A 57,131-nucleotide genomic window follows, 5' to 3' on the forward strand; every position below is an offset into this window, starting at 1 on the left:
GTCCTGCCCAGATATAAATAAATATCAAAGACCAAAAGTGAATAATCGATAAACGATAAGAGTAAATAGGACGATTAGCTACTTTTGGGATAAAGTAATACATTAATCCCAAAAATGGTGTTGTTAAGAAAAACGCAACTGCATTATGACCATACCACCATTGTACTAATGCATCCTGAACTCCTGCATAAACAGAATAACTTTTTAAAGCCGAAACCGGAAGTTCAATATTATTGAAAATATGCAAAACTGCAACTGTTACAAAAGTTGCCAGATAAAACCAAATTGCAACATATAAATGACGCTCTCTACGACGTAGCATTGTACCAATCATATTGATTCCCATTACAACCCAAATAAGTGCAATAGCGATATCAATTGGCCATTCTAACTCGGCATATTCTTTTGAAGATGTATAGCCTAAGGGTAATGTTATAGCTGCGGCAACAATAATAAGCTGCCAGCCCCAAAAATGTAAGTTACTTAAAAAGTCGCTAAACATTCTCGCTTTTAATAATCGTTGCAGCGAATAATACATACCTGCAAAAAAGGCATTTCCCACAAAGGCAAAAATAACCGCATTGGTGTGTAATGGTCTTAATCGACCATAACTAAGCCATGAAATCCCATCTGTCATGTTGGGAAAAAGGTACATAACCGCTAAGGTTAGCCCCACTAACATACCTACCACTCCAAAAAGGATAGTGGCATAAATGAATTTTTTAACAATTTTGTTGTCGTAGTAAAACTGTTCCATTTCCATAATTATACTTGTTTTTCTTCGGTTGGTGAATTATTCTTTTCCGGGGTAATTTTGGTTTCATCGTCAAAAAGCATTCTGACTGAAGGAGTATAATCGTCATCGTATTGTCCGGATTTGACAGCTACAATAAAGGCAATAAAGAACCCAATTGCGACGAAAATACTTACTGAAATTAATAGATAAATAACACTCATACCTTAAATTTATGTTAACAAAATTAATGCGTAAGAGGCGAGTAAAACATGATAATTATCATAGTACGGGCAGATATGTTAAATTTAGACAAAAATAACGTTGAATTATTTATAATCATTTTAAATTACTGTTACTGAAATAGTTAGACATAAAAGTCACAAAACTTACTATCGTAATAGTACTTAAAGGCATGATAATAGCAGCTACTAAAGGAAGTAAATTCCCACTAATTGCGAACGAAAGTCCTACCACATTATAGAGTAATGATAAAACAAAACTCATTTTTATAATTGTAATTGATTTTTGTGATAACTTTAGAAAATAATCCAGTCGCGAAAATTCACTTGCTGCTAAAATCGCATCACAAGCAGGAGAAAACACATTGACATTTTCAGAGATAGAAATACCAACATTGCTCTGCGCTAGTGCTCCAGCATCATTTAAACCGTCTCCAACCATCATTACATTTTGACCACTTTCCTGTAGTTTTTTGATAAACTCGAGTTTCTGTTCTGGTTTTTGATTAAAAATCAATTCTGTATTTTGAGGTAAAATAGCTTCCAGATTTTCACGCTCGCCGTCATTATCTCCTGAAAGTACTTTTATTTGGTACTCTTTACTTAATTTCAGGAATAACTTTTCTAAACCTTCCCTATATTGATTTTGGAATGTGAATTTCCCATAATAAATAGTATCAATTCTAATGTGCAAACCTGTTTTTTCAATTTCTGAAATCTCTGAAACTGGACTTTCAACAAACGCCGCAGATCCTATTTTAATTTTTCTATTTTCTACAGTCGCCTCAATTCCTTTTCCGGTTATTTCCTGAAAATTACTGATTACCATTTTTTTCGATTCCGGCAAAAAATCATACAGCATTCGGCTTAAAGGATGATTTGAGCCACGAAGTACATTTTTAATAAGTATCAAATCTTCCTCTGTCAATACATTTCCTTCGTATAAAATATTTGACTTTTTATTGGTTGTAATTGTTCCGGTTTTATCGAAAACAATTGTATCAACTTTTGCTAATTGTTCGATTACCAAAGCATTTTTAAGATACATTTTTTGTTTCCCCATTATCCTCAGAATATTACCAAAAGTAAAAGGTGCTGTAAGTGCCAATGCACAAGGACAAGCCACAATTAAAACTGCTGTAAAAACATTGAAAGCTGTATTGGCATCGATAAATATCCAATAACCAAATCCTCCAAAAGCAATTAATAATAATATCGGTGTAAAATAGCGGCTAATTGCATCCGTAATCGTTTTGTGCTTTTGAAATACCTTTTTCTGGAATATTTCGTTGCTCCATAATTGTGTCAGGTAACTTTGTGAAACGGAATGCAAAACTTCCATTTCTACAACTTTTCCAATTTGTTTTCCGCCTGCAAATACTTTGTCTCCGGATTTTTTCGTGATTGGAACTGCTTCTCCTGTAACAAAACTATAATCAATTTCGGCACTTTCGCTTATTAAAATACCATCAACCGGAATTAGTTCCTGATTTCTAATCAATAATCGATTGCCTTTTAATATATCATAAATAGGTACACTTTCTTCTGAAGCATCTGCATTGATTCGGGTAACCGCAATTGGAAAATAGGATTTAAAATCTCTTTCAAAACTTAAGAAACTATACGTTTTTATTTGAAACATTTTTCCGAGTAACATAAAAAATACCAATCCTGTTAAACTATCAAAAAAACCGGATCCATAATTCATAACAATGTCAAATGTACTTCGCACAAACATCACAATAATTCCTAAAGCAATTGGAATATCAATGTTCAACATTCCGGATTTTATACTTTTATAAGCCGAAACATAATAACCGCTTGCTGAGTATAAAAAACTCGGCAATGCCAAAACAAAAATTAAAATTCTAAAAAAAGGTTTGTAATTATCAAGCCAAAACTCTTTGATTTCGAAGTATTCCGGAAAAGAAAGCAACATGATATTTCCAAAACAAAAAAATGCGACTCCAAGTTTATAAGTTAAACTTCTGTCTACGCTGTTTTTTCCTGTTTCGTAATTTTCTAAACTAATATAAGGTTCATAACCAATTGAACTTAGCAAATTAGCAATCTCCTTAAGAGAAACTAGATCTGAATTGAAAGTAATTCGAACTCTTTTTTCAGGAAAATTAACCTGAGAAGTACTTATTCCGGATTGAATTCTGTTTAGATTCTCCAGAATCCAAATACAAGAACTACAGTGAATATGAGGTATATTTAAGGAAACTATTGAAGTGTTTCCTTCTTTAAATTCTAATACTTTTGATAAAATAGCTTCGTTGTCCAGAAAATCATATTTGCCTTCTATATCTTGAGGAGTTGCACCTGGTGATTTTTCAAAATCATAATAACAGGTTAAATCATGAAGACTAAAAATTTCGTAAACGGTTTTACAGCCGTTGCAACAAAACTTTTTTTCATCAAAATTGATTTCTTCATTTTTAGGAATGGTAAGTCCACAATGAAAGCAACCCTGCTCACTCATAATTTGTTTTTTTTAGTGCAACAAATATTCCAAATAACAAGCGATTTTAAATATGACATTTATCATATTGCAATAAAATCTAATTCTAAATTTACTCAAATAAAACTGAGAAATAACAACATAAGACATTTTATATGTTTTTTCCCTAATAATAAGACCTTCGAAAGCGAATAATGGTTAATTTTGCAGTAAATATTTTTGCTATGAATAAATGTGACCAATGTATCGTAAGACAGTTATCTTCTCTTAAAGCGCTGAATAAAGATGAGGTAATAAAGTTGGCTAATAGCAAATCTACTTACACTATAAAAAAAGGCGAAGCTATTTTTGAAGAAGGCGAAGTAACAAATGGTGTTTTTTGTGTAAAAGACGGCGTTGGAAAACTTTCTAAATTAAGCGCGAACGGAAAAGATCAGATTATCAAGCTGGTAAAATCAGGCGAACTCTTAGGACAACGTTCTATGATTAGTAATGAACCAGCAAATTTGACTGCAAAAGCGGTTGCGGATATGGAAGTTTGTTTTATTCCGAAAAGCGAAATCATACATTTCTTTAATAATAACAATCAATTCTCGATGAACCTGATGCAATCTGTTTGTGAAGATTTGAAAGAATCTGAAAACGATAAAATTGCCTTAGTTCAAAAAACTGTAAAACAACGATTAGCAGAAACTTTGCTGTATTTGTATGATGCCTTTGGAGAAAACACAGACAAAACGCTAAAAGTACAACTAAGCCGAGAAGAATTAGCCGGAATGATTGGAACTGCAACAGAAAGCTGCATTCGATTATTATCTGATTTTAATAAACTGGAATTAATTGAATTACTAGGAAAAAAAATTATCCTTAAAGATGTAAGAGCATTAAAAAAACTAGCTGAATAGTTATAGTTTTTTTGCTTCGTTCCAAAACACGTCCATTTCTGCCAAAGTCATATCCATTAAAGGTTTTCCTAATTCACTGGCTTTACTTTCGAGATATTGAAAACGCTTAATAAACTTTTTATTTGTGCGTTCTAAAGCATCTTCGGGATTCACATTTAGAAATCGTGCATAATTAATCATCGAGAATAAAACATCACCAAATTCGGCTTCAATTTTATCCTGATCACCAGATTTAACTTCGACTTGTAGTTCTTCAAGTTCTTCCTGTACTTTATCCCAAACCTGATGTGGTTCTTCCCAGTCAAAACCAACTCCTTTTACTTTGTCCTGAATTCGGCTTGCTTTTACTAATGCAGGTAAACTTTTTGGAACGCCTTCTAAAACAGATTTTTTACCTTCTTTTAGTTTTAATTTTTCCCAATTTTGTTTGACTTCTTCTTCGTCTTTTACAACTGTATCGCTATAAATATGAGGATGACGATGAATTAGTTTATCGCAAATTTCATTACAAACATCAGCAATATCAAAATCATTGGTTTCTGAACCAATTTTAGCATAAAAAACAATATGCAATAATAAATCACCTAATTCTTTTTTAACTTCATTCAGATCATTATCCAAAATGGCATCACCTAATTCATAAGTTTCTTCAATTGTAAGATGTCTAAGCGTCTGCAAAGTTTGCTTTTTATCCCATGGACATTGCTCACGAAGCTCATCCATAATAATTAATAATCTTTCGAAGGCTTTAAGTTGAAGTTCTTTGCTCATTTGTTTTCTATTGTTGAATCAAAATTAGATATTTTAATTAATTAAATGAGGCATAAATACAAAAAAAGAAGGCCGTAATAGACCTTCTTTTTTGTATAAACAATCAATTATATTGATTCCTTAATTATTCTTCCATTTAATGGCTGCACATTTCTAAAATTATTAATTGGCATTATCTTTCTCAGATCTTCAATTATTTTTGAAGAAACGCCTACAGGATTTTTTAAAATATACCATTGAACTCCTTCTGTACAAGGCGGAGTAGTAAGTGAGCCTGTGTAAGTATAATATGTCTGATTTTCCGGCAGTACTTTATTAATATTAAAATCTTCGTTTACTTTTATGCTTTCATTTACTTTTAGAGGTAAGAATTTGTCCAGAAACTCAAATGCTTCGTTGATTTCCTGATCCTCCTGAGCCATAATTGCAACTACGGCATACTTGCCATCTTTGTTCATGTGAACCATATGAATAACTAATGGATATCTTACACCACGAATGGTATGTTCTGCAGGTTCATGAAAATGAAATTGTTTTAATTCATACTTATCACCGTTTATCATAATGTAATCGTCCGGTTCAAAATCAACCTGAATCGAATGTCCATTATTTATGATATCATGAATTTTTGTTTTTTCATTGTAATGAAAGTCAATTGGAAGCAACGTTTTATCTGTTTCTGTATTTATTATATCTATTGGCGATTGTGCACTTCCTCCACAATCATTCTGATCAATTTCTGACCAATGTTCCGGTCCGGTTTCTCCTTCGTAATTCCAATGCTTTTTCTCTTCTTCTTTCGTGTTATTTTTATCTGAACATGCAACAAACATCATCAAAACTGAACCAAGCAAAATTTTTGCGGTTATTCTTTTCATTTTTTTTTATTTAAATTTTTTATTTGAAATAACCTTGATTAACAAATATTACCTAAAAATCAAAAATTACGTTTGAAACGCAATTTTATTTCCCTAATTTCAATACTTTTAAATAGATTATTTTTCTTACAAAATTAAATTTTAAATTTAGTTTTGACACAATGAAAAGTCATAAATAAAACACAAAAATACTTACAAAAAAAATCCTGCTAAGAAAACATCTTAACAGGATTTAATATATTTTGAAAGTAAAAATATACTATTCTTCTTTTTTAGCTTTTGCTTTTTTAGCAGCTGGAGCTTTTTTTGGTTTTTCTTCAGCAACCGGAACTTCCTCAGTAACTTCAGCAGCAGCTGGAGCAGCGTCAGTAACTAAACCTTTTGCCTCAAGTGTATTGTACCAGTTTAATACTTTTTTAATATCAGAAGGATAAACTCTTTCTTCATCATAATCAGGTAAAATTTCTTTGAAATAAGCCGCTAACGTAGCATTATCTTCTTTGTGTGAAATAGCCTGACCTTTATTTTCTTTAGTTGCAATACGTTGCATTACTTCAGTCAATGGTTTTTCACCATCGTGTGTATAAATTGAAATCTCTGATAATAAACTTACGTTACTTTTTAAGTTTACTGTAATTTTTTTTCCATCTAATAATGATTCTGCCACAAAACCTGTACGAGTTTGTACTTTCAATACATATAAACCTGGTTTCCCAGAAATGGCTAAAATTTTCTCTAAATTCATGTTTATTAAAATTAGTATTAAGAATTTGATTTATTATATTTTGTTGATTCTAAAACTTACTTTAGAATTCTTATCTTCCTTTTTTGGCAGCTGCAAATTTCATTCTGTACTCTTGAAAAGTTTTACCTTCAGTAATATTTTTCAATTTCTTTTGGATCAAACGCTTTTTCAATGAAGAAATTTTATCTGTAAATAAAACGCCTTCGATATGATCGTATTCGTGCTGAATAACTCTTGCAATTAAACCATCAAAAACCTCTGTTTTCATTACGAAGTCTTCTTCACAATATTCGATTGTAACAGTTGGTTTTCTATAAACATCTTCGCGAACATCCGGAATACTTAAACATCCTTCGTTAAAACTCCACTCCTCACCTTCTTCTTTAACTATCTTAGCATTGATAAAAGTTTTTTTGAAACCTTTTAAATCTTCTTGCTCTTCTGACGGTAAATCCTCATCATCGCTAAACGGAGTCGTATCAATCACAAACAAACGAATTGCCATACCTACTTGCGGTGCAGCAAGTCCAACACCATAAGCGTTGTACATGGTTTCATACATGTTTGCTATCGTTTCTTTTAAGTTTGGGTAATCTGGCGTAATTGCCTCACCCACTTTTCTTAAAACAGGATCACCATATCCTACAATTGGTAAAATCATTTGTATTATTTTAATGTATTATCTACTGAAAAACCTAAATTTAGTCCTCCTTAATTCAGGTGGCAAAAATAGTAAAAAATAGTCAATGAATAATTTTATACCATAGAATATCTCTTCTTTTTGCTTTCTGCGCAAAATCTCATCCAATATTATGCCAAAATAATTCGTACAATTCTTACCTTTGCTAGTAAACCGCAATATATGCTTGATCGTATCTCGAAATTTACCAACAGTACTTCTTTTTTAAATGCCTCAAAAGTAACGATTGCTTCTGTTGTTCCTGTTTTGATTTTAAATTTTTTAGGACACTTTGAAATTGGTTTTACAATTGCTTTAGGTGCCTTTTATACCTATCCTAGTGATATCCCGAGTTCATTAAGTCATAAGATTAAGGGACTTATTGTTGCTTCATTTATTGTATCAGGAGTTAATTTGTTAGTAAACCTTGCTTATCCATATCCTTTTATATTTTATCCGTTTCTTGGGTTTCTGCTTTTTTTATGCTCGATGATTTCTGTTTATGGACAACGTGCTACATTGGTTTCATTCTCGGCTTTATTATCTATTTCTCTATCTTTTGGTCATTTGCACGAAGGTTGGGAAGCTTTTGAATATTCGGGTTTTATCTTTGTTGGTGGAATTTTATATTTGATTGTATCTCTTGTTTTTCATTTTGTGCAACCTTATAAATATGTAGAATTACAAATTGCCGAAGGAATAAAGCTAACGGCAAAATATCTAAAATTAAGAGGTGATTTGTGGAGCCCTGAAGCCAACAGACAAGCCATAATTGAAAAACAACTGGCTGTTCAGGTTGATTTGAATCTGATTCATGAAGATTTAAGAAAAATGCTTATTGGCAATCAGAATGCATCAGCAACGACAAGTCAAAACCGTAAAATGCTGCTTGTTTTTATTACTCTTGTCGAAATTCAGGAACTGGCACTTTATACTTCGTTTGATCACAGCAAGCTTCATGAAAAATTTGCCAAACACCCGGATGTTCTAAGAACGTATCAAAATGTAGCGTATAAACTGGCTTCGACTTTAAAGAAGTTATCCAAAAACGTACACCATATTGCCGTTTATGTAGACAAAAACGATTTAAAAAACGAACTCGATGCTCTTGAATTTGCCATTTTTGATTATGAAAAAACATTAGGTAAAGAAGAAGCTGCCGAAGGTGTTTTGATGTTAACCAATATGCTGAAATATGCTAAAAACCAAGTTGGAAAAATCAAAATTATTCAACGTGCTTTTTCTCTTGCAATGCAATCTTTCAAACTGAAAGACAAGGATAAAGAACTTGAAAAATTCCTGACACCGCAATATTATCCCTTACGTACTTTAACCGAAAATTTAAGTCTTTCGTCTTCGATTTTCAGGCATTCTTTGCGTTTAACGATTACTATTTTGATTGGTTTTTTCATTGGACAGCTTTTACCATTTCAAAACGTATATTGGATTTTATTGACAATAGTAGTAATCATGCGTCCTGGTTATGGTTTAACCAAAGAGCGATCCTATAATAGAATTTTCGGAACTATTCTGGGAGGATTATTGGCTTTTGGAATTGTTTCTTTTATTCAAAACCACGTTGCTCTTAGTATATTATCTATTGTTTGTATGCTTCTTGGAATTTCGTTTACACAAATCAACTATAAGATAAGCGCAACTTTCGTAACAATGTATGTTGTTTTTATATACGGAATTTTAACTCCTAATGTTGTTGAAGTTATCCAATTTAGAGTTTTAGATACTCTTGCCGGAGCAACTTTAGCGTTTATTGCCAATCAGTTTTTATGGCCGGCATGGGAATTTATAAATACTCCGATTCATATTGAAAATACGATTCGTGCCAATAGAAATTATCTCAAAGAAATTGCTGATTTTTATAATAAAAAAGGAGAAATACCAACTTCTTACCGATTAGCCCGAAAAAATGCTTTTGTTGAAATTGGAAATTTAATGACCTCTTTTCAACGAATGATGCAGGAACCAAAATCAAAACAAAAAACAATGCCTTTGGTTAATAAATTGGTTGTTTTAAATCATTCGATTTTATCTGCTTTAGCGTCATTATCGACTTATATTCAGTCGCATCAAACGACATCAGCTTCTGAATCATTTAATTACATTATAAAAACAATATTGTCAAATTTAGATCATTCAATTTCTATTCTAAGAAATGAAGCAATTATAACAGATACATTTTTTGACAAGGAAGATGTAACGCTTCAATTTGAAGAACTAAAACGTGTTAATTTTAAACGTTTGGCAGCAGATGATGAACTTGACAAAGAAACACGTCAGGCAAAAATGCAGGAAGCTCAAATGGTTATCGAACAATTGATTTGGATGAGTAATCTTGCCGAAAAAATTCTAAAAATTACAAAAGAGATAAAAGCAACAAATCCAGATTAATTCATCTGGATTTGTTATTTATTATAGAACCTGAGTTTAGTTATTTCTTAATTTCAAAACTTCAGAAGTATGTTTTCTTAGTTCTGCTAAAAGCTCTGGTTTATCATTTAAAGTTTGTCCGTAAGAAGGAATCATGTTTTTCATTTTTGCTTCCCATTCCGGTGTTTTAATTTGGTCTGTAAAGCATCTGCTAACCAAATCAATCATAATTGCAACTGCAGTCGATGCTCCTGGAGAAGCTCCTAATAACACTGCTAAAGTTCCGTCATGCGTATTGATAACTTCTGTACCAAATTCTAAAACTCCACCTTCTTTTTCATCTTTTTTGATTACCTGAACACGTTGTCCGGCTTTTTCTAATTTCCAGTCTTTAGAACGTGCCGATGGTAAATATTCGCGTAAAGCTTTCATTCTGTCTTTTGGAGATTGACGTACTTGCTCGATTAAATATTTAGTCAATGGAATATTATGAAATCCCGCTGATAACATCGGAATTAGATTGTTTGCTTTTATAGATAATGGTAAATCTAGATAAGAACCATTTTTTAAGAAACGAGTTGAAAATCCTGCAAAAGGTCCAAAAAGCAATGCTTTTTCTCCATCAATTACACGAGTATCAATATGTGGAACAGACATTGGAGGCGCTCCAACACTTGCTTTTCCGTAAACTTTTGCCTGATGTTTAGCAATTACTTCCGGATTTGTACATTTCAGCCATTGTCCGCTTACCGGGAAACCTCCGTAACCATTTCCTTCAGGAACATTTGCTTTTTCTAATAAAGGCAATGAGCCTCCGCCAGCACCAATGAAAACAAATTTAGTATACGCTTTTCTTTTTTCGCCTGTAGAAAGATCTACTATTTTAATTCTCCACGTTTTATCTTCGCGTTGTTTTAATTTTTCAACTTCATGATTGTAATAAATAGAAACACCGTCTAGTTTTTCTAAATAGCTAAACATACTTCTTGTCAAAGCACCAAAGTTTACATCGGTACCAATTTCCATGTGAGTAGCTGCCAGTTTTTCTGTGGTCTCTCTACCTTCCATTACAAGCGGCATCCATTCTTTTAATTTTTCAAAATCAGAACTAAATTCCATTTGAGAAAAAATAGGATTGCTTTGCAACGCTTCGAATCTCTTTTTAAGATACTCAACATTTTTTTCTCCCCAAACAAAACTCATATGAGGAACACTTTTAATAAAATTATCCGGAGATGGTACTTTATTTTCCTGAACTAGATAAGACCAGAATTGGCGAGAAATCTCAAAAGATTCTGCTATACTTATTGCTTTTTTTGGATCAATACTTCCGTCAGCCTTTTCCGGAGTGTAATTTAGCTCGCAAAAAGCTGAATGTCCTGTTCCTGCATTATTCCAAGCATCAGAGCTTTCGGCAGCAGCGACATCTAAACGTTCATAAATTTCAATTTTAATATCCGGTTGCAACTCTTTCAAAATTAATCCAAGGGTTGCGCTCATAATTCCAGCTCCAATAAGCACTACTTCACTATTGGAACGTATTGTATTGTCAGGCATAACAGTAATTTGTTTTTAAAGTGCAAAGGTACTTTTTATAATTGCAAAAAAAAACTAAAATTACATGATAAAAGTTATGTTTTTTCTAAAAAATAAAAGACTACTGCTTTGAAAGTTAAAAAAATTAAAATCGTTTTGAAGAAAGATAATCCTGAAGCATTATTGTTGCCGAAATTTCGTCAATTAATCCTTTATTTTGTCGTTGCTTTTTACTCAATCCGCTATCGATCATAGTTTGAAAAGCCATCTTTGAAGTAAAGCGTTCATCTACACGAACAACTTTCATATCTGGAAAAATATTAGAAAAATGAGTCACAAAACCTTTAACGATTGAAGCACTTTGTGAAGGTTCTCCATTCATTTGTTTTGGCTCACCAATTAAAACTGCTTCGACTTTTTCTTTCGCAAAGTAATCTTTCAAAAAATCAATTACAGTCGCTGTTGGAATCGTCGTCAAACCCGAAGCTATAATTTGCATTTCGTCAGTAACGGCAATTCCTGTGCGCTTTTGTCCGTAGTCTATAGAGAGAATTCTTGGCATTTTTGAATTTTTATTCAAAGATAAAAGGAAAATTCACAAACCTAAAGAGAATTTCTATATTTTATAAATGATATAAATAAGATATACACTGTTTTTCATCTTATTAAATCTGAATACAATCTTGGTAAAAACTAATCTTCAAATTGAGAAATTGTTTTTTCTAACATTTCATCAACTTCCTCTAACGTATATAATTTTGTTGTTCCACTTTTTAATTTAGCATAAGTCGCATGTAATCTCCTTTTATTTTCATCAAAATCAGGATCTTTAAATATAATCTTTAATTCATCAGAAGAAAAACAACCCAAAATTTCTAACAATCTTTCTTTAACATCTGACCTAAATTCTATTCTTATTACTTTCATAATAAAATACTTATACTACAAATATAAACTTTTCAAAGAGTAGATTGTAATATAACTTTCAATAAAATCTATTATTTACACTTGGGGATAATTAATTAAAAAAATCCGTTTTGAAAACTCAAAACGGACTTTACCCAAATTATCTGAACCTAAAAAAATATAATAAATTTATCTATTGAATAACCTTCTAAAAAAACCTCTTTCCTCTTCTTCCTCTTCCTCTTCTGCTACATATTGAGAAAATTTTGCCTGTCCTTTTTCATGTTCATAAATCAACTCCTTAATATATTCTACGTAACTTCTCTTTTTTTCTTCCAGAAATCCAATCAAATATTTTTCGCTAAACTCTACTCCACTTGCGGCTTCAATTTGCAATAACTTCTTATATAAAGGAATAATGTGTTGTGTAATTACTTCTTGCGGAACTGATTGTCTTCTTCCAAAATAATTGACAATTACGCCATTTTCATCTTTGGCGATTTCAAAATCAGTTATAACCCAATAGTATCGGCCTGACTTAGCTAAATTTTTTACAATTGCGTGGAAATTTTTTCCAGCTTTAAGATTTTCCCAAAGCACTTTAAAAATAACCTTTGGCATATCAGGATGGCGAATAATATTGTGTGGTTGTCCCATTAATTCATAATCTTCATAACCTGACACATCAACAAATGTCTCATTTGCATATTCAATTATGCCAAAAGCATTTGTTTTACTCATGATTACCTGAGTTTTGTCCCACGAGACTTCTTTATCAATAACTGTAACTTGGTTTCGCAGCTTATTTTCTTGATTCATTTTATACTGATTAAGTGATTTGTTTTGGAATGGCATTTTAAACTTCCAGTTCAAAGTTGTTCCGGAATTATGGCGCGAAATTAAAGCGAAGAAAAAAATCAAAATCTGATTTTTGTCATATTTTGATATAAAAAAAACTTTTTAGGGAACTTTTTTCAGGACTTTATGATTATGAACAACGATTTTTATTTATCAAATTAAAAACAAAAAGTTATATCTGTAACATTTTACAAAGGTTTTACTTTTTTGATTTTGCTCAAATACGTTATCTTTGCCAAAAATTAAAACTTATGAATTCTTTACAAACTATAATTGAACAAGCTTGGGAAAACAGAGCTTTATTACAAGAAACTGCTACGACAGATGCTATTAGAGAAGTGATCGAATTGGTTGATGCAGGAAAATTACGTTGTGCTGAACCAGTTGGAGACAAATGGCAAGTAAACGAATGGGTTAAGAAAGCAGTTGTAATGTATTTTCCAATTCAAAAAATGGAAACATGGGAATCTGGTATTTTCGAATACCATGACAAAATGTTGCTAAAAAGAGGTTATGCTGAAAAAGGAATTCGTGTCGTACCAAATGCTGTTGCTCGTTATGGAGCTTACATTTCAAGTGGTGTTATCTTAATGCCAAGTTATGTAAATATTGGTGCATATGTAGACGAAGGAACAATGGTTGATACTTGGGCTACTGTTGGTAGTTGTGCTCAAATTGGTAAAAACGTTCACTTAAGCGGTGGTGTTGGTATTGGTGGAGTTTTAGAACCATTGCAAGCTGCTCCCGTAATTATTGAAGACGGTGCTTTTATTGGTTCTCGTTGTATCGTTGTAGAAGGAGTTCATGTTGGTAAAGAAGCTGTTCTAGGTGCTAACGTTTGTTTGACTGCTTCAACAAAAATTATCGATGTAACTGGTGATGAGCCTGTTGAAATGAAAGGTTTTGTTCCTGCTCGTTCAGTTGTAATTCCTGGAAGTTATACTAAAAAATTCGCTGCTGGTGAATTTCAGGTTCCATGTGCTTTAATTATTGGTACACGTAAACCATCTACAGATTTAAAAACGTCATTAAATAATGCACTTCGCGAATATGATGTTGCTGTGTAAGGTGATATAATTTTAGATAAAAAAAATTAAAAAATCATTTTTCTTACTACTGTAGGGAAAATGATTTTTTTTTGTGCAAAATCACGAAAAAAATTATATCATTGTATCGTTTTTATAGGCAAAGATTTTGCCCTAATAAAAAAGACTAAAATAAGATTATAAACCCCTGATCATGTCTATAGAAGGTAAAAAATTATCCGTAATTATATTAACTTACAATGAAGAGTCATACATTGGCGATGCAATTCGATCTGTTGAATTTGCTGATGAAATAATTGTTTTAGATTCGCATAGTACTGATTCGACTACAAAGATTGTTACAGATCTGGGAGCAAAACTTATTTTTAGAAAATTTGACAACTATTGTAATCAAAGAAATCACGCAATTGAATCTACAACTGGAGAATGGGTTCTTTTTTTAGATGCCGACGAAAGAGTTTCTGAGGAATTACAAAAGGAAATTCTGGAAACTATTAATTCAAACAAAAGTGATGCATACAGAATTTGGTTTCCTCACTTTTTTATGGATCGTTTCTTATTTCACTATACGGATAAAATAACGCGTTTAGTAAAAAATGATAGTATTCGTTTTGAAAATGAAGTACATGAAAAATTAGTTGTAAAATCGAAAGCTCCTGTATTAAAAAACTACATGATACATTACACTTATAAAGGTTTATTTCATTTTATAAGTAAAAAAGACCAATATGCATGGTTCCAGGCAAAAATGTCTATAAAAAAAGGAAAAAAGGCAACTCTATTCTTACTGATATTTAAACCTTTCTATCGTTTTTTTCATACTTATTTTATAAAAAGAGTTTATCTGGATGGAGTTCCCGGATTAGCGGCGGCATCAATCGATGCTTATGGTGTTTTTTCCAGATATGCTAAGATGGTATTACTCGAAAAAAATTTAGAATAATTTTAATTTACCAAATTTTATTTTTAATTTAAAAACCATTAAACTATCTAAACCTTTAATATCTATACGTTTAACTTCGTAATTATCCTTAAACGGAAATGTATTAGGACGATTACCAATCTTTAGTCCAAATTTCATTTTATTTTCGCTAATCAAAGTTTTAAAATTAGCTTTTTCAGTACTTTCCTTAGGATAATTTCCATAAGGATAAGCTAGTGCCGGATATACATTAAGATTATGACTTTTTATTTCTTCCTCACATTTCAAAAAATCATTTTGTATCTCCAAAGGACTTAAAGTTTGATATCTGTTGTGTTGATAAGAATGATAACCTAGCTCAATTATTTCAGATGGCAATTGTTTTAATTGCTCAATAGTCATTATTTTTTGTGCCGGTTCTCCTGTACTCTCATTCCATAAATCTGTTTTTCCAATATATTGAAAAGGAATAAAAAAACTAGCTTTTAGTTTAAATTTTTCTAATAATGGCAACGCATAAATTAATTGATTTTCTGTAACGTCATCAAACGTAAGAATAATGCTTTTTTTAGGAATCGCTTTCATTATGTTTAACTCAGAAAAATGAAATGTTTTATACCCTTTTTCTGTTAAATACTGAAATTGTCTTTCTAAATTTTGTACCGAAACTGTCAATTTATTACAATCTGAATCAGATTGACATACATTATGATACATTAAAATTGGTAATTTAGACATTTTAATTAATTTTCGGTAAAGTTATACTTTTTAACATTAATTTTGCCGAAAAAATCAGAAATCGTGTCCACCAAAAACATCAGTGTTATCTCTCTTTCCTATAATGATGAGATCTATATAAAAAAGCATATTGATAATTTATCTTTTGCCAATGAGATTATTTTAATCGACAATAATAGCACTGATAAAACCGCTGCAATTGCTGAAGAATTAGGAGCAACCGTAATTCATCAAAAGGATACTAAAAGGGCTGATATTATAAAATCTACAATTGAGTCTACGAGAAACAATTGGCTAATTGTGATTAATACGACAGATCATCTTTCGGAAGAACTTATAAATGAATTAACTAGAGAAATTGATAAGTCAAAAACTGCTGCATCCTATTTTACCGGACAAACTTTATTTTTCTTTGGAAAAACAATAAAATATGGTGTTTATTTAAATAAAAAGAAACTTTTAGTCTTTGATAAAACAAGATTCTCTTACTCAGAAGATTTTAATCATAACCCACCTAAAAGAGCAACCGTTTTCAAGAACAAGATAAACTCTTTTTCTTATAAAAATTTTGACGATTTTAATAGCAGACTAAATATAATTCGAAAAGAAGAAGCATTGGTTTTATTTCAAAATAATAAAAAACCAAATATCTATCATTTTTTCATGAAACCATTTTTCCTTTTTATCAATCAATATTTTCTAAAATTAGGTTTTATAAATGGTCGGGAAGGATTTATTTTAGCATATATATGCTCTTTTTCTGTTTTAAAACGTTACTTTATTTTATGGTTATTATATCGTAACATGGATTGATTATTTCGTTTTTTTTTAAACCAAAACAAGAATCAAATTTTTAAGCCCTCAAATTTAATTTTAAGATGAAAATATTAATTATACAACAAAAAAGAATTGGAGATGTTTTACTAAGCTCTATCCTATGTAATAGTATAAAAATGGACCACCCAAACGCTACGATAGATTTTATGTGCTACCCAAATTGTACAGATGTTTTATTGGGTAATCCAAATATTGACTCTATTATAGTGTTGCCAAACGAAATAAGAAAATCATATTTATCATTTTTTAAATTTATTTTTGAAATTAAATCTAAAAAATACGATGTTTTGATTGACGCATATGGCAAATTAGAAACTAATTTAATAACATTATTTTCAGGCGCAAATACAAAAATATCCTACTACAAATGGTATTCTTCGTTAATTTATAATCATAATATTTCGAGATTATCAAGAGAGACCAAATCAACCTATGGCCAGGCAATAGACAATAGACTTTTGCTGTTACAACCTTTAAATCTGGATAATACTAATCCTTATCCTAAATTATACGTTGCTCCTAAAGACAATCAGGATGCTCTGGCTTTATTTGAAAAACACAATATAGAAAAAGATCAAAAAATTGTAATGTTCAGCCTTTTAGGAAGTGAAGAAGCAAAAACATATCCTTTAGAATATATGGCAGAAGTAGTAGAATATGTTAGTAATAATAAAGATGTTACGATACTGTTTAATTACTTTCCAAGTCAGGTTGAAGATGCTAAAATAATCTATAATCTATGCTCTAAAAAAACGCAGGAAAAAATACATTTTGACTTGTTAGCTGATAATTTAAGATCCTTTATTGCTATAATGAACCTTTGCGATGTCATTATAGGAAATGATGGTGGTGCTATAAATATGGCAAAGGCACTAAATAAACCTTCTTTTACCATTTTTTCTTCCCATGTTGACAAAAATGACTGGGCAACTTTTGAGGATGGTCAACAAAATATTTCTGTACATTTAAGTGATTACAAACCTGAACTAGTTGAAAACTTACCTAACAAGGAAATAAAATCAAATTCGGCTAATCTATATAGTAAATTCACTCCTGATTTATTTAAAGATCAAATTATATTTTTTATAAACCAACATCTATAACTAAATTGTACTCTTTTAAAAACTAAGTAAATACATTGAAACCAATAGTTTATTTTATACGTTTTTACTGCGGTAATAAAAATTTCGGTTGTCTTTTTACGCTAATTTAACACGGCATTTGATAAATTTATAGATTCGTTTTTAAACCTTATTCGATTTTCATTGTCTAACTGGCATGAAAATACTTGTAATTCAAAAAAAGATGATTGGCGACGTACTAATTAGTACTGTCATATGCAATAATTTACGTATTGCTTATCCAGATGCTCAAATAAATTATCTGGTAAACACCTCAACAACCCCTATTTTAGAAGGGAATTTAAATATTGACAATATTATATTATTCGAAGAAAAACATCGAAAAAATAAAAAAGAATTATTAAATCTCGGACTGCAAATTCGAAAAGAAAAATACGATTTAGTAATCGATGCCTATTCAAAACTTGAAAGCTGGATTTTGGTTTTACTGAGCAATGCCAAACGCAAAATCTCCTATAAAAAACCCGGAAGAACTTTTTTATATACAGATAATGTCCCGTTTGAACCTTTCCCTAAAACTAATTTAGGTCTGGCAATCGAAAGACGTCTTTCGTTGTTAGAACCTTTAGATTTAAAAATTAAGATTGATCCAATTCCGAAATTATTTGTTTCTGAAAAAGAAAATCAGGAAGCAATTGCTCTTTTTGAAAAACACAATGTTCGAAAAGATCGAAAAACCGTTATGATAAGTCTTTTAGGAAGCGAAAAGCTAAAAACATATCCGTTAGAATTCATGGCTAAAGTAGTTGATTATGTTGCTGACAATGCCGATGTAAATATTCTTTTCAACTATTTTCCGAAACAAATTCAAGAAGCAAAAACGGTATTTGATGCTTGCAAACCTTCGACTCAGGAAAAAATCTATTTTGATATGTTAGGAGGAGATTTGCGTTCGTTTATTGGCTTGGTAAATCAATGTGATATTATTATTGGTAATGATGGCGGTGCAATAAATATGGCTAAAGCACTTGAGAAACCATCTTTTATTATTTTTTCGCCTTGGATAGAAAAGAAAATCTGGGCTACTTTTGAAGATGGAATTCATCATCTTTCGGTACATTTAAAAGATTATCGTCCGGATTTATTCGAACAAAAAACAGAAAAAATGCTCAAGAAAAAATCTTTGTCTTTGTATGAGGAATTTAAACCTGATTTTTTTAAGGCTAAAATCAAATTATTCCTGGAACAAAATTTAAGTAATTCTGCAGAATGATTTTACAGGAAAAACAACTTTTAACGGCATTGGTAATTACCTATAATGAAGAACAAAATATAAAAAATATTCTTGATGATTTCGCTTTCGCTGATGAGATAATCGTGGTAGATTCTTTCAGTACAGATAAAACTTTTGAAATAGCGTCTTCTTTTAAGAACGTAAAAGTTGTACAACGTTCTTTTGATAATTTTGCTTCTCAACGCAATTATGCGTTGAGTTTAGCCTCAAATTCCTGGATTCTTTTTCTAGATGCTGACGAAAGATTAACGCCTGAACTTCAGCAAGAAATTAGCTTTATAATCAATCAGGAAAATAGCGTTTCAGCCTATTTTATACGTCGAAATTTCATGTTTGAAAATAAAAAATTACGTTTTAGCGGATGGCAAACTGATAAGATTATTAGGCTTTTCAGAAAAGAAAATGCCATTTATAATCTCAAAAAAATTGTTCACGAAAAACTAATCATTCAGGGGAAAACAGGAAAGTTAAAAAATAAACTTATTCATCATTCCTATTCAAATTATCACGATTATAAGCAAAAAATGATTTTCTACGGACAATTAAAAGCTCAGGAAGAAGTTTTAAAAGAAACATCTCCCAATTTTTTCCATTTTTATATTCGTCCTGCATACCAATTTTTGAATCAATATCTTGTTCGCTTTGGTTTCCTGGACGGTAAAAAAGGGATCATAATTTGTTATTTAAATGCTTTGAGCGTTGCCGTACGTTTCCAGGAACTTAAAAAAATTAAGGCAAAAAACTAAGATTTCCAGAATTTCAGTTTCTTTTTAAGCCTTTGCTTTTTTGCAAATCCTTCCTGAAAATCAGCGGTTGCCTGCCACATTTTTTCAAAAATTTCAGCTTCGGTTTTCTCCGCGTAAAACTTCGAATATTCGTTGCTCATTATCGCAATCATACCTTTTTTAGGCGTTAAGCGACTAAAATTATTTATACGTTGCTCAAAACTCATTGAATCGTGAAAATTCATTCGATTTAAATCAACTAAGAAAAATTCATATCTATTTTCAGTAACTTTTTTAATCAAAGTATTTCCCGGAGAATGATCCAGAAACTCTACTCCTTTTTCATGCAAATCAAAAGTAAACTTTGTAAATTGTCTTAAAATAGCATCATGATCCGGATAGTCCGGAATCTCTACAAGCTCTCTATAAGTCAAATCGCAAGTAAGATGCTCGCTTGCGTAATAACTGTCTCTTAAACCAATAGCATTAAAATTCTCCAAAAAAGCAATTGGCTCTGGAGTTCCGATACCTTTTTCCAGTAAAATCGTAGCGTACTCAAACGAACGTCTGGCCTTTGATTTTCTGAAATATTTATAGGCAATTTTGTTAACTATATTTGGAATTTTGAATGATTTGATGTTGATTATTTTTCCGTTCAAATCAAATAATTTGATTTTATTACGATCTCCATTACCAAAAAGCTCTCCTTCAGTATTAAAGTTTTTAATCAGAAGCAGTATATCTTTTGAGCTTTTTACAGCAGAAGAAAATTTAAATTTTGCAATCATGTTAGGGTAAAATTGATTTAGTATTTTTCAATTATTGGCTTCCAAAAATTAATTACTTTGGGTTTGTTAATAGCATGACAGCCAAATGGAAGTTCATTATGGGTTAATTTCATTGCAAGATTAGGTTTTCTATCCATAGCAAAATAAACCGCTTCTTTATAATTAGGGATTTTGAAATTTAAATCTAATTCCGGTGCCTTCAAAGACCAAAAGACATCTTCAATAGCATAAATTTCTTTATCTTTTTCATTTAAAAAATCAAAAATAAATTCCTTATATTTTTTAGAAATCTCATAATGTGATTCCACCTTTCGTAATGAAAATCCACCATTTCCGACTTTAAAGAATATTGCTTCTCTAGCTCTTTTCTTTTTCGATCGGAATAATTTGGCAAATTTAAACAATAAACTCCTGAAAGTAGAGTCTGCATAAGCTGCTAACCAAGGAGCGCCAATATAATCATATCCTTTTTCACACCAATTTTTTAACTCATCTTTAAAAACAAATGCATCTAATTGATATATTAAAATATATTCTGTGTCTAAAAAACTTTCATAAAAAGCAGACGATAATAACAATTCATTATAGCCTTCAATATTAGCAAAATAATGCTTTGGGAAACTTATAGAAGAAATATTATCAAATTTTTCTGATAAATAAGAGTGATTTAGTCCTTCTGGATGTACTATTACAATTTCATAATCTTTTAAGATTTTACAGCACTGAAGAAAAGATTTCTCTTCTAGATTACCAAAAAATTCCTTATATACAGGAATAACTATTTTTACAAAATTTTTAGGCATGTGGCACTTTATAATTAGATCTAGACATCAAGAATCTAAGCAAACATAGATGTTTTGTTTTTTTTCGAATTAAAAAAAACAAAAATAAACTTATTAATAACAAGAAAGTCAATAAATAAAAAAAATATAAATTTACATGAAAGAAATCATATAAACGTAAAAAAAATCCATATTTGATTATAAACTTCTACCCAGAAAAAAAACATTTTTAAAACACACAACCTTAACGAAGTATACAACCTTAATACGAATTTGTATGTAGTTAAAACAGTAAGTTTTGATAATCGAAATTTAACAAACATATTATAACGACTTTAAAACAAAACGGACATTTTTTTTTAAAGTCTAACTTAAATACATACAATAAACAATTTAGTATGATTAAAAAAAATGTCTGTTTTTCAAGAAAACAGACATTTCAAATTTTATAAAACTAATTTAAGAAATATTAAAAATTAGTTGTTCACTGTCACCTTAAAAGATGACATTTGATCATTCCAATTTGTACCTGGTCCCATTCTATGACCTCCAAGGTTACCATCATAAAGTTCTAATGGCACTAAGAAACTTATTGATCTACCACCATAATTAGGATCTCTGAATAAAGTTACAGTATACTTATTAAGCACATCTACTTTAATATAAAAAGAACTTGCTTTATCATTAAAACCATAAGGAATACCAACATCAGGAATTTCAACACCATTATCATACACTGGAAATGTTAAAAACTGTCCAGGATTAGTAATATTGTTTTCATAAAAAGTAATAGTTCCCGTTTGAACAGCAGCCGCTTTTCCTGTTATTGATTTTTTAGAACTATTTTTATTCTCTAAATTTAAAGCTTTCTGTAAATCTTTATAATTGTCAAAAAATAACAAGCTTTTATCAGCATTTACATAAACTGCTAATTCTTGTAATTGTTGTGTTTTTTGATAAACATCGTTTGCAACACTCTCATTAAGTACAATTGTAGAATCATTTTTTACTTCGTAAGAAGATGAATATGATTTAGAATTGTATGAAAATTTCATAACATTCTTTGTTACGTCAGTTTTCTTTTCGATTCCATTGACATTGGAAGTTGAAGATTCCTGATCAGAACTACATGATAATAATGAAGTTACAGCTAAAACACAAAGTAACACTTTTTTCATTTTATTTTTTTTTAAGGTTAATCGTAAAAATACTACAACAAACGTACGAATAAATACTAATATTTCTTAAAATAGAAACAAAAAATAAATATTATATTACAAAAAAGCGATTTGAAAAATTTAAATAAAAATTCAGCTAAATTCAAAAAAAACAACTTCTCCAAATTTGAATTATTATCTTTGCCGAAACTAAAGTTTTTACATCAAAAACATCAATCCGGAAGTTATAGACGAATTTGCAATCATAAAATATGTTGGAACATTATAACAAAAATTCTTAAAAATTTAATTAATCTTTCATTTGAAGAAAATATAAACAACTATAAAAAAACTTTCAAAAATCACGCAACCTTTAACGGCTTTTGATATCTTATTAAAAAACTTGTGCCTATGAAAAATGAAACACATTTTTCTTTAATTTTTTAAAGATTTTTTTGAAAAAAAAGCACAATAAATTCTTTTTAATATCTTCGCCAACTTAAGAATCATCTTATATTATAAATAACATTCATTACCAGCCTAATAAGCAATTTTAATTTTAATACTAAATATTATATTTCAACACAAAATAATTTATGCGTATCACCTTAGTAAGCTATGATAATTGGGGATTTAATAACCACATTGCGATCTCTTTAAGACAAAAGGGACATAATGTACATCATATTAATTTTAATAAATATGAATACAAATACCCTAATTTTCTTTGCCGAATACATAATTTTATTCTGAAGTCGTTTTTTAAGAAAAACTTAAAAACGATGTATTTTGGAAAAAAAATTCTTGAAAATCTAAAAGAAATTAATGAGATACAAGATGTAATATTAGTCATCAAAGGCGATTTTATTGATCCAAAAAGTGTTTTAGAATTAAAGAAGTTTGGAAAAAAAACAATCGCATACTTTAATGATAATACGTATCGTTGTCCTAAAATAATTAGAGTTATTCCCAATTTTGATGAAGTTTTTTCGTTTGAAAAAGAAGACTGCAAAAAATACAACTTAAAACTTGCTACAAATTGGATCTATAATTCTGAATGTAATGTGCCTCAAAAACCATTTGAATATCAGATTTTTAATATCATCTCAAAAGACCGAAGACTTCCTATTGTTTCAAAAATTGCAGCTGATTTAAAATCAAAAAATATCAGCCATAAATTTTTCGTTTATAATAAGAAATACAAACAACAAACTTCAACAGTTGAATTTATAACAAATCATATTCCATTATCAGAAATTAATGAATATATAAATCGCTCGCAGGTTTTACTTGATGTAAATCGAAAAGGTCAAAATGGACTTACATTTAGGGTATTTGAAAGCATAGGATTGCAGAAAAAACTAATTACCACAAATTCAGATATTGTAAATTATGATTTTTACAATCCTAAGAATATTTTGGTAATCGATGAGGGAAATCCTGATATTCCATTATCATTTTTTGAATCAGAATATGAAAATTTACCTGATAGAATTTTTTATAAATATACATTAGAAGGCTGGATTGATAATGTAGTTTATAACACTCCTACAATTTAATAAAAAAATAATGGCTCAAAATATATACATCGTTTGTCCACCAAAGAAAGCAACCGGAGGCCCGGAAGCATTACATCAATTAGGTTATATCTTAAATTCACTTGGATATAATGCTAAGATGTTATATTCTAAGTATAAAAAAGATCCTGTACATCCTTTTTACAAAAATTATAATGTTCCGTACGTTATGAAAGTAAAGGATAGTGCAGAAAATATTATAATTATACCGGAATCAATGACCAATCTTATTGCTAAATATCCTTTGGCACAGAAAAAAATTTGGTGGTTAAGTCTTGATTTTTACGAGGTTTTAATGAACAGTCGTGAAAAGAAAAAAAATTGGATTCGACAAATATTTGTACCTTATAAACATACAGAATATCGCTTTGAACCTAACAAAACTGTTACACATTGGTATCAATCTCAAAGAACAAAAGAGTTTTTACAGACCAAAAAACTCGACAATGATATTGCTTATTTGTGTGATTATGTAACGGAACTTTTCTTTGAAAGTTTACCGGAACAAAATGATTTCCCAAAAGAAAACATTATCACTTACAACCCTAAAAAAGGATTGGATAAGATAGAACAATACATGGATCTTCTTCCTCAATACAATTGGATACCGCTAAGCGGAATGACAAGAGAAGAAATGAGAGATACTTTACGAAAAACAAAATTGCATTTAGATTTTGGTTACTTCCCAGGGAGAGATAAAATCCCGAGAGAAGCATTAATATCAGGTGTTTGTTTATTAACCGGTCGTGACGGAACATCTGCATTTAAAGAAGATCTTGGAATACCTGAAAAATATAAATTACACGCTGATGAGATACAAACCGAGAAAGTAACGGAGCTTATCAATCATGTAATGAATAATTATGAAGAAGTTTTTGAAGAATTATCCTCTTTTAGAACATTTGTCATGAATGAAAAAAGTAGAATGATCGAAGATGTAAAACAACTTTTTAATAAAAATTAATTTAAGAACTATGTTTGTAAGCGTTGTAATGATTACTTATAATCACTCTTTATATATAAAACAGGCGATTGAGAGTATTTTATCGCAGGTTACTGATTTTGAATTTGAACTTATCATATCAAATGATAAATCTACAGATGATACAGATCTGGTTATAAGAGAAACTCTTGCGCAAAACCCAAATGCACATAAAGCAAAATATATCAACCACGAAACTAATATTGGTATGATGCCTAATTTTGTTTCTGCACTTAGTAATGCTACCGGAAAATATATTGCTTTATGCGAAGGTGATGATTATTGGTGCGATGACAATAAACTACAAATTCAGGCTGATTTTTTAGAAAACAATCCTGATTTTAGTATTTGCTTTAGCAATGTGGGTTTATTGACAAGTAGTGGAATGAAGGAAGATAATCGAAAAAAGAAGATTCCGGAAGTTTCCACTATTAAAGAACTTGCCAAAAATAATTTTATACACACGCCAAGCGTTTTATATAGAAATCATCTTATTAAGGAATTTCCAAAATATTTTACCGAAGCTCCAATTGGAGATTATTTCCTGCACATGTTAAATGCGCAACACGGAAAAATTAAATATATCGACAAGGTATTGGCAGTTTATAGAATACATGATGCTTCGTATTGGTCTTCTAAAAAAGATGAAGAACAACGAACTATTATCATTAATTTTCTAAATACTTTAAAAACTTTCTTTGATGAGGATATTCAAAAAATAATTAATCGTCAAATCCAAAAGATTCAATCAAAAGACATGTCGTTTTTCGAGAAAAAACTATTCAAGCTAAAAAGTCTTTTTTACCGATAAAAATTGTCCAAAAAAAGAAGCCTATTATTTTAATCATAATAGGCTTCTTTTTTTAATTATTCTATGTTTTAGAAATTTAATACTTTAGCAGGAACTCCAAAAACAGTAGTATTTTCTTTTACATTTTTTATTACTAAACTTGCCGCTCCAACAGTCGCCCCTTTTCTAACAATTATATTAGGTAAAACGGTTGATCTTGTATTAAGACACACTTCATCTTCTAATATTGCATATCCGCCCGTAAAACTATAGGCATTTATATGGCACCACTTGCCTATTTTAGAATCATGTCCAATAGCTACAAACCCTTGAATGGTGACAAAATCATCTACCGTACAATCATTACTAATATTAGAATACATAAAAGCAATTAGACCAATACCTAATTTTACATTTGAATGGACAATTACGGTTGGATGTACTAAATTAATAAACTTCCCTCCTTTACTCTCAATTAATTCAACGTAATGTTTTTTCCATTTTACACTTCCAAGTGCGCAACAAAAAATATCATTTTCCTGAATTTCATAATCTTCAACATTACCAATAATTTCCGGATAATTTTCAAAACCCTCTAATGCATCTTTTTTATCATCTAAAAAACCTTTTACAATATAGTCTTTTTGATAACCTTCACACTGCAACGCTAAATTATAAACCTCACGTCCATAACCTCTTGCTCCTATTATTATTAAGTTTTTCATTAGTCGATTTTTAAATTACAAGCTCCCCATGAATATCCAACTCCAAATCCGGCCAATATTATATTTTTGCAATTTTCTAATTTTCCTTCTTTCAAAGCATCATACAAAGCAATTGGTATTGTAGATGAAACAGTATTCCCACAGTGGGCCATACTGATATAAAATTTATCTTCCGGGATTTTTATTTTTTTCCTAAGATGATTCAGCATGTATTTATTGGCTTGATGAAAAACAAATAAATCGATATCATCCTGATTCAGATTTGCCTTTTCTAACATTCCGCGGACAAGTTTTGGAACAAATTCTCCAGTAAAATTAAAAATTTCAGTTCCGTTCATAAACAAATTTTTATCGTTTCGAACATTTCCAAACTCATCACTTATATCTTCATTATCGTTTAAAACCGGAAAACGCATTCCGCCTTGTTTTACAATTAAGTTTTCGGCACCTTTTCCATCGGTTCCAAAAACAAAATTACCAATAGAACAAAAGCCTTTCTCGCTGGATATTAAAGTTGCAGCGGCTGCATCTCCAAAAATGGTTTTATTACTTTTATCTTTTGGATGTATAAATTTTGAATACGTTTCAGATGTAATCAGTAAAATGTTTTTCGCCATTTCACCAGCAATTAAACCTTTTGCCAAGCTTAATCCATAAACAAAACCCGAACATCCTAAATTATAATCTAAAGCTCCAATTGTTGTATTTAAACCCAATTTTTCCTGAATAATACAAGCTGTTGTTGGCAAAAAATAATCTGGGCTTTGTGTACAAAACAATAGAAAATCAATTTCTGATCTGTCAATATTATGTTCCTCGAATAATTTTTCGGCTGCTTTTACCGCCATATCAGATGAAAACTCATCTTTGGCACTTATATGTCTTGAATTAATTCCTGTTTTAGAACTGATTTTTTCAATATCCCATTCTGGAAATTCCTGATTTATCAAATCATTAGATAAAATTTCTTCAGGCAAATAATAGGAAATAGCTTTAATATTAGCTTTCATGCTGTAAAAATTTTAAATACGTTTTTTGAAAATGATGAACACGTTCTTCTTCGTCAGAAAGTTTTCCGGACAAATTAGTATGTCTTACACCTTGCTGAACCAACTGACAAACTGCTTTGTCTTCATCAAATACTTGTCGGTTAAAATTAATCAATGATTCCTCAAAAGCTTTAATTACAATTGATTTTTCATTAGGATTCTCTGTTTTTGTGGTAAAAACATGACTTGTAAATCTTGAAACATCTGAGGTAATTGGCTCGATTACAGAATAATTAAATGATATACCGTGCGTGCTTGATATCAATAAATCAGGAAAAATCAAAATGTGTTTATATCCTTCAATATCATATTCTCTAGGCGAAAAATAATTATTAATTTTTTTATATCCTCCTTTGTCTTTTACAATATTTAAATCACTAGTCCAGCTTGAATTATTTTCATCAAATTCAAAATCTAATCCTGAAGGCTCTAACTTAGCCAGTGTTTCTGCGTGAATCAAACCAACGTGATAACTTTCTAAGGTATTTTCGACAATTACTTTCCAGTTTGCTGTAATTTCCATCGAATTAACATCAATTCTATCTCCTAAAGACAAAGACATTTCTTTTAATTCATTATAAAAAATACCTATAAAATCCTCCAGAGGTTCAATGTTTTCGTTTAAAGTCACAAAACATAAATTACCACAAAATGAAACTTGAAATTCTTTCAGTTTCATTTCACAAAGTTCTTCTTTTGTAAACTTCTTGAATAATGGTTTTTTAGGAATACCACTCGGAATTCCTTCTTTATCGTACGCCCAGCCATGATAAGGACACATTAAAGGTCTGTTACCTGATTTTTCTTGTTGAATTATAGAAAATCTGTGTGAGCAAACATTCAAAAAAGCTTTAATGGTTCCTCTTACATTTTGAATAACAATTGGTGTACCCGCAATTTTTGCGGTAACAAAATCGTTGTCATTTTCAAAATCAGATCTAAATCCCACAAAATGCCAAACCTTACTAAACAACCTATCATTTTCCTGTGTAAAAATGTCGTTGTCATGATAATGAATAGCTGGTATATTTGAATTCATATTTTTTTATTTCAATGTAAATCCTCCGTCAATAATTAAATCTGAACCCGTCATCCATTTACTAATATCACTTAATAAATACATGATTAATCCCGCAACATCTGATGGTTCACCGTATCCTAACGGATATTCTGATTCTGCTTTTTTTAATTCTTCATCAGAAACCACATCACTGGCTTTATCTGTCATTGCCGTTTTTATAATTCCCGGACTTACACTATTAGAACGTATTCCCTGAGAAGCTAATTCAGAAGCTAATACTTTAGAAAAAGCACTTAAAGCCGCTTTTGACGCGGTGTACATTGCAGTTCCCGGAACACCTAATTTTGAAGAAATTGAGGAAACAAAAACAAGAGAGCCTCCCTTTTTTAATAATTTACTTTTTATCAATTTCTGACTTAAGACCACATTGCTGTCAAAATTTGTAGCAAAAACCGAATTTATTTTACTTTCGTTCAAGAATTTAACCGGTAAATATTCGACTACACCAGCATTAAAAACAACACCGTCATAAGGCAAACTTTCACTAATTAATGTCGTAAGATTAGCTGAATCAGAAAGATCTGCAACTTGTATTTTATGACCATCACCATTTAGTAAGGTTAATGTTTCTTCCAATTTCTCGACATTTCTTCCGATAATTGTAAGTTTTGCTCCCAACTCAGAAGCTGTTATAGCAATTTGCCTTCCTATTCCTGATGAGGCACCAGTAACTAAAATGTTTTTATCCTTTAATGTAATCATATTTACAATTCAATTAATTCTAATGATTCAATCTTGCAATCTTTTGCTAACATTGTTCCCCATGATAATCCAACACCAAAACCACACATAACTATGTTTGATGTTTTGTTTAAAATGGCTTCTTTTAACTCCGAAACAATTGTTAACGGAATTGTCGCTGAAGAAGTGTTTCCGAAATTTTTCAGAGAATAAGGTACTTTCTCCGCGGGAAGTTTCAGCTTTTTCGCAATCATTTTATTCATCATCATATTTGCCTGATGAAAAACAAAATAATCAATTTGATCTTTATCAATTTCAAATTCAGTAATTAGCTTATTGACTGTTTTAGGTCCTTGGGTTATTCCAAAACTAAAAACATCCATCCCATCTAAAACCAGATCGCATGAAGTTCTCTCAATTCCTTTTTCTATTGTTTGAATTTGTAAAGAATCATTATTGATTCTATTTCTTGAACCTCCGTCGGGAACAATAATCGTTTTATATCCCGATCCGTCCGAACCTAGATCAAATGAGAATTCTGCACCATCAGAAAACTCCAATGCTGTTGCAGATCCCGCATCTCCAAAAAGAGGTAAAGTACTTTTATCTGTTTTCGAGATAATTTTACTGATTGTATCTCCGGCAAGTAATAATCCCTTTTTAATTCCACTTGTTTTCATCATGCTTGTCAAAATCGACAAACCATAAACATAACCGGAACAGCCCAAAGGCACATCAAAAGCAATACAGCTTGTTGCCAAACCTAATCTCTCCTGAAGTATCGCTGCCGAAACAGGTAAAATATAATCACCTGTTTGTGAGACAAAAACTAAAATTTCGATTTCTTCTTTTTGCCAGTTTAAATCTTTGATTAATTTTTCAGCAGCTTCACAGCATAAATCAGAAGTACAAATCTCTTTTGTTGCAATGCGTCGTTCTTCAACTCCGGTTACTTCAATAAACTTTTGAATTTCTTCCTGCGTCAGTATATCTAAATCAATGTTGCGCTCCACATCTTTTGGAACACAACACGAAATACCTTTTATTGCAATATCCTTTACTGAAAAAGTAGCCATTTAATTATCCTTTATTTTTAATTATTTCGAAGATATCATTTATTGAAGTCGAAGATTTAATATCATCTCCCGTTAATTTTACCGAGTATTCTTCATCAGCCATAGCAATTAATGATAATGCTGTTAATGAATCCCATTCTTCCAAATCTCTAAAAACAGTTTCTTGTTTAATTAATGCGGCATCTGTATCATCTAAAATATCTGCAAAATTTCGCAAAAAAGTGTTGATTTCCATAGTATTCTTAATTTTATTTTGAGTTTATTATTTTATTAATTTTTATAAAAGGTCTGATAAAAAATATTCATTAGACAGTTAAGAAAAAAAAACTTAAAATGTTGTCATTCAAACATCTCAGATATTAATCCTATTGCATATACTGTTATAATGCCATGTTATGGCAAAAATTCAGGTTTCTTTTCCTATTTTTGACCCCACAAATATAACAATAGTTTACCCTTAAAGGAAATTAAACTCACTAATCAATAATTAAATGATTCCCGTAACCAAAACTTTTTTACCTCCACAAGAAGAATACAATTCTTTTCTAAAACGTGCATGGGACAAAGCTTGGCTCACAAATCGTGGCGAACTTACAATAGAATTAGAAAATAAGCTAAAAAAACATCTTGATGTTTCTCACCTTATAATTACTAATAACGGTACAATTCCTATTCAAATTGCCTTAAAGCTATTTGGTAAAGGCGGAGAAATTATCACAACTCCTTTCTCTTATGTGGCTACTTCGGCTGCAATTGTGTGGGAAAATTGCACGCCTGTTTTTGTCGATATTAATTCAGAATATTTAACTATTGATGAAACCAAAATTGAAAGTGCAATAACGCCAAAAACAACGGCGATATTAGCAACTCATGTTTTTGGAAATCCATGTCATATTGAAGCTATTGAAAGTATTGCTAAAAAACACAATCTAAAAGTGATTTATGATGCTGCACATTCTTTTGGCGTTAAATACAACAACAAATCTGTATTTAATTTTGGAGATGTCAGCACCTGTAGTTTTCACGCAACAAAATTATTTCACACCGGAGAAGGTGGTGCAATGTTTTGTAACAATGACACTATTTATCATCAATTATTTTACAGTCATAATTTTGGACACAACGGACCTTTGGAATTTCATGGATTAGGAATTAACGCCAAAATTTCTGAGCTTCAATCTGCGATGGGTCTGGCAGTTTTTCCTTATATGAATCATATTATTGCGGAAAGAAAAAAAGTAGTAGATTTTTACAATGAAAATTTAAACTTTAAAGCCGTAAAAACCATAAAAATAAGAGAAAACACAGAGTGGAATTATAGCTATTATCCAATAATTTTTAATTCAGAAGCTACTTTATTAAAAGTTCAGGAGGCGTTATTAAAAGAAAACATTCTACCAAGACGTTACTTTTATCCTTCCTTAAACACGATCGACTATGTAAATGGAGCTGAAATGCCAATATCAGAATCTATTGCATCACGAATAGTTTGTTTGCCTCTTTATGTAGGTCTTTCGAAAGAAACATTGGAAAAAATAACTCAAATTATAAATACATTAACAGCATAATATCAAACTCATTCTGTTATTAATCAAATATTTCTAAACTTATGAATCAAGATATAAATACTGAAATCCATAACGCTTACGAAGTCATTAAAGAAGGCGGAATTATTCTTTATCCTACTGATACCGTTTGGGGAATTGGCTGTGACGCCACAAATCCAGAAGCTGTTGCCAAAATATACAAATTAAAACAACGTGCCGAAACTCAAAGCATGATTGTACTAATGAATGGCGAAAAAATGATGTATAATGTGTTCAAAAACATTCCAGAAGTTGCGTGGCAAATTTTAGATTTATCTGAAAAACCAACAACTTTAATTTTAGACGAACCAAGAAATGTGGCTAAAAATATTATTGCCGCAGATAATTCTCTTGCTGTTCGTATTGTAAAAGAACCGTTTTGCTTTAAATTATTAGAGCGAATGAAAAAACCTTTAGTTTCCACTTCGGCTAATATTTCAGGACAGCCTACACCTATTGCTTTCAAAGACATTAATCCCGAAATCATAAAAGGTGTTGATTACGTAGTAAAATTAAATCAGGATAGAATTGGAGGAAAACCTTCGACAATTATCAAACTGACAAACGATTCTCAGGTAAAAGTAATCCGTAAATAATTTTAGATTTTAGATTTTTTGCTTGAGGTTAACTCATTGCAATTTGGATTTTCTTAAATTGGAATTTAAAACCTTGGAAACTTAGCATCTCAGTCCCGAAGCTTCGGGATAGCAACTCAAAAGAAACCTTTGAACCTTTCCAACTCTGAACCTTTGAACCTTCCTTAAACCGTTTTCAAACTCTCAATCAACCAATCGATATCTTCTTTTGTGTTATAATGACTAAATGAAATTCGGAGATTTGGTAATTTTAAATCAGTCTCCGATAACATTTCTTTCAAAACGTGCGATGGTTTGATACTTCCGGATTGACAGGCGCTTCCTCTTGAAACTGCAATTCCTTTCATATCCAGACTAAACAAAAGCATAGAAGTTTTATCCGAAGAAAACGGCAGAATAATATTGATAATATTATAAAAATCGTCTTTTTTCCCGTTGATTCTAAAACCAGGAAAATGAATTTCCAATTGCTCAATCAAATACATTTTTAATTCTGTAATGTATTTTCTTTCGGTATCTAAATTTTCATATGAAAGCGATAATGCTTTTGCCATTCCGGCAATTTGATGTACCGCTTCGGTTCCTGCGCGAAGTCCTTTTTCCTGCTCTCCTCCAAAAATTAAAGGCTGTAAACCAGAATTTTTTCGAACAAAAGCAAAACCTACTCCTTTTGGACCGTGAAATTTATGTGCACTTGCTACAATAAAGTCTACAGAAGTCTTTTGCAGGTCGATTTCTGTTTTCCCAACAGATTGTACTGTATCAGAGTGAAACAAGGTATTGTATTGCTTGCAAATAACAGAAACTCTATCTAAATCTAAAACAGTTCCGGTTTCGTTGTTTACATGCATCAAACTAACGATTGTCTTTTTTTCATCAGACAATAAATTAGACAAATGCGTTAAATCGATACTTCCGTCAGGATTAATTTTTACATAATCGACTTGAATATTATAATCAGATTGCAATGCCAAAGTTGCATACAATACAGCATGATGCTCAATTTTTGTAGTAATGATTCTCTCCACTTTAAGATCTTCAACCGCAGAACGAAGTATCCAGTTATCTGCTTCGGTTCCTCCCGAAGTAAAAATAATTTCTTGTGCAGAGCAATTTAAATGCTTGGCGATACTTTTTCTTGAAAGTTCTAAAACAGTTTTTCCATTGCGTCCAAAGCTATGTGTAGAAGACGGATTTCCAAAATCTTCTGTCATAACTTTAGTCATTTCCTGAATAACTTCAGGGCGCATAGCGGTTGTAGAGGCGTTGTCGAGATATACTTTTTTCATTACTGCAAAGTTAAGAAATATCAATTGTGAAATCTTAAATATCAATTGCCAAATTTTTCACTATTTTTGACCCAAATAAATTTACGATGAAAAAATATGCATGCCTTCTCTTGTTCGCGCTACTTTTAAATGGTTGCGATGATGGCAATTTAACAGTTGATTCTATAGATTTTGATACTGTTGCCTCAACAAACTGTGATACAACAAACACTTTACTTTATAAACTTAAAGACAGAGAGGCATTGTTGCTGCAATTACCTCCCAGCAGTCTTGAAAATAACCCTACACTCCAAGACACACTAACATACGACATTGACAATAATCTTTATCGTGTTCTTTACAGAGCTTATGATGGTAAAGTTGAAGTAGCAAATATCTGTGGTCTAATCCCCCCTAAAACACCAAATGTCATAGAAGAATGGGTAGGAACTAAAGGAAAAATACAAATTACAACTACACAAATTAGTTCTGCTCCAAGTGAAGTTGATGGTAGCACTCGAGTTACAGGATACAACCACAGTATTGTTTTTAAAAATATAACCTTTTTAAAACCTGCTGGACCTCAAGTAGAACAGAAATATGTTTTTGGTGATTTTAAAATTACGATAAACCCAACTCCTTTAACTTTTGCCAAACCAGAAGAAGCAGGAGAATGTCCGGATCAAAATCAAGTTTATAATTATAATGCTGCATTTTACATTATGCTTCAAAACTTTGATCCAACTTTATTTGTAAACGAAGCAACTCCTGCAGATAAACCTAGAATACGAGATATAACCGCAACACAAAACAATGTCATTTATCGTACCCTTACAGGTGTTGCTTTAAATAAAGATTATTTCTGTAAAGGGTCTCTTACTCCAACAAACCCTGCTATAAAAGAAACCTGGAATGGTACTAATGGTACAGTTGAAGTTGCTACGCAAGTAACAAACAATATCGTGATGCATACAATTACATTAAGAAATGTTACACTTGTAAAAGAAAACAGCAGTTTCAAATTAGGTAATAATTTTGTCTTAGGAACTGTAACTAAAGCAAAGAACTAAGTCTTAAAAAACCCATTTTAAAACCTGTTTAATTCTTACAAAAAAACGTCTGTTTTTCTAAGCTGATTTATATATAAAATCAGAAAGAAAAACAGACGTTTTTTTATGTCTCAAAATGAATTGCTTTAACTGAAAAAAGCAATTTTATTTACTGTTTTGTCTAAAATAAACTTCAGTTGCACCTAAACCATATTTTTGATAATTGGCATCCTGAAAATCTATTCCGTCATAACGGCCTAATAAAAAATCAAGTTCGGCTTTCAAAATTCCTTCGCCAACACCGTGAATAAAAACAATTTTAGGAATGCGATTTCTAATTGCAAATTCGATATGTCTTTTGGCAGTTTCAGTCTGCAAAGTCAGAATATCATAATTTGACATTCCGCGTTTATTTGGTACCAATTTTTCAATGTGCAAATCAAATTCCGGAGCAGCAATTTCGCGTTTATCCTTCTTTTCTTTTACAAAACTCCTTGCTTTTGGCTCCGTTTTCTCTTTTGTAATCTCTTCTAAATTAATCCTTTTAATAGAATTCATTAAATTACTGGAATCCTGAATTTTAAGTAATTCGTTGACAAAAAATGTCATCGAAAATCCATCCTCAGTTTCTATCAAAACTTCATTATTTTTAACCGAAATCACCGTTCCGTTTATGGCTTCGTCCAGAACCGAAACCTTATCTCCTTTAGTCAACATCGTTCTCCTCTTTTTCTTGATTTTTACTCGGTGTTTTTGCGCTTAACTGCATCATTCCAAACATGAAAACCGCAATTGCAATTACCGTTATATAGATATTTTTTTCGGGTGAAACCTGCTCGTACAATGCAACCGAAATAGCAAGAATCATTATTATAATTTTAAGTACTTTCATATTTTAAAGTATAAGGATTCAAAAGTATAAAACTTTAAAATAGCAGTTCGCTTCTTTTGAAATGTTATCAAATATTTTTTTTGTAAAATTGTAAAAAATAATCGACTTGCATTTAGAAAAATATATGATCCCGTGTTTGTTCAAAACGCTCTTTGGAGTTGAGTGTTTAGGATGTGGTTTTCAGCGCTCTTTAGTCTTACTTTTTCAAGGCGATTTTCTGGCTGCTTTCAAGATGTATCCGGCGGTCTTTACTACCCTTTTATTTTTTGCTTTTGTAGCTTTATATTTTTTAGACAAATCAAGAAATTACAAAAAACTAGTTTGGAATATGGCATTCGTAAATCTCGTTTTTATGCTTGGCGGATATTACTACAAACACTTCTATATTTAATTTTTTCGAGTCAAAATCGACTGAAATTATTTCTTGATTTGGTTCAGAATATCATTCATCATTTCGATTTGTACTTTCTGAATTTCGATTAATTCTTGTTGCTGATGCATAATCATGTGATCAATTTTATCATGAATCATTCTAATTTCTAATTCTGATTTTAGGTTAATCATATAATCTTTTTTAGCTCTGTTTCTGTCTTTTTCTTCCTGACGATTTTGACTCATCATAATTACCGGAGCTTGCAGAGCTGCAATACAAGACAAAATCAAATTCAGCAAAATAAACGGATATGGATCAAAACCTTTATTAACCAAAATATAAACATTGGCACCAATCCAAACAATTATAAAAAGTAAAAATGAAATAATAAAAGTCCAGCTTCCACCAAAATCTGCCACTTTATCTGCTATTTTTTGACCAAAACTTCTCGTTTCCTGTTCGTCTTCTACAATACTTACGATTGATTTATCTTCTTTTAAAGAGGCAATCACACTTTTTTCAAGATCTGAAAGTGCTCCGATTTCGGTAGACAAATAACCCGAAACATATTGCTGACGATATTCATTTAATTCTTTAACTCCGATACAATCATCTTCACAAAAAGAAGGATGATCTTTGATAATTAGTCCTAAAATGGGATCATGTATCGATTTTCCATAAATTTTCTCACTTTCCGGAAATTCAAGATTAGAAATAGCGCTCTTAAAAGTTGAATTATTTTTCATTTTTATAAATTTTACTGGCTAATTTACGCATTTAACTTCTTAAGAATCATATAAAATAATCGCTTTTATTATTCTTTTTTTTATCACAAATTGAATTTACTATGCAAAATTTCTTTAGTTAATTCATGCCCTTATTTACAAAAAACACCTTACTTTTAACGTTTTAAAATTATCCACTCAATTTTACAATTGTGACTAAAGACAGTATCATACAAAATATAAAAGCTCTAAAAAGCCATTCAAACATAAATTACGGAATCAAAACTAAAACAGAAGATTTTACAGAGAAGCTTTTCTACACTCTTTTTGATTCGAATGCGGCTTTAGATGAAAGCATCGACGAACTCGAAATTCGTTTTAAAGAGATTGCTATTCTCGCTTGCAAAAAACCGGAAAATTTATGCGAATCGATTTGGGATCGCTTTCTGGAAAAATTACCAATTGTCTTAGAAAAACTAAATGAAGACGCTGCTTATATTCTGGAAAATGATCCTGCGTCAAACAGTATCGACGAAGTTTATTTGGCATATCCCGGTTTCTATGCTATTGCAATTTACAGATTAAGTCATGAACTTTATAATCTGGATTTACTATTATTCTCGAGATTAATGAGTGAATATGCGCATAGAATTACCGGAACTGATATTCATGCAGGTGCCAAAATTGCTTCACCGTTTTTTATTGATCACGCAACCGGAATCGTTATTGGTGAAACGACCGTAATTAAAAAACACGTTAAAATCTACCAAGGTGTGACTTTAGGTGCATTAAGCGTAAGCAAAGAAATGAAAAACGCTAAAAGACATCCAACCGTAGAAGCGAATGTTTGCATTTATGCCAATGCAACGATTTTGGGAGGCGAAACCACAATTGGCAAAAACAGCATTGTTGGAGGAAACGCCTGGATTACCAAATCAATTCCCGAAGATTCTATCGTTCTGAATACAACTACAACTGAAGTTAAAATAAAAGAAAAAAAATAAAAATGGGTCCACAGAAATTGCTTAACCTAATTGGAAATACTCCTTTGATGGAAACTGTCAATTTGGTTAAAAATAAAAATGTAAAACTTTTACTGAAGCTTGAAGGAAATAATCCTGGCGGAAGCGTAAAAGACAGAGCTGCATACAACATGATCGCTTCGGCGCTTGAAAGAGGCGAAATTAAAAAAGGAGACAAACTAATTGAAGCGACAAGTGGCAACACCGGAATTGCGCTGGCAATGATTGCACAATTGTTTCAAATAGAAATAGAATTAGTTCTTCCGGAAGATTCTACAAAAGAACGCACTCAAACAATGCGTGCTTATGGCGCTACAGTAATTTTAACGCCCGCTAGCGAAGGAATTATTGGTTCAAGGGATTATGCCGACAAAAAAGTTGCAGAAGGCGGTTATATCATGCTAAATCAGTTTGCGAATGATGACAACTGGAAAGCGCATTATAAAACGACTGGTCCTGAAATCTGGAACGATACTGACGGAACTGTTACACACTTTGTTTCGGCAATGGGAACAACAGGAACTATTATTGGAACTTCGACTTATTTAAAAGAAAAAAATCCCGCTATTCAAATCGTTGGCGCACAACCAAGCGACGGATCACAAATTCCCGGAATCCGCAAATGGCCACAGGAATATTTACCTAAAATTTTTGATGCTTCAAAAGTGGATACCGTTATCGACGTAAGCGAAGATGACGCCAGAGACATGACTAAAAGACTAGCGCTCGAAGAAGGTGTTTTCGCCGGAATGAGCAGCGGTGGTTCAGTAGCGGTAGCCCTTAAAATTGCAGAACAATTAGAATCCGGTGTTATCGTTGCCGTTATCTGCGATCGCGGTGATCGTTATTTATCTTCGGATTTATTTGATTAGAGGAAGGGTCAAAGGTTCAGAGATACAAAGATACAAAGACCTTTGTAACTCTAAAAAAAAGACGCACTGCTGTGCGCCTATACAAAAACCTTTGAACCTAAAAAAAGACGTACTACTGTACGTCTCTACAAAAAACCTTTGTCCCTATGAACCTTTTTTAAACCTTTGAACCTTTAAAAGAAAAAATGAACTACAGAAAACTAGGAAAAACAAACTTCAATATATCTGAAATCTCACTTGGTACCTGGCAAGTTGGAGGGAAATGGGGATCTGCTTTTGATAATAAAACCGCAGACGAACTTTTGAATACGGCAATCGACAATGGCGTAAATTTTATTGATACTGCCGATGTTTATGAAAATGGATTAAGCGAAACTGCTGTTGGAAGAGTTGTTCGTTCCCGATCTGAACGTATTTATGTCGCTACAAAATGTGGACGACATATTAACCCACATGTTAGTGAAGGTTATCAGCCAAAAGTACTTCAGAAATTTGTTGAAGACAGTTTAAAACGAATGAAATTAGAAACGCTGGATTTAATTCAGTTGCACTGTCCTCCTACCGAAGTTTTTTATCGTCCGGAGATTTTCGAACTTTTTGACCGATTAAAAGAGCAAGGGAAAATTCAGAATCTTGGCGTAAGCGTCGAGAAAGTTGAAGAAGCCTTAAAAGCCATTGAATATTCGAATGTAACAACGGTTCAGATTATCTTCAATTTATTCCGTCAGCGCCCTTCTCAATTATTTTTCTCTGAAGCCAGAAAGAAAGATATCGGAATCATTGCGAGAGTTCCTTTAGCAAGCGGACTTTTAACAGGTAAATTTGATACAAAAACTACTTTTGACGCTCAGGATCACCGAAATTTTAATAGAAATGGTGATGCTTTTGATAAAGGTGAAACTTTTTCGGGTATCGATTATGAATTAGGTTTACAGGCTGTAGAAAAACTAAAAGCATTATTTCCGGAAACTACAAATCTTGCTCCAATTGCGCTTCAGTGGATTTTGAGTTTTCAAGATATCAGTTGTATTATTCCCGGTGCTTCAAAAGAAAGTCATGTATTATCGAATTTATCTCTTTATGATTTACCAAAATTAACTCCTGAGAAAATTACAGCCATGAATGCTATTTACGAAGAATATATAAAACCTTCTGTGCATCACCTATGGTAAGCTCCAAAATATTGAGGTTCTGAGATACTAAGATAATAAGACACTAAGTTTCTATTTTACAAGAAACATATCTTAGTAGCTTAAAAAAATCTTAGCACCTTTTGTAATTCATAACGCAACCTTTTGCAAATTACATCATCTGATAAATAAAACTAACCATAAAATTCACTAACCATGAAAAAATTAAGTTTTATATTATTTGCAATTTGCCTGACACTTGGATCTTGCAGCAGCGATGAGAAAGAAAGCACACAAAAAGAGGATCTTGCCATGCTTGATAACATGCGTAACGAAATCATTCAATTTACACAAGTCAATTCACAAGCCTGTAACAATGCGCAGGAATGGGGATTTATAAAAATTGATGCTGCTGGCTGTTCTGGAAATGGAGGATATATTTTATATTCTAAAAAAGTAAGTGCTGCAACTCTTCAAAATAAAATTGAAGAATACAATAAAACAAAAGGCGAAATCTATACAAAATGGGGAATTTTTGTTGATTATTGCGCCGGAACAACAGCGCCTACAGGTGTAAAATGTGTCAATGAAAAACCGGTATTATCATTTGATAACATTATTTTCAATTAAAAACATCAAATAAAATTTATACCTAAACTACAACTCAAATTCAATTTTAAATTCAGCGCCCTTGTTTTTTCCTTCGCTTGTGGCGCTTAATTTACCTTTATTTCTTTCAATAATTTTTTTACACAAATACAATCCAATTCCGGTAGATAATTCATTTGCAGTTCCTAATCGGCTCATTTTTGTGAATTTCTTAAACAATTCATCGATCTGAGTTTTATCAAAACCAATTCCTTTATCGATAACTGTTATAATCAAATTTGAGCTTTGAATAAATATTCGAACTTTTATCTCACTGTCAAAATAAGAGAATTTAATTGCGTTGCTTATTAAATTCACTAAAACCTGAACCAATAAACCTTCGTCAATTTTAAGTTTTGCTTCAACTAATTCTAAGCTTAAACTTAATTTAATATTTTTATCAAGTAAACGCTGCTCAAGCTGTTCATTTATAAAAGGCAAAATATTAGGGAATACAATATTCTTTGGATCATGATTTACTTTAACAATCTGATCTTGTTCTTTTAGAAGTTTTATAAAATTTTCGATGTATCGGAATTGCAAATTTGTCGACTCACAAATTAATTCTGCAAGATGTTTAATAGAATCTGATGGTTCTTCGCTCAAAATTAACTGTGCCAAACCTTGAGGATTTCCCGCAAAGTTCTTTAAATCGTGAGAAAGCATATAAATCAAATCTTGTTTTTCGTTTATAAAACTTTCAGATTCATAGATTGATTCCTGAATATTACACATTAACAAACCAGCTTCATCTGAATATTCTGTTGGTAAAACCGATAATTGTCTGTTATTTCTATAATCATCCAAAGATTTTGAAGCTAAAACAATTGGCTTAATTAGTTGCTTTAAAACCAAAAGCGTCACTAAAGTCGCCAACAACGTCATTATTAAGGCAAAAATTAAAATAGAAATGGGAGAAATAGTATGGCTTGAAAAAATCACAAAAAACAAAATGCCAATCAAAGGAATATGAATACCTATAAAAGCAACGAATAGGAATTTAAACACATAACTTTTTTTCAGAAAGCCAATTTGTGAAAGATTATGATACAACTTCATAAAAATAATAACAATACTATAAGTTAACAATGTAGCATTTGGGGTTATTGCTGTAAACAAAGTTAGTTTTTAAACTTGATAAAACTAGTAATTTGAAGAATTTGATAAAATATTTTGAAATTTAAATTTATAAAAGTTTACAAACCCTTATTTTTGCGCTATGGGAAGAAAAAATACAGACAAAGTTGTCTTTCATCAAATTCAAGTTCTTGATGCTGGAGCAAAAGGAGTATCAGTTGCTAAAGCTCCTGACGGTAAAGTAATCTTTATTCCGAATGTTGTTCCGGGTGATGTAGTTGACGTACAAACTTTCAAAAAAAGAAAAGCCTATTATGAAGGCAAAGCCGTAAAATTTCACGAATTTTCAGAACATCGTATTGAACCAATATGCGATCATTTTGGCGTTTGTGGAGGATGTAAATGGCAAAATATGAAATACAGCCAACAGTTGTATTACAAACAAAATGAAGTAAAAAACCATTTGCAACGTATAGGAAAAGTTGAACTTCCTGAATTTGAAACTATTTTAGGTTCGGAAAAACAATTTTTCTATAGAAACAAAATGGAGTTTTCGTTTTCTAACAGCCGTTGGTTAACCGAAAAAGAAATTGAAAGCACAGAAGATTTAGGAAACAGAAATGCGTTAGGATTTCACATTCCTAAAATGTGGGATAAAATTCTTGATATCAGCAAATGTCACTTACAGGAAGATCCTTCAAATGCGATCAGAAACGAAATCAGAGCTTTTGCAAACGAGCACAATTTAGCTTTCTTTAATCCGAGAGAACATTCTGGATTATTGAGAACTTTAATGATTCGTACGGCTTCAACAGGCGAAATTATGGTTTTGATTCAGTTTTTCGAAAATGACAAAAAGAACCGCGAATTAGTTTTAGATCATCTTTACGAGAAATTTCCGCAAATTACTTCATTACAATATGTTGTAAACGCAAAACAAAACGATACGATCTACGATCAGGATATCAAACTATATAAAGGTAGAGATTATATTCTGGAAGAAATGGAAGGTTTAAAATTCAGCATCAATGCTAAATCTTTTTACCAAACCAACTCTGACCAAGCATACGAATTATACAAAATAACACGTGATTATGCCGGATTAACCGGAGAAGAAACTGTTTATGATTTATATACCGGAACTGGAACTATCGCGCAATTCGTTTCTAAAAAAGCAAAAAAAGTAATTGGAGTAGAAAGTGTTCCTGAAGCAATTCTGGATGCTAAAGCAAATGCCGAACGCAATAATATAACGAATTGTGAGTTTTTTGTAGGGGACATGAAAGTCGTTTTCAACGAAGCTTTTATTGCTCAACACGGCAAACCTGACGTTATCATTACAGATCCACCAAGAGATGGTATGCATAAAGATGTAATTGAACAAATCTTGAAAATTGCTCCTAAAAAAGTAGTTTATGTAAGTTGTAACTCGGCAACACAAGCGCGTGATTTAGCTTTAATGGATGAAAAATACAAGGTAACACGTGTGAGACCAGTTGATATGTTTCCGCAAACGCATCATGTTGAAAATGTTGTACTTTTAGAACTTAGATAACAAAAAACTATAAATGAAAAAAATAGTCGCTTTTTTATTACTCTTTACTTTTGGCTTATCAAGCTGTGAGAAAGATGATATTTGTGATCCTACCACACCTACTACTCCCCGATTGGTAATATCATTTTATGATAATGCCGATGCGACTTTGCCTAAAAAAGTGGTTAATTTAAAAGTAGTTGGAAAAGATAAAGACGGAAAGGATCTGCCTACCGGAATTGTATTTAACGAAAGCAGTACAACCGATACTAAGTATTATGCAAATGCTACTTCAATTTCAATTCCGTTAAAGACAAATGAAAATTCTACTACTTATAGTTTTATTTATAATGCTGCAAGTACAGATCCTACTTTGACTAATACAGATGTAATAAGATTTGACTATACACACAAAGATTCATATGTATCGAGAGCATGCGGTTTCAAAACTGTCTTTACATTAAATCCTTTTGTTACAGCACCTCCATCACAACCTTTTCTACTAAATCCGGGAACAGACGGAGCCTGGATGAGAGTAATTAATGTAGAACAATATAACATTGAATCTGAAAATGAGACACACATTAAAATATACTTTTAGTTTTTGCCTTTTGTTTTCAATGTTTTTGGTTCAGGCACAAGAAACACCTGCTACAGCAACCAAAGAAATTGTTCAGGAAAAGCCAAAACTAAAATCAAAAACAGAACCAGCGAAACCAGCTAAACCCGCAATTCAGGAAACTAAAAAAGATTCTGTTCCAAAAACAGATCGTTATGGTTTGCGCGTAGGTGTCGATTTATATAAATTAACCCGTGGTTTTTACGACAAAGATTATAAAGGTGTTGAATTTGTGGGAGATTTTCGCTTGACGAAAAAATACTATCTGGCAGCTGAACTTGGTTTTGAAGATAAAACCACTGATGATGACAGATTAAACTCAACAGCAACGGGAACTTATATAAAAGGAGGTTTTGACTATAATACGTATCAAAACTGGCTTGACATGGAAAACCTGATTACGATAGGTATGCGAGGCGGTTTTAGTAATTTTAGTCAACAATTAAATAGTTATAAAATCTATAACGCTAATCCGTATTGGGGAGAACAGCCTGCGATTGTTTCCGGTGAAAAATACAACGGCTTAACGGCCGCTTGGATTGAAGTTGCCTTAGGAATAAAAGCAAAAGTATTCAATAATATATTTGTTGGTTTTGGAGTTCAGCTAAAACTTTTGGCTATGAATAACAAACCAAGTGGTTTTGATAATCTTTATATTCCCGGTTTCAACAGAACCTATGATGGAAGTTTTGGAGTAGGTTTCAATTATACCGTTTCTTACTTTATACCTTTATACAAGAAAAAAGTAATTGTACCAGAAACTGTGAAAGAAATTCCTAAAAAGAAATAATTAGGTTTTCTTCTAAAATAAAAAGAGTCCCAAATTCAAAATTTGGGACTCTTTTTTTATATCTATATATTGATTTTCTTAAGATAATTGAAAAGCTATTGCAGCATTTGAATGTATTAAAGTTGTATCAAAAACAGGAACAGAAACATCTTCGGGTTTTATAACCAAAGGAAGTTCTGTACAACCCAGAATAATTCCTTCTGCCCCATTTGCTATCAATTCATTCGAAATCCTTAAAATACGTTTCTTCGTTTCATCAGTAAAAACGCCTTTCCCTAACTCTTCGAAGATTGCGGTGTGTAGAAAATCTCTATCATCACTATTTTCCGGAATAATAGCTTCAATGCCTTTATTGATTAGTTTGTTTTTAAAAAAATCAAGTTCCATTGTAAACTTAGTTCCCAATAGCGCTACTTTTTTAAGTTTCTGCTTCTCAATTTCTATTGCCGTTTCTGTTGCAATATGAATAACAGGTAAATCAATTGCAGCTTCCAATTTATCAGCAATAAGATGCATTGTATTGGCGCCCAAAACAATTGCTTCTGCTCCACCCGATTTTAAGAATTGACAACCTTTAAAAAGCATTTCAAAAGTACGATCCCAATCATTGGCATCATTATTCTTTTTGATATCGGCATAATTGAACGAATAAATCAAACATTCCGAGAAGTTAAGCCCTCCCATTTTCTTATTGATTCCTTCATTTATAAGTTTGTAATAATCTGCTGTAGAAACCCAGCTAATTCCGCCTATAAGTCCAATTATCTTCATACAAAAATCATTTTTTTAGTTATCCTATTTCTCTAATTCCTTTTATAAAAATCCATTTCATAAACAACTTCTCGCCATCTTTGGTTCTTACCGCCTGAAATTTAGGCGAAATCAATGTCGCCACTATAAAAGACGTCATCGGAATCCAAAGACCTGTTAATTGAGTATATGTTGCAACCACGAATCTTCCGGCAATAAATAAAATTGCGAAACATCCTAATTGGTATAAAAAAGCTCTTACTTGTAGTTTTGACATTTTTTTTAGAGTTGCTAAGGTTCTGAGACTCTAAGTTTCTAAGGTTTAATTTAGAAACTTATTTTACGGAACCTTAAATTTATTGTATTATTATAAGATTAAAACACTAAACACAAAGCTAAAAAACTTAGTACCTCAGTATCTTACAAACTTAGAAACTCAGAACCTTAGATCTGAAATTTCGTTCTCTTACTACCTTCGTACATTTCGTATTTTACCAAACGTGCTTCAAGGCTTGCGTTAAAAAGTTTGATTTTACGGGAAGGTTTTAGTCCCACAAATTTTAAGGCTTCAAGATTTGCGGTGATAAACCAAGCGTTTGTTCCCGGGTAACTTTTCTTTAAAGTATCTCCAATGTTTTTGTAGAATTCTTCCATATGAATATCCAAACGCTCATCATAAGGCGGATTAAAAACCATATGCAGCTTTCCTTCTACTTCTTTTTCAGTGTCAAAAAAGTTGTTTTCAGAAACCGTAACATAATCCTCCAAATTGGCATTTCTGATATTGTCTTTGGCTTTATTTACAGCACTTGGTGCTTTATCAAAACCTTTAATAGTATAGTGGAATTCTTTTGTTTTTTTCATCAGACTGTTTACAATCTGATCAAATAAATCATTATCCCAGTCTTTCCATTTTTCGAATGCAAATTCTTTTCTGTTGATATTTGCCGGAATATTACAAGCAATCATCGCAGCTTCTGCAAGGAAAGTACCTGAACCACACATTGGATCCAAAAAGTGACTTTGTCCTTCCCAACCCGATAATAATAAGATTCCCGCAGCCAAAACTTCGTTGATTGGCGCAATGTTAGTCGCCGTTCTGTAACCACGCTGATGCAATGAATTTCCAGATGTATCTAATGCAACCGAAACCTGATCTTTATCAATATGAATGTTAATTCTCAAATCCGGAAATGCTTTATCAATACTTGGGCGTTGTCCTGTTCTTTCTCTAAATTGATCCACAATTGCATCTTTACATTTTTGAGAAACAAACTCTGAGTGATTAAAATAAGTCGAATGCACCGTCGCATCAATTACAAAAGTCTGGTTTGCATTTAATAATTTAGACCAGTTAACACCCGAAATTCCTTTATATAATGCTTGTTCGTTATTGGCTCTGAACGAGTAAATAGGTTTTAAAACTTTAAGGGCAGTACGCAAAGACAAATTGGCTTTGTACATAAAACCTTTATCACCTTTAAAGCTCACCATTCTCACTCCTTTTTCGACATCCTGAGCGCCAAGAGCACGCAATTCATTCTCTAATATTTCTTCAAAACCAAAAAAACATTTGGCAATCATTCTAAAATTTTCTTCCATCTTTATTTTTGTATTAAAAAAAACTCCGATCGCAAACACACATCTGATTATTCAGGTATCGTCACGAAATAGTTATTTTTCGGCAAAAATACACTAAATTTGCGGTACTTTGAATTAATTGAAATAGAATAAATGTCTGAAGCACCAAACTCATCAACACCAAATCAGGAACGTAACACTCAAAACTGGTTCACATCATGGTTTGATACTCCGTATTATCACATTCTTTATAAAGACCGAAATTACAGAGAAGCGCAGATTTTTATGGATAATCTTACGCATTATTTAAACCTTCCTGAAAAAGCAAAAGTTCTTGACTTAGCTTGCGGAAAAGGGCGTCATTCTATATACTTAAACCAATTAGGTTTTAACGTTTTAGGCGCTGATTTATCTGAAAACAGTATCGCCGAAGCCAGCAAAAACAGCAACGAAACCCTGCATTTTAAAGTGCACGACATGCGCGAGCCTTTCGAAGAAAAATTTGATGCTATTTTTAATTTGTTCACTAGTTTCGGATATTTCGAAAGTGACGATGACAACTTAACAACCTTAAAAGCAATAAAAGAAAGCTTGTCTGAATATGGTTTTGCTGTAATTGATTTCATGAATGTAAATCAGGTAATCGAAACTTTAGTTCCTGAAGAAGTAAAAACCGTTGAAGGAATCGATTTTAAAATTAAAAGATATGTTGAAGATGGACATATTTTTAAAGAAATAGATTTTGAAGATCAAGGTCAAACCTATCATTTTACCGAAAAAGTAAAAGCCCTGACTTTAAAAGATTTTGAAGAATTAATGGCCGAAGCCGGTATTTTTCTGCTGGATATTTTTGGAGACTACAAACTAAAAAAGTTTCACAAATTAGAAAGCGAACGATTAATCATGATTTTTAAATAAAATTGGTGAATCGTTTAGTTGTTTAACCGTTTAATCGCATAAACAAATAAAACAATTAACCGATTAAACAAATCAACGATTAAACAATAAAAAATGAGTTATTTATTACCCTTAATTTCTGTACTTTTAGGATATATTGTGGCTTTGTTTTTAAAACCTAAAAGCAAAACCAATCTAAAATTATTACTAGCATTTAGCGGTTCATTTTTACTATCGTTAACCGTAATGCATTTATTGCCGGAAGTTTACGAATCACACAATCACAACATTGGTTTATTTATTATGGCTGGGATTTTGTTCCAGATCATATTAGAATTTTTCTCAAAAGGAGCCGAACATGGACACGTTCACGGACATGCACAAATGTCTCAAATCCCTTGGTTGCTTTTTATCAGTTTGTGTATTCATGCTTTTTTAGAAGGTTTTCCCGTTAGTCATCACCACGATTTAGCAGTAGGAATTGCGATTCATCACTTGCCAATCGCCGTGATTCTAACCACTTTTTTCATCAATGCAAATCTGGACAAAAAAGCAATTTTTGTGTTCATGCTTACCTTTGCGATCATGACGCCTTTGGGCACAATTGCTTCCGAATATTTGCCTTTTCTAAACGAATATTATACCCAAATAACAGCAATCGTAATTGGAATCTTATTTCATATTTCATCAACAATTATTTTTGAAAGCAGCGAAGGACATAAATTCAATATTGCTAAAGTTTCAATGATAGTTCTAGGAATTTTATTGGCATTCTTATTATAATTTGGGCGTGACCACATTCACAAAAGGCGCTATTTAACAAACCGCTTATGCGCGCCTTTCGCAAATACGGTCGGGCTATCCATACTACTTCGGTAGTTTACTCCTATCCCTCACGCAAAAAACAAGAACTTATCGTTAAAATAAATACCTAACAGGTTTTAAAAACCTGTTAGGATACTAAATAGACAAAGTAAAGTTCCTGTATTATCTAATTTTCTAATTGACACTTTATCTAATTATCTAGCTCTTTTTTTCTCTTCTTCATTTCCAGAATCATGTTGGCTTACATTGATCTTTTTATTTCCAAAATTATAAACTACAGATACGCGTGCAAATCGGTTACTTTCGTTTTGGCTATAAACTTGTTTCACACCATTTACGATTGAAACATCGTTTTTCAAATAAGATGTATTAAAAATATCATTTAATAAAAAAGCAATTTGCAATGATTTGCTTAACAAATCTTGTTTATAACCAATATTCAAACTAGACACATAACCTGTTTCATACAAACCACTTTTATAAGGCGAAGTATAATTAAAATCAACTTGCAATTTTGACGTTTTTCCTAATGAGAATGTATTGTTTGTTGAAAAATCAACTTCAAGACCATTTACAGGAGTTGCATTGATATCTTTTATAAACTTAATATTAGATCCTAAAAAATAAATAGAATTCTCGCTTTCCCACCAATCTGCAAAACTCACCGAATACGTTTCTCCAATTCCATAATTAATACCTTTAAAATAATTATCTCTTGATACCACTTGCGTAAGCGTTTCTGGATTTGCAGTAAATATTACACCATAACCATCTGTAATCGAATTTAAGAAAAGACTCGTTCTTAATATTTTTTTATACGAATGCACAAACTCAAAATTGTCACTAAAAGAAGGTTTCAAAAACGGATTTCCTTCAGAATAACTATTACTACTGATATAAACTCTAAACGGATTCAATAAAGCAAAACCAGGTCTGCGGATTCTCTTTCCATAATTTAAACTAAAATTATTATCTTCATTTCTCTTGTAAGACGCATAAAACGTTGGGAATAATTTAAAATAATTGTTTACCGTTTCCTGATTTAAAGTCTCCGAAAAACCATTTGTTTGTGTATTTTCTAATCTTAATCCCAATTGAAAATCCCATTTTTCATTGATTTTTTTATTTCCACTAATGTAAATCGCCTGATTATTTTCGGTGTATTTAAATCGATTCGTTTGATTAGGATCTAATACCGGAGTTCCTGTAATTGTATTAAAGAAAACCACATCGCTTTTACTGGTTGTAAAACTCGCTTTTGCGCCATAAGACAAATTCAACGCTTCAAGAGGATGATCCATATCAGCTTTGAAACTCAAATTATCAATATTCTGGTTAGAAAAATTTCGCGCCGACTGATTTACATCAACAAAAGTTCCATCAGCATCATAATTGTTAGCAAGAAAATTTCTGTCGAATTTTGAATCATAATTAAAGTAATCTACATCAAAAGATAATTTACGATTTAGAGAATCAAGTTTAGTAATCAAATGCAAATTATAAGTTTCATTACCCACTTTTCGATCTAGGAAACTCTTGTTTAAGATATAACTCTTCAATTCATTTTGAGCATTATAATTATTGATTCTAATATCTGAGTCAAAATTCGGATTGCTTTTGTCTCTTAAAACTTGAAAACCAATACTTGTTCTTTCTGAAAGATCGTAATCTAAAGCCACTTTTCCGGATAGGTTTTCCTGATTATATTTTGTCGTTACATCCATTTTCGTAGGACCTTCGGCAAAATACATATCCAGTGTTTCTTTAAGATTGCTATAACCTGTTTTACCATTAATACTCGCCGAAAATCGGAACTTATTTTTATTATAAAAGAAATTATTTCTCAAATTATAAATTCCGTATTTGTTTTGATCGTACGAAGCTGTAGTTGTATTTTTCCAGGAATCACGAACTCCTTTTTTCATAATAATATTGATCAATCCGCCAGTTCCTTCGGCTTCATATTTTGCAGGCGGATTGCTGATAATTTCAATGTTTTTGATATCATTTGCCGAAATAGATTTCAGATAATTATTCAGTTCTTCGCCTGTTAATTCGATCATTCTTCCGTCAATCATTACGCGAGAAGCTCCTTTTCCTAATATATTAATAACATCATTTTGAACTGCAACGCCCGGAGCCGTATTTATGGCACTCAAAGCATCGCCTCCAACATTTGTCACATTATTTTCAAGATTATAAACCAGACGATCTGTTTTTTGTTCAATCGTATTTCTTTTTGATTGAATGACAACTTCGCCCAAATTCGTTACATTTTCTTTTAAAGTAATCAAACCTAGATTGATGTCTTTTTCAATCATTATATCTTTTTCAAATTCAGAATATCCAATCAGGCTTATTTTTACTTTACAAAATCCTTTACTTAACATCACTTCAAAACTTCCGTCTTCTTTTGTTGTAGTTCCGTTTATAATTTTTCCTTCTTGATTTAAGATTACAACATCTGCCCAGGCAACGGGAGCTTTTTCATCAGCAACTTTTCCATTTAATTTAAAGGTTGTTTGCGCTAAACAAAAAAGAGGCAATAGTAAAAAAATAAAGAGGTTAACTTTTTTCATAATTTCTAATTTTAAACTTGTTTCGATTAATTTGAAGCAAAGTTGCCTTAGAAATCTTGAGTACGCGACCGACAAAAAAAAGTCGAACCAATTTCTACTTAGAAAATTGGTTCGATTTTATTAAGTGCGAAGTACGACTTTTTACAAAACTCTAATTATGAAGCGTTTCGGTAAGCCGTTGGCGTTAAATTTGTATATTTTTTAAACGAAGTATTAAAAGACGATTTTGAATTAAAACCAACTTCATACAGAATTTCTAAAACGGTCAAATCACTTTTTAGTGGATTTTTTAAAATACTCATTGCTTTTTGAATGCGATATTCATTTACAAAATCAAAAAAATGCTGATTGATATGATGATTAATCAAAACGGATAAATCACGAACCGGAATATCAATTTGATTGGAGAGTTCCTGAATCGTAAGCGATGGATCCAGAAAAGGTTCTTTTTCGATCATATATTGTTTTAGTGTCGAAATTTGCGCCGAAATTATCTCGTTTTTCGGATCGTTTATTTCGATAATATTTTCTTTAGGAAGAATATCTCTGGCTAATTCTAATTTAGAATCAATTCCTCTAAAAAGTTCGGGATGATTCAATGCTTTCAATACAAACCAACACGTTACTATTAGCGCCAAAAATTGCATTACTACATTTGCCCAAATCCACAACGATTCAAAAGGAGTAAATCTTAAAACATTCTTAGCAATTGATAAATAATATAACGTAAAGAATACAATCGATATCTGAAACAACCATTTGAAAATAGAAGTTTTAGGATTCGTATAATTTTCCTGATATAGTTCTTTATATTTTTTTAAAACTGAAAATGTTGCAATACTATAGATTATGATTTGCAAGGCCAGCATAAACTGGAAGCTATAAAATTCCGGCATTTGACTACGATGATTATAAAACTGCATTTTATCAACATCACTCCCAAAGTAAAGTCTGAATATAAAAACGGTATTTATAATTATAAATGGAATTGTATGAACTAAATACTTGGCTTTTAATCGAAAATCAGTAAAACAAACTGATACTATATAAAGGTAGAAAACAGGAATTGTCAGAGCGCAAGTCGTCCACCTGAAAAATTCTAAATTAAAATGACTTTTTACGAAACTCTCACTAATAAAAATTCCAATATTATCAATTGCAAAAAATAGTAGATATAAAGCAAACAGCCTGTTTGCCAGTTTGTTTTGAGTTTTCACAGTCACTAAAAAGAACGCAAGTAATAGTGATACAAAAACTGACATCCAGCCCATAATACCTAAAAAGCTATCTATATCCATTAATTTTTTTGATTATTAAACAAATATAATATTTTAGTTCTTTAAGTCGAATTCCTAAAAGCAAGCATTAACAAACGTTTTATTATGAAGCATTTCTGTAAGCTGTAGGCGTGAGATTTGTATGTTTTTTGAAAGAAGTATTAAAAGATGATTTCGAGTTGAAACCAACTTCATATAAAATTTCTAAAACGGTCAGGTTGTTTTTTACAGGATTTTTTAAAATACTCATTGCTTTTTGAATACGATATTCATTTACAAAATCAAAAAAATGCTGGTTCATATGGTGATTAATCAAAACAGATAAATCACGAACGGGAACATTAAACTGATTTGCCAATTCCTGAATCGTAAGCGACGGATCAAGATAAGGCTCTTTCTCTGTCATATAATTTTTTAATGCCAAAATTTGAGTAGAAACAGCTTCGTCGCGATTGATTTCTACTTCAATAATCTCTTTATTTTCTTTAGGTAAAAAATCTTTTGTCAATTGCAAGTTAGAATTGATTCCTCTAAAAAGCTCGGGATGATTTAGTGCTTTCATTACAAACCAACAGATTACGCACAAAGCCATAATTACCATAAGCACATTTCCCCAAAGAAAAGCATCTCTGGAAGTCGTATAACGCATTAGATTTTTTATAGCCGTAATAGAATGCATTACTGCAAAAACACAATTCATCTGAAAAAGCCAATTATAGGTAGAAGTACTTGGATTGGTGTAATTTTCGAGATAGATTTTTCGGTATTTTTTTAAAATTATAAAGATCGTTACAATATAAAACCAATACTGAATCTCAATTAAAATCTGAAAAAAAAGTACTTCAGACATTTTATTGTAATTGGATATAAACAGCTCTTTTGCAATTCCGGTTTCTAAATAAAATCTGGGCATGAAAACTAAATTCATCACTATAAAAGGAAGTGTATATACTAAATGCTTCCATTTTAATCGAAAATCAGAATAACAAGCTGCTAAAACATAAAGATAAATCAAAGGCATTTCGAGCAAACAAGTTGTTGATCTTAAAATCTCTAAATCGACATATTGCTGAGGAAAAGTATAATCTAAAAGTCCGCTGAAATCAATTGCCGACAAAATAATAAAACTAGCAAAAAGTCGGTTTGCCAATTTATTCTCTGTTTTTACTGTGAGTAAAAAAAGTGCCAAAAGCAACGAAACAAAAACAGCAATGCGAGCAACGCCGTCCAAAAAAACCAATTTATCCATTTATCGTTTAATATTTCTCAAATATAATATTTTAGTTCTTTTAAAAAGGTTCTAAAAATTGTGATAAAAAGATTAATTTTGGACAAGAGCAATTATACTAAAAAATGACCTTTACAAAGACCACAGAACAAGCTTCAAAATACGAACATTTAGAAAAAATGTCGGTTCATGAATTGCTTATTAATATCAATCAGGAAGACAAAACAGTTCCTGACGCTGTCCAAAAAGCTATACCACAAATTGAAACTTTAGTGGCGCAAGTAGTTGATAAATTAAAAATAGGCGGACGATTGTTTTACATCGGCGCAGGAACATCAGGACGTTTAGGCGTTGTTGATGCATCTGAGTGTCCTCCTACTTTTGGAGTCCCTTTTGACTTGGTAAACGGAATTATTGCCGGTGGTGACACTGCAATTCGTCGTGCCGTAGAAAATGCCGAAGACAATGCAACGCAAGCCTGGATTGATTTGCAAGCCAGTAATATTGGTCCAAATGATGTTGTAATTGGTATTGCGGCTTCCGGGACTACACCTTATGTTATTGGTGGCTTAGAAACATGCAATCAAAATAATATTGTTACGGGATGTATTACGAACAATGCAGGAAGTCCTTTGGCACTTACAGCAAAATTTCCCGTTGAAGTAGTTGTTGGTCCTGAATTCATTACCGGAAGTTCCAGAATGAAAGCAGGAACGGCTCAAAAATTAGTCCTAAATATGATCTCTACTGCAGCAATGATTCAGCTTGGGAAAGTAAAAGGCAACAAAATGGTTGATATGCAGTTAAGCAATATCAAACTGGTTGATAGAGGTGTAAAAATGATTATGGGAGAAATTCCGGTTTCATATGAAGAAGCTTCTGAATTATTAAAAAAATACGGCAGCGTGAGAAATGCTGTTGATAATTATAACAAGTAAAAGTTTTTCTGTGTGGTTTATTTAACCGCAAAGAGGCAAAGGTTTTACGCAAAGTTCGCTAAGTTTATTGTTTAATCTTTGTCTAAGATCGCAAAGTCTCTCGAGTAATCTTTGTCAAAGTTTCAAACTTTGACAAAGATGTCGTAAAGTTTGTCATTTCGACGAGAGGAGACTCGAGCGATAGCGAACAGACGAAGTAAATCACACTCGTAAATCGACAAAGATTGGACATATACATTGTAGAGTTTCTTGTGTGATTTCTCCTCTCGTCGAAATGACAAGATTGTGAAAAACCTGAAACAAAGAAAACTTGAAATCTGAAACTTTCAAAACCTGAAACAAAAAACAAAATGGCAACAAATAAAGAATTATTAGGAAAAGGAATTAAATATTTATCAGGTTCATTACCGTTATTGTTTATTGGGCCTTCGTTGATTTATAATGCTTTTATGAATCAACATACAAACTGGCATTATTTGGTTTTAGGAATTGGAATTGTGGCTTGTTTAAGCGCTATGTTTTTAATTTTCTATGGATTGAAAATTATCATGAAAGGTATATTTAATGACTAATTTGTATCTTTACTAAAATTCGCTATCATGGATATACAAGCAGAAATAAATTGGATTCATCAAGAGATTGATAAAGTAAAAGATCCTTCTTTTCTAGAAAAATTAAAACATCTTTTGCAATCGGTCAACAACCCTACAGTTGATGCAGATGCTGCATATAATTTGGATATAGAAAATGCCTTGGAAAACATTAAAAAAGGTAATTTTTATACCGAAGATGAAGCCAAAGAAATTGCAAAAAAATGGGGAAGAAAATAATTTGGTCTAAAGATGCTTTAAACCAATTAGAAGACATCCATTTTTATATTTTTTTTGAAAGTAAATCAATTACAATTGCTGATAAAGTAGTTAATACCATTTTTGACAGCACTGAAATATTAAAAACACAACCCGAAATATATAAACTCGATAAGCAAAAAACCAATAATGACGGTAGTTTTAGAGTTTATGCAGTATATAATTTTGCGATCTCATACCAAATAACAGAAGAGATTATTCATATTCTTCGAGTACGTCATAACGCTCAGAAACCAAAAAAACATTCATGGAAAGTCTAATTCACATTCAGAAAACCTTCGAGAAAGTTGCTTATATCGACAAAAAAATAAACAATCGGGAGTTTGAAGATTGTGTTTTTAAAAACTGTGACTTCTCCAATAGTAATTTTGGTTACAATACTTTTTTAGACTGCGAATTTATTGATTGTAACTTGTCGATGACAAGTTTGTTTAGTACAAGTTTGAAGAATGTTACTTTCAAAAATTGCAAACTTCTTGGAATTGCTTTTAACGAATGTGACGATTTTTTATTTCAGGTTTATTTTGAAGAAAGCACTTTAGATTATGCTATTTTTTCGAATAAAAAAATGCCTAAAACCAAGTTTATCAATTGTTCTGTTAGAGAAGTTACTTTTATAGGAACCAACTTAACGAGTTCGGTTTTTGATAATTGTAATTTAGAAGGCGCTATTTTTAATGATACACAATTGGCGGCTGTTAATTTTAAAACTGCATACAATTACAAAATTGATCCCGAATTTAATCCAATGAGAAAAGCGCAATTTTCTAATGACGGCATTGTTGGGCTTTTAGATAAATACGATATTAAAATAGTTTAACGTCGGGTTAATAATTTTAAAAGAACGCCACGAATTTCACGAATTTACACAAATTAAAATTAAATCGCTTCTACATGAAAAATACAATTCGTGTAAATTCGTGAAATTCGTGGCAAAAAATAAATAATCATGGAAGCAAATGAATCTTATTTAGAAAGCGTTAAAAAGCAATTTTTGTATTATAAAATGTTGGGAGAAAAAGCGATGGATCAATTAGAACCGGAACAGCTTTTTGTAGCAATTAATGAAGATACGAATAGTATTGCCACGATTATAAAACACGTTTCGGGCAATATGTTGTCGCGCTGGACTGATTTTCTAACTTCGGATGGTGAAAAAGATTGGCGCAATCGCGATGCTGAATTTGAAAATGATTTACAATCAAAAGAAGAAGTTCTTGAAATTTGGAATAAAGGATGGAATGTTTTTCTTGATACTTTGAATAGTTTGAAACCAGAACAACTTTCGGACATTATATATATTCGTAACGAAGGTCATACGGTTATTGAAGCCATAAATCGCCAATTGGCACATTACCCTTATCATATTGGACAAATTGTTTTTTATGCCAAACAACTAAAAAACAGTAGTTGGGATAGTTTATCGATTCCAAAGAATAAATCAGGAAATTATAATGCTGAAAAATTTGCCAAGGAAAAAGAAATCAAGAACTTTACCGATGACGAATTGAAAAGATTGAAATAACGATTATTATATTTATCTCAGCATTATAAATATGAAAGACAACAAAA

The 57,131-nt window shown here is 31.4% G+C and carries 63 protein-coding genes (2 of these 63 cut by a window edge); 31 read left to right on the plus strand and 32 right to left on the minus strand.

What is annotated here, in order from left to right:
• The 3 genes from ccoN to C8C83_RS26775 all read right to left on the minus strand — a co-directional run.
• Positions 1–763, minus strand: partial view of a cytochrome-c oxidase, cbb3-type subunit I gene (ccoN, locus tag C8C83_RS26765; protein ID WP_121325801.1) — the 5' end (the start) only. 1,424 nt of this gene lie to the left of the window's left edge; the window shows 763 of its 2,187 coding nt (coding positions 1–763); it begins with the start codon at positions 761–763; its stop codon lies off the left edge, out of view.
• Between the two features lie 2 nt (positions 764–765).
• A complete protein-coding gene (gene ccoS, locus C8C83_RS26770) occupies positions 766–957 on the minus strand; it encodes a cbb3-type cytochrome oxidase assembly protein CcoS (RefSeq protein WP_121325802.1) in 192 nt (63 codons plus the stop codon).
• 115 nt (positions 958–1,072) lie between these two features.
• Positions 1,073–3,460 carry a heavy metal translocating P-type ATPase metal-binding domain-containing protein gene (locus C8C83_RS26775; RefSeq protein ID WP_132011980.1) on the minus strand — a complete coding sequence of 796 codons (2,388 nt, stop codon included), beginning with the start codon at positions 3,458–3,460 and terminating at the stop codon, positions 1,073–1,075.
• A gap of 203 nt (positions 3,461–3,663) precedes the next feature.
• Between C8C83_RS26775 and C8C83_RS26780 the strand changes: the two genes are divergently transcribed.
• Positions 3,664–4,344, plus strand: a complete 681-nt coding sequence (locus C8C83_RS26780) for a Crp/Fnr family transcriptional regulator (RefSeq protein WP_121329888.1) — start codon at positions 3,664–3,666, stop codon at positions 4,342–4,344.
• On the opposite strand, the gene mazG is transcribed toward C8C83_RS26780, so the two are convergent.
• The 4 genes from mazG to def form a co-directional block, all read right to left on the minus strand.
• Positions 4,345–5,115: a nucleoside triphosphate pyrophosphohydrolase gene (mazG, locus tag C8C83_RS26785; RefSeq protein WP_121325803.1), complete on the minus strand. Its 771-nt coding sequence runs from the start codon at positions 5,113–5,115 to the stop codon at positions 4,345–4,347.
• Positions 5,116–5,222: 107 nt separating this feature from the next.
• Entirely contained in the window at positions 5,223–5,993 is a 771-nt protein-coding gene (locus tag C8C83_RS26790) for a carbonic anhydrase family protein (protein ID WP_132011981.1), read from the minus strand.
• Between the two features lie 259 nt (positions 5,994–6,252).
• Positions 6,253–6,738, minus strand: a complete 486-nt coding sequence (locus tag C8C83_RS26795) for a DUF5606 domain-containing protein (protein WP_121325804.1) — start codon at positions 6,736–6,738, stop codon at positions 6,253–6,255.
• Between the two features lie 70 nt (positions 6,739–6,808).
• A complete protein-coding gene (def, locus tag C8C83_RS26800; RefSeq protein ID WP_099711643.1) occupies positions 6,809–7,399 on the minus strand; it encodes a peptide deformylase in 591 nt (196 codons plus the stop codon).
• A gap of 201 nt (positions 7,400–7,600) precedes the next feature.
• Between def and C8C83_RS26805 the strand changes: the two genes are divergently transcribed.
• Entirely contained in the window at positions 7,601–9,823 is a 2,223-nt protein-coding gene (locus C8C83_RS26805; protein ID WP_121325805.1) for an FUSC family membrane protein, read from the plus strand.
• Between the two features lie 36 nt (positions 9,824–9,859).
• On the opposite strand, the gene C8C83_RS26810 is transcribed toward C8C83_RS26805, so the two are convergent.
• The 4 genes from C8C83_RS26810 to C8C83_RS26825 form a co-directional block, all read right to left on the minus strand.
• Entirely contained in the window at positions 9,860–11,359 is a 1,500-nt protein-coding gene (locus C8C83_RS26810; RefSeq protein ID WP_121325806.1) for a malate:quinone oxidoreductase, read from the minus strand.
• A 124-nt stretch (positions 11,360–11,483) separates the two neighbouring features.
• Positions 11,484–11,900, minus strand: coding sequence for a Holliday junction resolvase RuvX (gene ruvX, locus C8C83_RS26815; RefSeq protein WP_121325807.1), 417 nt, complete (start codon positions 11,898–11,900; stop codon positions 11,484–11,486).
• 131 nt (positions 11,901–12,031) lie between these two features.
• Positions 12,032–12,265, minus strand: a complete 234-nt coding sequence (locus C8C83_RS26820) for a hypothetical protein (protein WP_121325808.1) — start codon at positions 12,263–12,265, stop codon at positions 12,032–12,034.
• A gap of 168 nt (positions 12,266–12,433) precedes the next feature.
• On the minus strand, positions 12,434–13,063 hold the full coding sequence (locus C8C83_RS26825; protein WP_132011982.1) for a PAS domain-containing protein: 630 nt from the start codon (positions 13,061–13,063) through the stop codon (positions 12,434–12,436).
• A gap of 290 nt (positions 13,064–13,353) precedes the next feature.
• Between C8C83_RS26825 and C8C83_RS26830 the strand changes: the two genes are divergently transcribed.
• Both C8C83_RS26830 and C8C83_RS26835 read left to right on the plus strand, forming a co-directional pair.
• The gene (locus tag C8C83_RS26830) at positions 13,354–14,169 is read left to right on the plus strand and encodes a 2,3,4,5-tetrahydropyridine-2,6-dicarboxylate N-succinyltransferase (RefSeq protein ID WP_035683702.1); all 816 of its coding nucleotides are present in this window, start codon (positions 13,354–13,356) and stop codon (positions 14,167–14,169) included.
• A gap of 172 nt (positions 14,170–14,341) precedes the next feature.
• On the plus strand, positions 14,342–15,091 hold the full coding sequence (locus C8C83_RS26835) for a glycosyltransferase family 2 protein (RefSeq protein ID WP_121325809.1): 750 nt from the start codon (positions 14,342–14,344) through the stop codon (positions 15,089–15,091).
• On the opposite strand, the gene C8C83_RS26840 is transcribed toward C8C83_RS26835, so the two are convergent.
• Positions 15,083–15,808, minus strand: a complete 726-nt coding sequence (locus C8C83_RS26840) for a polysaccharide deacetylase family protein (RefSeq protein ID WP_121325810.1) — start codon at positions 15,806–15,808, stop codon at positions 15,083–15,085. The genes C8C83_RS26835 and C8C83_RS26840 overlap by 9 nt on opposite strands.
• Before the next feature lie 63 nt (positions 15,809–15,871).
• Here C8C83_RS26840 and C8C83_RS26845 point away from each other — a divergent pair, with 63 nt between their 5' ends.
• The 4 genes from C8C83_RS26845 (at position 15,872) to C8C83_RS26860 (ending at position 19,767) form a co-directional block, all read left to right on the plus strand.
• Positions 15,872–16,621, plus strand: coding sequence for a glycosyltransferase (locus tag C8C83_RS26845; protein WP_165877258.1), 750 nt, complete (start codon positions 15,872–15,874; stop codon positions 16,619–16,621).
• Positions 16,622–16,686: 65 nt separating this feature from the next.
• Positions 16,687–17,748, plus strand: a complete 1,062-nt coding sequence (locus C8C83_RS26850) for a glycosyltransferase family 9 protein (RefSeq protein ID WP_132011984.1) — start codon at positions 16,687–16,689, stop codon at positions 17,746–17,748.
• Positions 17,749–17,923: 175 nt separating this feature from the next.
• Positions 17,924–19,000 (plus strand): glycosyltransferase family 9 protein, encoded by a 1,077-nt coding sequence (locus C8C83_RS26855; protein ID WP_121325813.1) that lies wholly within the window; start codon positions 17,924–17,926, stop codon positions 18,998–19,000.
• Positions 18,997–19,767, plus strand: a complete 771-nt coding sequence (locus C8C83_RS26860; RefSeq protein ID WP_121325814.1) for a glycosyltransferase family 2 protein — start codon at positions 18,997–18,999, stop codon at positions 19,765–19,767. Before C8C83_RS26855 ends, C8C83_RS26860 begins: the two co-directional genes overlap by 4 nt.
• Here the strand turns inward: C8C83_RS26860 and C8C83_RS26865 are convergent.
• The 3 genes from C8C83_RS26865 to C8C83_RS26875 all read right to left on the minus strand — a co-directional run bounded on the left by C8C83_RS26865 (position 19,764) and on the right by C8C83_RS26875 (position 22,494).
• On the minus strand, positions 19,764–20,534 hold the full coding sequence (locus C8C83_RS26865; protein WP_121325815.1) for a Kdo domain containing protein: 771 nt from the start codon (positions 20,532–20,534) through the stop codon (positions 19,764–19,766). The genes C8C83_RS26860 and C8C83_RS26865 overlap by 4 nt on opposite strands.
• 17 nt (positions 20,535–20,551) lie before the next feature.
• Entirely contained in the window at positions 20,552–21,337 is a 786-nt protein-coding gene (locus C8C83_RS26870) for a DUF5672 family protein (RefSeq protein ID WP_121325816.1), read from the minus strand.
• 455 nt (positions 21,338–21,792) lie between these two features.
• On the minus strand, positions 21,793–22,494 hold the full coding sequence (locus tag C8C83_RS26875) for a hypothetical protein (protein ID WP_121325817.1): 702 nt from the start codon (positions 22,492–22,494) through the stop codon (positions 21,793–21,795).
• Positions 22,495–23,069: 575 nt separating this feature from the next.
• Between C8C83_RS26875 and C8C83_RS26880 the strand changes: the two genes are divergently transcribed.
• Genes C8C83_RS26880 through C8C83_RS26890 form a run of 3 tightly spaced genes read left to right on the plus strand, consistent with a single transcriptional unit; the run spans position 23,070 to position 25,843 of the window.
• Positions 23,070–24,032: a hypothetical protein gene (locus tag C8C83_RS26880; RefSeq protein WP_132011985.1), complete on the plus strand. Its 963-nt coding sequence runs from the start codon at positions 23,070–23,072 to the stop codon at positions 24,030–24,032.
• A gap of 10 nt (positions 24,033–24,042) precedes the next feature.
• The gene (locus C8C83_RS26885) at positions 24,043–25,014 is read left to right on the plus strand and encodes a hypothetical protein (protein WP_121325819.1); all 972 of its coding nucleotides are present in this window, start codon (positions 24,043–24,045) and stop codon (positions 25,012–25,014) included.
• Positions 25,015–25,024: 10 nt separating this feature from the next.
• On the plus strand, positions 25,025–25,843 hold the full coding sequence (locus tag C8C83_RS26890; RefSeq protein ID WP_121325820.1) for a glycosyltransferase: 819 nt from the start codon (positions 25,025–25,027) through the stop codon (positions 25,841–25,843).
• Between the two features lie 68 nt (positions 25,844–25,911).
• Here the strand turns inward: C8C83_RS26890 and C8C83_RS26895 are convergent, their stop codons facing one another.
• From C8C83_RS26895 to C8C83_RS26920, 6 genes are read right to left on the minus strand one after another with little or no spacing between them, the layout of a single operon-like run.
• Positions 25,912–26,547, minus strand: a complete 636-nt coding sequence (locus C8C83_RS26895; RefSeq protein WP_121325821.1) for a sialic acid O-acetyltransferase — start codon at positions 26,545–26,547, stop codon at positions 25,912–25,914.
• Positions 26,547–27,557: a ketoacyl-ACP synthase III gene (locus tag C8C83_RS26900; protein WP_121325822.1), complete on the minus strand. Its 1,011-nt coding sequence runs from the start codon at positions 27,555–27,557 to the stop codon at positions 26,547–26,549. Before C8C83_RS26900 ends, C8C83_RS26895 begins: the two co-directional genes overlap by 1 nt.
• Positions 27,547–28,635, minus strand: a complete 1,089-nt coding sequence (locus C8C83_RS26905) for an aromatic ring-hydroxylating dioxygenase subunit alpha (RefSeq protein ID WP_121325823.1) — start codon at positions 28,633–28,635, stop codon at positions 27,547–27,549. The genes C8C83_RS26900 and C8C83_RS26905 overlap by 11 nt, the downstream gene beginning before the upstream one ends.
• Positions 28,636–28,641: 6 nt before the next feature.
• The gene (locus C8C83_RS26910; RefSeq protein WP_121325824.1) at positions 28,642–29,379 is read right to left on the minus strand and encodes an SDR family oxidoreductase; all 738 of its coding nucleotides are present in this window, start codon (positions 29,377–29,379) and stop codon (positions 28,642–28,644) included.
• A 2-nt stretch (positions 29,380–29,381) separates the two neighbouring features.
• Positions 29,382–30,434, minus strand: coding sequence for a ketoacyl-ACP synthase III (locus C8C83_RS26915; protein ID WP_121325825.1), 1,053 nt, complete (start codon positions 30,432–30,434; stop codon positions 29,382–29,384).
• Positions 30,435–30,438: 4 nt separating this feature from the next.
• Positions 30,439–30,669 carry a phosphopantetheine-binding protein gene (locus C8C83_RS26920; protein ID WP_099711625.1) on the minus strand — a complete coding sequence of 77 codons (231 nt, stop codon included), beginning with the start codon at positions 30,667–30,669 and terminating at the stop codon, positions 30,439–30,441.
• A 256-nt stretch (positions 30,670–30,925) separates the two neighbouring features.
• Here C8C83_RS26920 and C8C83_RS26925 point away from each other — a divergent pair, with 256 nt between their 5' ends.
• Complete coding sequence (locus tag C8C83_RS26925; RefSeq protein ID WP_121325826.1) at positions 30,926–32,002, plus strand: DegT/DnrJ/EryC1/StrS family aminotransferase; 1,077 nt, start codon at positions 30,926–30,928, stop codon at positions 32,000–32,002.
• Between the two features lie 41 nt (positions 32,003–32,043).
• Positions 32,044–32,616 carry an L-threonylcarbamoyladenylate synthase gene (locus C8C83_RS26930; RefSeq protein WP_099711623.1) on the plus strand — a complete coding sequence of 191 codons (573 nt, stop codon included), beginning with the start codon at positions 32,044–32,046 and terminating at the stop codon, positions 32,614–32,616.
• Between the two features lie 164 nt (positions 32,617–32,780).
• Here C8C83_RS26930 and C8C83_RS26935 read toward each other — a convergent pair whose 3' ends face one another.
• Complete coding sequence (locus tag C8C83_RS26935; RefSeq protein ID WP_121325827.1) at positions 32,781–33,905, minus strand: cysteine desulfurase family protein; 1,125 nt, start codon at positions 33,903–33,905, stop codon at positions 32,781–32,783.
• Between the two features lie 86 nt (positions 33,906–33,991).
• Here C8C83_RS26935 and C8C83_RS26940 point away from each other — a divergent pair, with 86 nt between their 5' ends.
• Entirely contained in the window at positions 33,992–34,954 is a 963-nt protein-coding gene (locus C8C83_RS26940; protein ID WP_121325828.1) for a hypothetical protein, read from the plus strand.
• Positions 34,955–35,098: 144 nt separating this feature from the next.
• On the opposite strand, the gene C8C83_RS26945 is transcribed toward C8C83_RS26940, so the two are convergent.
• Together C8C83_RS26945 and C8C83_RS26950 are read right to left on the minus strand one after the other, a co-directional pair.
• Positions 35,099–35,650, minus strand: coding sequence for a Smr/MutS family protein (locus tag C8C83_RS26945; protein WP_121325829.1), 552 nt, complete (start codon positions 35,648–35,650; stop codon positions 35,099–35,101).
• Positions 35,640–35,825, minus strand: coding sequence for a hypothetical protein (locus C8C83_RS26950; RefSeq protein WP_132011986.1), 186 nt, complete (start codon positions 35,823–35,825; stop codon positions 35,640–35,642). Before C8C83_RS26950 ends, C8C83_RS26945 begins: the two co-directional genes overlap by 11 nt.
• A 124-nt stretch (positions 35,826–35,949) precedes the next feature.
• Between C8C83_RS26950 and C8C83_RS26955 the strand changes: the two genes are divergently transcribed.
• The gene (locus C8C83_RS26955) at positions 35,950–36,216 is read left to right on the plus strand and encodes a DUF2752 domain-containing protein (protein WP_233566126.1); all 267 of its coding nucleotides are present in this window, start codon (positions 35,950–35,952) and stop codon (positions 36,214–36,216) included.
• A gap of 26 nt (positions 36,217–36,242) precedes the next feature.
• On the opposite strand, the gene C8C83_RS26960 is transcribed toward C8C83_RS26955, so the two are convergent.
• Positions 36,243–36,944: a DUF1003 domain-containing protein gene (locus tag C8C83_RS26960; protein WP_121325831.1), complete on the minus strand. Its 702-nt coding sequence runs from the start codon at positions 36,942–36,944 to the stop codon at positions 36,243–36,245.
• A 191-nt stretch (positions 36,945–37,135) separates the two neighbouring features.
• On the opposite strand from C8C83_RS26960, the gene epsC reads away from it, so the two are divergent.
• The 4 genes from epsC (at position 37,136) to C8C83_RS26980 (ending at position 40,577) form a co-directional block, all read left to right on the plus strand.
• The gene (epsC, locus tag C8C83_RS26965; RefSeq protein WP_121325832.1) at positions 37,136–37,927 is read left to right on the plus strand and encodes a serine O-acetyltransferase EpsC; all 792 of its coding nucleotides are present in this window, start codon (positions 37,136–37,138) and stop codon (positions 37,925–37,927) included.
• A 2-nt stretch (positions 37,928–37,929) separates the two neighbouring features.
• Complete coding sequence (gene cysM, locus C8C83_RS26970; protein ID WP_121325833.1) at positions 37,930–38,817, plus strand: cysteine synthase CysM; 888 nt, start codon at positions 37,930–37,932, stop codon at positions 38,815–38,817.
• Positions 38,818–39,002: 185 nt separating this feature from the next.
• Positions 39,003–39,989 carry an aldo/keto reductase gene (locus C8C83_RS26975; RefSeq protein ID WP_121325834.1) on the plus strand — a complete coding sequence of 329 codons (987 nt, stop codon included), beginning with the start codon at positions 39,003–39,005 and terminating at the stop codon, positions 39,987–39,989.
• A gap of 174 nt (positions 39,990–40,163) precedes the next feature.
• Positions 40,164–40,577, plus strand: coding sequence for a hypothetical protein (locus C8C83_RS26980; protein ID WP_121325835.1), 414 nt, complete (start codon positions 40,164–40,166; stop codon positions 40,575–40,577).
• Between the two features lie 27 nt (positions 40,578–40,604).
• On the opposite strand, the gene C8C83_RS26985 is transcribed toward C8C83_RS26980, so the two are convergent.
• The gene (locus tag C8C83_RS26985) at positions 40,605–41,714 is read right to left on the minus strand and encodes a HAMP domain-containing sensor histidine kinase (RefSeq protein ID WP_233565961.1); all 1,110 of its coding nucleotides are present in this window, start codon (positions 41,712–41,714) and stop codon (positions 40,605–40,607) included.
• A gap of 100 nt (positions 41,715–41,814) precedes the next feature.
• On the opposite strand from C8C83_RS26985, the gene rlmD reads away from it, so the two are divergent.
• From rlmD to C8C83_RS27000, 3 genes are read left to right on the plus strand one after another with little or no spacing between them, the layout of a single operon-like run.
• The gene (gene rlmD / locus C8C83_RS26990; protein ID WP_121325836.1) at positions 41,815–43,227 is read left to right on the plus strand and encodes a 23S rRNA (uracil(1939)-C(5))-methyltransferase RlmD; all 1,413 of its coding nucleotides are present in this window, start codon (positions 41,815–41,817) and stop codon (positions 43,225–43,227) included.
• 13 nt (positions 43,228–43,240) lie between these two features.
• On the plus strand, positions 43,241–43,807 hold the full coding sequence (locus C8C83_RS26995) for a DUF6452 family protein (RefSeq protein WP_121325837.1): 567 nt from the start codon (positions 43,241–43,243) through the stop codon (positions 43,805–43,807).
• Positions 43,779–44,615, plus strand: coding sequence for a DUF6048 family protein (locus tag C8C83_RS27000; RefSeq protein ID WP_121325838.1), 837 nt, complete (start codon positions 43,779–43,781; stop codon positions 44,613–44,615). Before C8C83_RS26995 ends, C8C83_RS27000 begins: the two co-directional genes overlap by 29 nt.
• 78 nt (positions 44,616–44,693) lie before the next feature.
• Here C8C83_RS27000 and C8C83_RS27005 read toward each other — a convergent pair whose 3' ends face one another.
• From C8C83_RS27005 to C8C83_RS27015, 3 genes are all read right to left on the minus strand, one after another.
• On the minus strand, positions 44,694–45,386 hold the full coding sequence (locus tag C8C83_RS27005) for an amino acid racemase (protein ID WP_121325839.1): 693 nt from the start codon (positions 45,384–45,386) through the stop codon (positions 44,694–44,696).
• Between the two features lie 19 nt (positions 45,387–45,405).
• Positions 45,406–45,642 (minus strand): hypothetical protein, encoded by a 237-nt coding sequence (locus C8C83_RS27010; protein WP_121325840.1) that lies wholly within the window; start codon positions 45,640–45,642, stop codon positions 45,406–45,408.
• 167 nt (positions 45,643–45,809) lie between these two features.
• A complete protein-coding gene (locus C8C83_RS27015) occupies positions 45,810–46,967 on the minus strand; it encodes a THUMP domain-containing protein (RefSeq protein WP_121325841.1) in 1,158 nt (385 codons plus the stop codon).
• 132 nt (positions 46,968–47,099) lie between these two features.
• On the opposite strand from C8C83_RS27015, the gene C8C83_RS27020 reads away from it, so the two are divergent.
• The gene (locus tag C8C83_RS27020; protein ID WP_099711607.1) at positions 47,100–47,864 is read left to right on the plus strand and encodes a class I SAM-dependent methyltransferase; all 765 of its coding nucleotides are present in this window, start codon (positions 47,100–47,102) and stop codon (positions 47,862–47,864) included.
• Between the two features lie 93 nt (positions 47,865–47,957).
• The gene (locus C8C83_RS27025) at positions 47,958–48,626 is read left to right on the plus strand and encodes a ZIP family metal transporter (RefSeq protein WP_121325842.1); all 669 of its coding nucleotides are present in this window, start codon (positions 47,958–47,960) and stop codon (positions 48,624–48,626) included.
• 236 nt (positions 48,627–48,862) lie between these two features.
• Here C8C83_RS27025 and C8C83_RS27030 read toward each other — a convergent pair whose 3' ends face one another.
• From C8C83_RS27030 to C8C83_RS27040, 3 genes are all read right to left on the minus strand, one after another.
• Positions 48,863–51,247 (minus strand): outer membrane beta-barrel family protein, encoded by a 2,385-nt coding sequence (locus C8C83_RS27030; RefSeq protein ID WP_121325843.1) that lies wholly within the window; start codon positions 51,245–51,247, stop codon positions 48,863–48,865.
• Between the two features lie 155 nt (positions 51,248–51,402).
• Complete coding sequence (locus tag C8C83_RS27035) at positions 51,403–52,545, minus strand: helix-turn-helix transcriptional regulator (protein WP_132011987.1); 1,143 nt, start codon at positions 52,543–52,545, stop codon at positions 51,403–51,405.
• Between the two features lie 82 nt (positions 52,546–52,627).
• Entirely contained in the window at positions 52,628–53,773 is a 1,146-nt protein-coding gene (locus C8C83_RS27040; protein WP_121325844.1) for a response regulator transcription factor, read from the minus strand.
• A gap of 104 nt (positions 53,774–53,877) precedes the next feature.
• Between C8C83_RS27040 and murQ the strand changes: the two genes are divergently transcribed.
• The 7 genes from murQ to C8C83_RS27075 form a co-directional block, all read left to right on the plus strand.
• Positions 53,878–54,690, plus strand: a complete 813-nt coding sequence (murQ, locus tag C8C83_RS27045; RefSeq protein ID WP_121325845.1) for an N-acetylmuramic acid 6-phosphate etherase — start codon at positions 53,878–53,880, stop codon at positions 54,688–54,690.
• A 350-nt stretch (positions 54,691–55,040) separates the two neighbouring features.
• Complete coding sequence (locus tag C8C83_RS27050) at positions 55,041–55,262, plus strand: DUF6095 family protein (RefSeq protein WP_099712824.1); 222 nt, start codon at positions 55,041–55,043, stop codon at positions 55,260–55,262.
• A 27-nt stretch (positions 55,263–55,289) separates the two neighbouring features.
• Complete coding sequence (locus C8C83_RS27055) at positions 55,290–55,520, plus strand: hypothetical protein (RefSeq protein WP_121325846.1); 231 nt, start codon at positions 55,290–55,292, stop codon at positions 55,518–55,520.
• The gene (locus C8C83_RS27060) at positions 55,505–55,819 is read left to right on the plus strand and encodes a type II toxin-antitoxin system RelE/ParE family toxin (RefSeq protein WP_121325847.1); all 315 of its coding nucleotides are present in this window, start codon (positions 55,505–55,507) and stop codon (positions 55,817–55,819) included. Before C8C83_RS27055 ends, C8C83_RS27060 begins: the two co-directional genes overlap by 16 nt.
• A complete protein-coding gene (locus C8C83_RS27065) occupies positions 55,807–56,379 on the plus strand; it encodes a pentapeptide repeat-containing protein (protein ID WP_089352323.1) in 573 nt (190 codons plus the stop codon). Before C8C83_RS27060 ends, C8C83_RS27065 begins: the two co-directional genes overlap by 13 nt.
• A gap of 129 nt (positions 56,380–56,508) precedes the next feature.
• On the plus strand, positions 56,509–57,084 hold the full coding sequence (locus tag C8C83_RS27070; RefSeq protein ID WP_121325848.1) for a DUF1572 family protein: 576 nt from the start codon (positions 56,509–56,511) through the stop codon (positions 57,082–57,084).
• Positions 57,085–57,115: 31 nt separating this feature from the next.
• Positions 57,116–57,131, plus strand: partial view of a hypothetical protein gene (locus tag C8C83_RS27075; RefSeq protein WP_121325849.1) — the 5' portion only. Its footprint extends 449 nt past the window's final position; only the first 16 of its 465 coding nucleotides appear in the window; its start codon is at positions 57,116–57,118; its stop codon lies beyond the right edge, outside the window.

The organism is Flavobacterium sp. 90, assembly GCF_004339525.1.
GTDB lineage: Bacteria > Bacteroidota > Bacteroidia > Flavobacteriales > Flavobacteriaceae > Flavobacterium.

Excerpts from the sequence above, each read along its gene's own strand:
- rlmD (WP_121325836.1), top strand. The coding sequence starts at position 41,815 with ATGGGAAGAAAAAATACAGACAAAGTTGTCTTTCATCAAATTCAAGTT.
- C8C83_RS27025 (WP_121325842.1), top strand. The coding sequence starts at position 47,958 with ATGAGTTATTTATTACCCTTAATTTCTGTACTTTTAGGATATATTGTG.
- C8C83_RS27055 (WP_121325846.1), top strand. The coding sequence starts at position 55,290 with ATGGATATACAAGCAGAAATAAATTGGATTCATCAAGAGATTGATAAA.
- C8C83_RS27040 (WP_121325844.1), bottom strand. The coding sequence starts at position 53,773 with ATGGATAAATTGGTTTTTTTGGACGGCGTTGCTCGCATTGCTGTTTTT.
- C8C83_RS26905 (WP_121325823.1), bottom strand. The coding sequence starts at position 28,635 with ATGAATTCAAATATACCAGCTATTCATTATCATGACAACGACATTTTT.
- C8C83_RS26820 (WP_121325808.1), bottom strand. The coding sequence starts at position 12,265 with ATGAAAGTAATAAGAATAGAATTTAGGTCAGATGTTAAAGAAAGATTG.
- C8C83_RS26895 (WP_121325821.1), bottom strand. The coding sequence starts at position 26,547 with ATGAAAAACTTAATAATAATAGGAGCAAGAGGTTATGGACGTGAGGTT.
- C8C83_RS26940 (WP_121325828.1), top strand. The coding sequence starts at position 33,992 with ATGAAAAAATATGCATGCCTTCTCTTGTTCGCGCTACTTTTAAATGGT.
- C8C83_RS26840 (WP_121325810.1), bottom strand. The coding sequence starts at position 15,808 with ATGTCTAAATTACCAATTTTAATGTATCATAATGTATGTCAATCTGAT.
- C8C83_RS26805 (WP_121325805.1), top strand. The coding sequence starts at position 7,601 with ATGCTTGATCGTATCTCGAAATTTACCAACAGTACTTCTTTTTTAAAT.
- C8C83_RS26900 (WP_121325822.1), bottom strand. The coding sequence starts at position 27,557 with ATGAAAGCTAATATTAAAGCTATTTCCTATTATTTGCCTGAAGAAATT.
- C8C83_RS26780 (WP_121329888.1), top strand. The coding sequence starts at position 3,664 with ATGAATAAATGTGACCAATGTATCGTAAGACAGTTATCTTCTCTTAAA.
- C8C83_RS26945 (WP_121325829.1), bottom strand. The coding sequence starts at position 35,650 with ATGTTGACTAAAGGAGATAAGGTTTCGGTTCTGGACGAAGCCATAAAC.
- C8C83_RS26885 (WP_121325819.1), top strand. The coding sequence starts at position 24,043 with ATGGCTCAAAATATATACATCGTTTGTCCACCAAAGAAAGCAACCGGA.
- C8C83_RS27005 (WP_121325839.1), bottom strand. The coding sequence starts at position 45,386 with ATGAAGATAATTGGACTTATAGGCGGAATTAGCTGGGTTTCTACAGCA.
- C8C83_RS27070 (WP_121325848.1), top strand. The coding sequence starts at position 56,509 with ATGGAAGCAAATGAATCTTATTTAGAAAGCGTTAAAAAGCAATTTTTG.
- C8C83_RS26910 (WP_121325824.1), bottom strand. The coding sequence starts at position 29,379 with ATGATTACATTAAAGGATAAAAACATTTTAGTTACTGGTGCCTCATCA.
- C8C83_RS27020 (WP_099711607.1), top strand. The coding sequence starts at position 47,100 with ATGTCTGAAGCACCAAACTCATCAACACCAAATCAGGAACGTAACACT.
- C8C83_RS27010 (WP_121325840.1), bottom strand. The coding sequence starts at position 45,642 with ATGTCAAAACTACAAGTAAGAGCTTTTTTATACCAATTAGGATGTTTC.
- C8C83_RS26860 (WP_121325814.1), top strand. The coding sequence starts at position 18,997 with ATGATTTTACAGGAAAAACAACTTTTAACGGCATTGGTAATTACCTAT.
- C8C83_RS26865 (WP_121325815.1), bottom strand. The coding sequence starts at position 20,534 with ATGATTGCAAAATTTAAATTTTCTTCTGCTGTAAAAAGCTCAAAAGAT.
- C8C83_RS27000 (WP_121325838.1), top strand. The coding sequence starts at position 43,779 with ATGAGACACACATTAAAATATACTTTTAGTTTTTGCCTTTTGTTTTCA.
- C8C83_RS26995 (WP_121325837.1), top strand. The coding sequence starts at position 43,241 with ATGAAAAAAATAGTCGCTTTTTTATTACTCTTTACTTTTGGCTTATCA.
- C8C83_RS26955 (WP_233566126.1), top strand. The coding sequence starts at position 35,950 with ATGATCCCGTGTTTGTTCAAAACGCTCTTTGGAGTTGAGTGTTTAGGA.
- C8C83_RS27015 (WP_121325841.1), bottom strand. The coding sequence starts at position 46,967 with ATGGAAGAAAATTTTAGAATGATTGCCAAATGTTTTTTTGGTTTTGAA.
- cysM (WP_121325833.1), top strand. The coding sequence starts at position 37,930 with ATGGGTCCACAGAAATTGCTTAACCTAATTGGAAATACTCCTTTGATG.
- murQ (WP_121325845.1), top strand. The coding sequence starts at position 53,878 with ATGACCTTTACAAAGACCACAGAACAAGCTTCAAAATACGAACATTTA.
- C8C83_RS27035 (WP_132011987.1), bottom strand. The coding sequence starts at position 52,545 with ATGGATATAGATAGCTTTTTAGGTATTATGGGCTGGATGTCAGTTTTT.
- ruvX (WP_121325807.1), bottom strand. The coding sequence starts at position 11,900 with ATGCCAAGAATTCTCTCTATAGACTACGGACAAAAGCGCACAGGAATT.
- C8C83_RS26920 (WP_099711625.1), bottom strand. The coding sequence starts at position 30,669 with ATGGAAATCAACACTTTTTTGCGAAATTTTGCAGATATTTTAGATGAT.
- C8C83_RS26925 (WP_121325826.1), top strand. The coding sequence starts at position 30,926 with ATGATTCCCGTAACCAAAACTTTTTTACCTCCACAAGAAGAATACAAT.
- C8C83_RS26855 (WP_121325813.1), top strand. The coding sequence starts at position 17,924 with ATGAAAATACTTGTAATTCAAAAAAAGATGATTGGCGACGTACTAATT.
- C8C83_RS26775 (WP_132011980.1), bottom strand. The coding sequence starts at position 3,460 with ATGAGTGAGCAGGGTTGCTTTCATTGTGGACTTACCATTCCTAAAAAT.
- C8C83_RS26960 (WP_121325831.1), bottom strand. The coding sequence starts at position 36,944 with ATGAAAAATAATTCAACTTTTAAGAGCGCTATTTCTAATCTTGAATTT.
- C8C83_RS26875 (WP_121325817.1), bottom strand. The coding sequence starts at position 22,494 with ATGAAAAAAGTGTTACTTTGTGTTTTAGCTGTAACTTCATTATTATCA.
- C8C83_RS26835 (WP_121325809.1), top strand. The coding sequence starts at position 14,342 with ATGTCTATAGAAGGTAAAAAATTATCCGTAATTATATTAACTTACAAT.
- ccoS (WP_121325802.1), bottom strand. The coding sequence starts at position 957 with ATGAGTGTTATTTATCTATTAATTTCAGTAAGTATTTTCGTCGCAATT.
- C8C83_RS26870 (WP_121325816.1), bottom strand. The coding sequence starts at position 21,337 with ATGCCTAAAAATTTTGTAAAAATAGTTATTCCTGTATATAAGGAATTT.
- C8C83_RS26915 (WP_121325825.1), bottom strand. The coding sequence starts at position 30,434 with ATGGCTACTTTTTCAGTAAAGGATATTGCAATAAAAGGTATTTCGTGT.
- C8C83_RS26795 (WP_121325804.1), bottom strand. The coding sequence starts at position 6,738 with ATGAATTTAGAGAAAATTTTAGCCATTTCTGGGAAACCAGGTTTATAT.
- C8C83_RS26950 (WP_132011986.1), bottom strand. The coding sequence starts at position 35,825 with ATGAAAGTACTTAAAATTATAATAATGATTCTTGCTATTTCGGTTGCA.
- C8C83_RS27050 (WP_099712824.1), top strand. The coding sequence starts at position 55,041 with ATGGCAACAAATAAAGAATTATTAGGAAAAGGAATTAAATATTTATCA.
- C8C83_RS26850 (WP_132011984.1), top strand. The coding sequence starts at position 16,687 with ATGAAAATATTAATTATACAACAAAAAAGAATTGGAGATGTTTTACTA.
- C8C83_RS26975 (WP_121325834.1), top strand. The coding sequence starts at position 39,003 with ATGAACTACAGAAAACTAGGAAAAACAAACTTCAATATATCTGAAATC.
- C8C83_RS27060 (WP_121325847.1), top strand. The coding sequence starts at position 55,505 with ATGGGGAAGAAAATAATTTGGTCTAAAGATGCTTTAAACCAATTAGAA.
- C8C83_RS27065 (WP_089352323.1), top strand. The coding sequence starts at position 55,807 with ATGGAAAGTCTAATTCACATTCAGAAAACCTTCGAGAAAGTTGCTTAT.
- C8C83_RS27030 (WP_121325843.1), bottom strand. The coding sequence starts at position 51,247 with ATGAAAAAAGTTAACCTCTTTATTTTTTTACTATTGCCTCTTTTTTGT.
- def (WP_099711643.1), bottom strand. The coding sequence starts at position 7,399 with ATGATTTTACCAATTGTAGGATATGGTGATCCTGTTTTAAGAAAAGTG.
- mazG (WP_121325803.1), bottom strand. The coding sequence starts at position 5,115 with ATGAGCAAAGAACTTCAACTTAAAGCCTTCGAAAGATTATTAATTATT.
- C8C83_RS26790 (WP_132011981.1), bottom strand. The coding sequence starts at position 5,993 with ATGAAAAGAATAACCGCAAAAATTTTGCTTGGTTCAGTTTTGATGATG.
- C8C83_RS26825 (WP_132011982.1), bottom strand. The coding sequence starts at position 13,063 with ATGAATCAAGAAAATAAGCTGCGAAACCAAGTTACAGTTATTGATAAA.
- C8C83_RS26930 (WP_099711623.1), top strand. The coding sequence starts at position 32,044 with ATGAATCAAGATATAAATACTGAAATCCATAACGCTTACGAAGTCATT.
- C8C83_RS26830 (WP_035683702.1), top strand. The coding sequence starts at position 13,354 with ATGAATTCTTTACAAACTATAATTGAACAAGCTTGGGAAAACAGAGCT.
- C8C83_RS26810 (WP_121325806.1), bottom strand. The coding sequence starts at position 11,359 with ATGCCTGACAATACAATACGTTCCAATAGTGAAGTAGTGCTTATTGGA.
- C8C83_RS26890 (WP_121325820.1), top strand. The coding sequence starts at position 25,025 with ATGTTTGTAAGCGTTGTAATGATTACTTATAATCACTCTTTATATATA.
- C8C83_RS26880 (WP_132011985.1), top strand. The coding sequence starts at position 23,070 with ATGCGTATCACCTTAGTAAGCTATGATAATTGGGGATTTAATAACCAC.
- C8C83_RS26980 (WP_121325835.1), top strand. The coding sequence starts at position 40,164 with ATGAAAAAATTAAGTTTTATATTATTTGCAATTTGCCTGACACTTGGA.
- C8C83_RS26935 (WP_121325827.1), bottom strand. The coding sequence starts at position 33,905 with ATGAAAAAAGTATATCTCGACAACGCCTCTACAACCGCTATGCGCCCT.